50 protein-coding genes and 1 tRNA gene (1 of these 51 cut by a window edge) are annotated in these 57,671 nt (G+C 61.1%); 33 read left to right on the forward strand and 18 right to left on the reverse strand.

Translation table 11 applies throughout. The features are described from left to right. Positions 1-149: the end of a tRNA threonylcarbamoyladenosine dehydratase gene (locus tag ISP18_RS07860; protein WP_380009093.1), read on the forward strand. The gene continues 634 nt to the left of window position 1, outside the view; 149 of the gene's 783 nt are visible here — the last part of the coding sequence; the start codon falls outside the window, past its left edge; it ends in the stop codon at positions 147-149. Between the two features lie 21 nt (positions 150-170). Here ISP18_RS07860 and phbB read toward each other — a convergent pair whose 3' ends face one another. Continuing rightward, positions 171-911 (reverse strand): acetoacetyl-CoA reductase, encoded by a 741-nt coding sequence (gene phbB / locus ISP18_RS07865; protein WP_380009096.1) that lies wholly within the window; start codon positions 909-911, stop codon positions 171-173. 138 nt (positions 912-1,049) lie between these two features. Further along, positions 1,050-1,916, reverse strand: coding sequence for a tRNA glutamyl-Q(34) synthetase GluQRS (gene gluQRS, locus ISP18_RS07870; protein WP_380009099.1), 867 nt, complete (start codon positions 1,914-1,916; stop codon positions 1,050-1,052). A gap of 141 nt (positions 1,917-2,057) precedes the next feature. Between gluQRS and htpX the strand changes: the two genes are divergently transcribed. Next, entirely contained in the window at positions 2,058-2,948 is an 891-nt protein-coding gene (htpX, locus tag ISP18_RS07875; protein ID WP_380009102.1) for a protease HtpX, read from the forward strand. Between the two features lie 188 nt (positions 2,949-3,136). Continuing rightward, a complete protein-coding gene (gene htpG, locus ISP18_RS07880) occupies positions 3,137-5,005 on the forward strand; it encodes a molecular chaperone HtpG (protein WP_380009105.1) in 1,869 nt (622 codons plus the stop codon). 36 nt (positions 5,006-5,041) lie between these two features. On the opposite strand, the gene ISP18_RS07885 is transcribed toward htpG, so the two are convergent. Then, positions 5,042-5,653 (reverse strand): trimeric intracellular cation channel family protein, encoded by a 612-nt coding sequence (locus ISP18_RS07885; RefSeq protein ID WP_380009108.1) that lies wholly within the window; start codon positions 5,651-5,653, stop codon positions 5,042-5,044. 97 nt (positions 5,654-5,750) lie between these two features. Here ISP18_RS07885 and ISP18_RS07890 point away from each other — a divergent pair, with 97 nt between their 5' ends. Further along, the gene (locus tag ISP18_RS07890; protein WP_380009111.1) at positions 5,751-6,155 is read left to right on the forward strand and encodes an RNA-binding S4 domain-containing protein; all 405 of its coding nucleotides are present in this window, start codon (positions 5,751-5,753) and stop codon (positions 6,153-6,155) included. Positions 6,156-6,256: 101 nt separating this feature from the next. Then, positions 6,257-6,805, forward strand: a complete 549-nt coding sequence (locus ISP18_RS07895; RefSeq protein ID WP_380009114.1) for a response regulator — start codon at positions 6,257-6,259, stop codon at positions 6,803-6,805. 92 nt (positions 6,806-6,897) lie between these two features. Here ISP18_RS07895 and katG read toward each other — a convergent pair whose 3' ends face one another. Both katG and ISP18_RS07905 read right to left on the reverse strand, forming a co-directional pair. Beyond that, positions 6,898-9,081, reverse strand: a complete 2,184-nt coding sequence (gene katG, locus ISP18_RS07900; protein ID WP_380009117.1) for a catalase/peroxidase HPI — start codon at positions 9,079-9,081, stop codon at positions 6,898-6,900. Positions 9,082-9,424: 343 nt separating this feature from the next. Continuing rightward, a complete protein-coding gene (locus ISP18_RS07905) occupies positions 9,425-10,012 on the reverse strand; it encodes a TetR/AcrR family transcriptional regulator (RefSeq protein ID WP_380009120.1) in 588 nt (195 codons plus the stop codon). Between the two features lie 118 nt (positions 10,013-10,130). Here ISP18_RS07905 and ISP18_RS07910 point away from each other — a divergent pair, with 118 nt between their 5' ends. After that, positions 10,131-10,760: a glutathione S-transferase family protein gene (locus ISP18_RS07910; protein WP_380009123.1), complete on the forward strand. Its 630-nt coding sequence runs from the start codon at positions 10,131-10,133 to the stop codon at positions 10,758-10,760. An 89-nt stretch (positions 10,761-10,849) separates the two neighbouring features. Here the strand turns inward: ISP18_RS07910 and mutS are convergent, their stop codons facing one another. After that, positions 10,850-13,426: a DNA mismatch repair protein MutS gene (mutS, locus tag ISP18_RS07915; protein ID WP_380009126.1), complete on the reverse strand. Its 2,577-nt coding sequence runs from the start codon at positions 13,424-13,426 to the stop codon at positions 10,850-10,852. Positions 13,427-13,494: 68 nt separating this feature from the next. Between mutS and ISP18_RS07920 the strand changes: the two genes are divergently transcribed. The 7 genes from ISP18_RS07920 (at position 13,495) to ISP18_RS07950 (ending at position 19,700) form a co-directional block, all read left to right on the forward strand. Continuing rightward, positions 13,495-14,004, forward strand: coding sequence for a CinA family protein (locus ISP18_RS07920; RefSeq protein WP_380009129.1), 510 nt, complete (start codon positions 13,495-13,497; stop codon positions 14,002-14,004). A gap of 124 nt (positions 14,005-14,128) precedes the next feature. After that, positions 14,129-15,166, forward strand: a complete 1,038-nt coding sequence (gene recA / locus ISP18_RS07925) for a recombinase RecA (protein ID WP_380010973.1) — start codon at positions 14,129-14,131, stop codon at positions 15,164-15,166. Positions 15,167-15,183: 17 nt separating this feature from the next. Further along, entirely contained in the window at positions 15,184-15,798 is a 615-nt protein-coding gene (locus ISP18_RS07930; RefSeq protein WP_380010976.1) for a short chain dehydrogenase, read from the forward strand. Between the two features lie 42 nt (positions 15,799-15,840). Next, the gene (locus tag ISP18_RS07935; protein WP_380009132.1) at positions 15,841-16,341 is read left to right on the forward strand and encodes a regulatory protein RecX; all 501 of its coding nucleotides are present in this window, start codon (positions 15,841-15,843) and stop codon (positions 16,339-16,341) included. Positions 16,342-16,415: 74 nt separating this feature from the next. Beyond that, positions 16,416-19,052: an alanine--tRNA ligase gene (gene alaS / locus ISP18_RS07940; protein WP_380009135.1), complete on the forward strand. Its 2,637-nt coding sequence runs from the start codon at positions 16,416-16,418 to the stop codon at positions 19,050-19,052. 267 nt (positions 19,053-19,319) lie between these two features. Continuing rightward, positions 19,320-19,523, forward strand: coding sequence for a carbon storage regulator CsrA (csrA, locus tag ISP18_RS07945; protein ID WP_192675612.1), 204 nt, complete (start codon positions 19,320-19,322; stop codon positions 19,521-19,523). Between the two features lie 84 nt (positions 19,524-19,607). After that, positions 19,608-19,700: transfer RNA gene (locus tag ISP18_RS07950), tRNA-Ser, on the forward strand. A gap of 150 nt (positions 19,701-19,850) precedes the next feature. Here ISP18_RS07950 and ISP18_RS07955 read toward each other — a convergent pair. Beyond that, positions 19,851-21,068 carry a citrate synthase family protein gene (locus ISP18_RS07955; protein ID WP_380009139.1) on the reverse strand — a complete coding sequence of 406 codons (1,218 nt, stop codon included), beginning with the start codon at positions 21,066-21,068 and terminating at the stop codon, positions 19,851-19,853. Positions 21,069-21,329: 261 nt separating this feature from the next. Between ISP18_RS07955 and prpB the strand changes: the two genes are divergently transcribed. The 7 genes from prpB (at position 21,330) to ISP18_RS07990 (ending at position 28,137) form a co-directional block, all read left to right on the forward strand. Continuing rightward, positions 21,330-22,217, forward strand: coding sequence for a methylisocitrate lyase (gene prpB / locus ISP18_RS07960; RefSeq protein WP_380009142.1), 888 nt, complete (start codon positions 21,330-21,332; stop codon positions 22,215-22,217). Between the two features lie 65 nt (positions 22,218-22,282). Then, positions 22,283-23,434 carry a bifunctional 2-methylcitrate synthase/citrate synthase gene (gene prpC / locus ISP18_RS07965; protein WP_380009145.1) on the forward strand — a complete coding sequence of 384 codons (1,152 nt, stop codon included), beginning with the start codon at positions 22,283-22,285 and terminating at the stop codon, positions 23,432-23,434. A gap of 415 nt (positions 23,435-23,849) precedes the next feature. After that, on the forward strand, positions 23,850-24,788 hold the full coding sequence (locus ISP18_RS07970) for a hypothetical protein (RefSeq protein ID WP_380009148.1): 939 nt from the start codon (positions 23,850-23,852) through the stop codon (positions 24,786-24,788). A gap of 125 nt (positions 24,789-24,913) precedes the next feature. Continuing rightward, complete coding sequence (locus ISP18_RS07975) at positions 24,914-25,300, forward strand: hypothetical protein (RefSeq protein WP_380009151.1); 387 nt, start codon at positions 24,914-24,916, stop codon at positions 25,298-25,300. Then, positions 25,297-25,989: a C39 family peptidase gene (locus ISP18_RS07980; protein ID WP_380009154.1), complete on the forward strand. Its 693-nt coding sequence runs from the start codon at positions 25,297-25,299 to the stop codon at positions 25,987-25,989. The genes ISP18_RS07975 and ISP18_RS07980 overlap by 4 nt, the downstream gene beginning before the upstream one ends. 8 nt (positions 25,990-25,997) lie before the next feature. Then, the gene (locus ISP18_RS07985) at positions 25,998-26,705 is read left to right on the forward strand and encodes a RodZ family helix-turn-helix domain-containing protein (RefSeq protein WP_404559322.1); all 708 of its coding nucleotides are present in this window, start codon (positions 25,998-26,000) and stop codon (positions 26,703-26,705) included. A gap of 229 nt (positions 26,706-26,934) precedes the next feature. Beyond that, positions 26,935-28,137, forward strand: coding sequence for an acetate kinase (locus tag ISP18_RS07990; RefSeq protein WP_380009160.1), 1,203 nt, complete (start codon positions 26,935-26,937; stop codon positions 28,135-28,137). 60 nt (positions 28,138-28,197) lie between these two features. On the opposite strand, the gene ISP18_RS07995 is transcribed toward ISP18_RS07990, so the two are convergent. Continuing rightward, positions 28,198-28,863 carry a TerC family protein gene (locus ISP18_RS07995; RefSeq protein WP_380010979.1) on the reverse strand — a complete coding sequence of 222 codons (666 nt, stop codon included), beginning with the start codon at positions 28,861-28,863 and terminating at the stop codon, positions 28,198-28,200. 299 nt (positions 28,864-29,162) lie between these two features. Between ISP18_RS07995 and ISP18_RS08000 the strand changes: the two genes are divergently transcribed. From ISP18_RS08000 to ISP18_RS08015, 4 genes are all read left to right on the forward strand, one after another. Next, a complete protein-coding gene (locus ISP18_RS08000; RefSeq protein WP_380009163.1) occupies positions 29,163-30,614 on the forward strand; it encodes a bifunctional 2-methylcitrate dehydratase/aconitate hydratase in 1,452 nt (483 codons plus the stop codon). Positions 30,615-30,886: 272 nt separating this feature from the next. Continuing rightward, on the forward strand, positions 30,887-32,026 hold the full coding sequence (locus ISP18_RS08005; protein ID WP_404559326.1) for an OmpA family protein: 1,140 nt from the start codon (positions 30,887-30,889) through the stop codon (positions 32,024-32,026). 315 nt (positions 32,027-32,341) lie between these two features. Next, entirely contained in the window at positions 32,342-33,481 is a 1,140-nt protein-coding gene (locus tag ISP18_RS08010; RefSeq protein WP_380009170.1) for an OmpA family protein, read from the forward strand. Between the two features lie 133 nt (positions 33,482-33,614). Beyond that, the gene (locus tag ISP18_RS08015) at positions 33,615-34,478 is read left to right on the forward strand and encodes a pseudouridine synthase (RefSeq protein WP_380009173.1); all 864 of its coding nucleotides are present in this window, start codon (positions 33,615-33,617) and stop codon (positions 34,476-34,478) included. Here ISP18_RS08015 and ISP18_RS08020 read toward each other — a convergent pair. After that, positions 34,393-35,271, reverse strand: a complete 879-nt coding sequence (locus ISP18_RS08020; protein ID WP_380009176.1) for a LysR family transcriptional regulator — start codon at positions 35,269-35,271, stop codon at positions 34,393-34,395. The genes ISP18_RS08015 and ISP18_RS08020 overlap by 86 nt on opposite strands. A gap of 121 nt (positions 35,272-35,392) precedes the next feature. On the opposite strand from ISP18_RS08020, the gene ISP18_RS08025 reads away from it, so the two are divergent. Beyond that, a complete protein-coding gene (locus tag ISP18_RS08025) occupies positions 35,393-36,118 on the forward strand; it encodes a hypothetical protein (RefSeq protein ID WP_380009179.1) in 726 nt (241 codons plus the stop codon). A gap of 48 nt (positions 36,119-36,166) precedes the next feature. Here ISP18_RS08025 and kbl read toward each other — a convergent pair whose 3' ends face one another. From kbl to ISP18_RS08060, 7 genes are all read right to left on the reverse strand, one after another. Beyond that, entirely contained in the window at positions 36,167-37,363 is a 1,197-nt protein-coding gene (gene kbl, locus ISP18_RS08030; RefSeq protein WP_380009182.1) for a glycine C-acetyltransferase, read from the reverse strand. A 211-nt stretch (positions 37,364-37,574) separates the two neighbouring features. Then, positions 37,575-39,371, reverse strand: coding sequence for a tetratricopeptide repeat-containing diguanylate cyclase (locus ISP18_RS08035; RefSeq protein ID WP_380009185.1), 1,797 nt, complete (start codon positions 39,369-39,371; stop codon positions 37,575-37,577). A gap of 16 nt (positions 39,372-39,387) precedes the next feature. Then, complete coding sequence (locus ISP18_RS08040) at positions 39,388-39,696, reverse strand: hypothetical protein (RefSeq protein ID WP_380009188.1); 309 nt, start codon at positions 39,694-39,696, stop codon at positions 39,388-39,390. A 53-nt stretch (positions 39,697-39,749) separates the two neighbouring features. Beyond that, positions 39,750-40,577 carry an SAM-dependent methyltransferase gene (locus tag ISP18_RS08045; protein ID WP_380009191.1) on the reverse strand — a complete coding sequence of 276 codons (828 nt, stop codon included), beginning with the start codon at positions 40,575-40,577 and terminating at the stop codon, positions 39,750-39,752. Positions 40,578-40,917: 340 nt separating this feature from the next. Next, positions 40,918-44,574 carry a DUF748 domain-containing protein gene (locus ISP18_RS08050; RefSeq protein WP_380009194.1) on the reverse strand — a complete coding sequence of 1,219 codons (3,657 nt, stop codon included), beginning with the start codon at positions 44,572-44,574 and terminating at the stop codon, positions 40,918-40,920. Between the two features lie 217 nt (positions 44,575-44,791). Continuing rightward, on the reverse strand, positions 44,792-45,826 hold the full coding sequence (tdh, locus tag ISP18_RS08055) for an L-threonine 3-dehydrogenase (RefSeq protein ID WP_380009197.1): 1,035 nt from the start codon (positions 45,824-45,826) through the stop codon (positions 44,792-44,794). 103 nt (positions 45,827-45,929) lie between these two features. Beyond that, the gene (locus ISP18_RS08060; protein ID WP_380009200.1) at positions 45,930-46,673 is read right to left on the reverse strand and encodes a hypothetical protein; all 744 of its coding nucleotides are present in this window, start codon (positions 46,671-46,673) and stop codon (positions 45,930-45,932) included. Positions 46,674-46,788: 115 nt separating this feature from the next. Between ISP18_RS08060 and miaA the strand changes: the two genes are divergently transcribed. From miaA to ISP18_RS08100, 8 genes are all read left to right on the forward strand, one after another. After that, positions 46,789-47,736 (forward strand): tRNA (adenosine(37)-N6)-dimethylallyltransferase MiaA, encoded by a 948-nt coding sequence (gene miaA / locus ISP18_RS08065; RefSeq protein ID WP_380009203.1) that lies wholly within the window; start codon positions 46,789-46,791, stop codon positions 47,734-47,736. Between the two features lie 166 nt (positions 47,737-47,902). Beyond that, entirely contained in the window at positions 47,903-48,193 is a 291-nt protein-coding gene (gene hfq / locus ISP18_RS08070; RefSeq protein WP_380009206.1) for an RNA chaperone Hfq, read from the forward strand. Between the two features lie 6 nt (positions 48,194-48,199). Further along, complete coding sequence (gene hflX / locus ISP18_RS08075; protein ID WP_380010982.1) at positions 48,200-49,510, forward strand: ribosome rescue GTPase HflX; 1,311 nt, start codon at positions 48,200-48,202, stop codon at positions 49,508-49,510. 280 nt (positions 49,511-49,790) lie between these two features. Continuing rightward, on the forward strand, positions 49,791-50,891 hold the full coding sequence (hflK, locus tag ISP18_RS08080) for an FtsH protease activity modulator HflK (RefSeq protein WP_380009209.1): 1,101 nt from the start codon (positions 49,791-49,793) through the stop codon (positions 50,889-50,891). After that, entirely contained in the window at positions 50,888-51,763 is an 876-nt protein-coding gene (gene hflC / locus ISP18_RS08085; protein ID WP_380009212.1) for a protease modulator HflC, read from the forward strand. The genes hflK and hflC overlap by 4 nt, the downstream gene beginning before the upstream one ends. 9 nt (positions 51,764-51,772) lie before the next feature. Then, positions 51,773-51,958 (forward strand): DUF2065 domain-containing protein, encoded by a 186-nt coding sequence (locus ISP18_RS08090; RefSeq protein ID WP_380009215.1) that lies wholly within the window; start codon positions 51,773-51,775, stop codon positions 51,956-51,958. Between the two features lie 92 nt (positions 51,959-52,050). Then, the gene (locus ISP18_RS08095) at positions 52,051-53,343 is read left to right on the forward strand and encodes an adenylosuccinate synthase (RefSeq protein ID WP_380009218.1); all 1,293 of its coding nucleotides are present in this window, start codon (positions 52,051-52,053) and stop codon (positions 53,341-53,343) included. Positions 53,344-54,390: 1,047 nt separating this feature from the next. Continuing rightward, positions 54,391-55,089, forward strand: coding sequence for an SDR family NAD(P)-dependent oxidoreductase (locus ISP18_RS08100; RefSeq protein ID WP_380009221.1), 699 nt, complete (start codon positions 54,391-54,393; stop codon positions 55,087-55,089). 13 nt (positions 55,090-55,102) lie between these two features. Here ISP18_RS08100 and ISP18_RS08105 read toward each other — a convergent pair whose 3' ends face one another. Beyond that, entirely contained in the window at positions 55,103-56,041 is a 939-nt protein-coding gene (locus tag ISP18_RS08105) for a GGDEF domain-containing protein (protein WP_380009224.1), read from the reverse strand. A gap of 22 nt (positions 56,042-56,063) precedes the next feature. Then, complete coding sequence (locus tag ISP18_RS08110) at positions 56,064-57,410, reverse strand: beta/alpha barrel domain-containing protein (RefSeq protein WP_380009227.1); 1,347 nt, start codon at positions 57,408-57,410, stop codon at positions 56,064-56,066. Between the last annotated feature and the right edge of the window lie 261 nt (positions 57,411-57,671).

The following is a 57,671-nucleotide window of genomic DNA, read 5'->3' on the forward strand; positions in this document are numbered from 1 at the left end:
CGGACGGCACCGTGTGCGGCACGCGGCCGCCCGGAGGTGACTCGTTGAATCTTGCCTGCGGTGGCGGCCTAGGGGCCGCCACGCATGTCACCGGTGCGTTTGCTTTCGCAGCGGTTGGCAAGGTGCTGGAAAAGTTGTTGGAACGTTAGCCCCGTTTTATCCGTTCCGGGTCACCAACCCATGTATTGCCCACCATTGATCTTCAGATTCGTGCCGGTGATCCAGCTGGTTTCATCGGTAGTGAGGAACACCACCGCGTGGGCTATTTCTTCCGGTGTGCCGAGGCGACCCACCGGGATCTGCGCGATGATCTTCTCGCGCACTTCCTCTGGCACCGCCATCACCATGTCAGTGGCGACATAGCCCGGCGAAACCGTGTTCACGGTAATGCCGAACCTGGCGTTTTCCTGCGCCAGTGAAATGGTGAAGCCATGCATGCCGGCCTTGGCCGCTGCGTAGTTTGCCTGGCCGTACTGGCCCTTCAAGCCGTTGATGGAGCTGATCTGCACGATGCGGCCCCATTTGCGGGTGCGCATGTCCTCGATCACTGGGCGGGTGACGTTGAAGCAGGCGTTGAGGTTGGTGTTCACCACGTCCATCCACTGCTGGTAGGTCATCTTGTGGAAAGTGGTGTCGCGAGTGATACCGGCATTGTTGACCAGGATCTCCACTGGGCCGAGCTTCTTGTGGATCGCCTGAATCATGTTCTCGCACGAAACCGGTTCGACGACGTCGCCTTGCACCATGGTGATGTCGATACCTTCCTGCGTCATCGCTTTGTGCCAAGCCTGGGCTTTGGCCTCGTCGCGATAGTTGGTGACAACCTTATGTCCCTGTTTGGCCAGGTAGCGCACGATCGCGGTACCGATACCGCCAGTGCCGCCTGTAACGAGTGCCGTACGCTGGGTCATGCCTGTTCTCCTTGTAATGTCTACGTAATGAATCCCCGCGCGAAGTGCGCGAACGGGACGAGGTTATACGCAGACATCATGAAGGCATAGCGGCTTTCGACATCACGGTACGGCTGCGCACCGGTTCGTTATACAAGGTTAAGCGGCACGATGGTCGCTGCATTGCGTCAAATGATGCGGATCGAACTGCATGAGTGCAGCCTCCAGCAGTTCGGACGGATGGACGGCCGTTTCATCTGACGTAATGCCCAAAAATGCGAGTGCACGGTGCAGGCTGGGCATGGGGTCGGATGGATCCACTTCCCGTGCGCGTTCGGACTTCGACAATTTGCGGCCTTGGCTGTCCAGCACCAGCGGCAGATGCAGGTAACGCGGGGTCGGCAAACCCAGGCAGCGTTGCAGCCAGATCTGTCGCGGGGTGGAGTCCAGTAGGTCGCTGCCGCGCACCACCTGGGTGATGCCTTGCCAGGCATCGTCCACCACGCAGGCGAGTTGGTAGGAATAGAAACCTTCGACGCGGCGGATCACGAAATCGCCCACGCATTCCCGCAACGCTTGCTGCTGCGGCCCCTGCAACGCATCGACGAACGTGATGGTTTCGTCCGGCATACGGATGCGCCAGGCCGGCGAGCGCTGGGGATCGGGCGAGGCGACGCAGCGCCCGTCGCGATGGATGCCGCTCGCCGCGGCCAGTTCGCTGCGGCTGCACCAACATGGGAACACCCATCCATCCCGTCGCAGTTGTTCGAAGGCCGCGTCGTAGGCGGCGATGCGGGATGATTGATAAATGACGGGCTCGTCCGCCACCAGCCCGAACGCAGGCAGGGCGGCGAGGATGGCCTCCGCCGAACCCGGTACTTCGCGCGGCGGGTCGATGTCTTCCATCCGCACCAGCCAGCGACCGCCTGCATGGCGCGCACATAGCCAGCTTCCCACGGCGGCGGCCAGGGAGCCGGCATGCAGGAGACCGGTGGGAGAGGGGGCGAAGCGTCCGCGATAGCTCATTGCCTCATTCTACGTAAGCTGACTGGAATGCTGGCGTGGGGCGAGATACGCGCGCTTAACTCTTGAAAAGCGGGCATTTCACCCGAATCTCTGCGGTCGGATTACCATCTTCCCCTTCGGAGCGAACTTTTAAGGACGACTATGCGCCGCATCGCACTTTTTCTTCTAACCAACATCGCCGTCCTGCTGTTGCTGAGCTTCGTTTGCCGCCTGTTCGGCGTCGACCAGTGGGCAGCCATGCACGGTTACGGTGGCATGGGTGGGCTGCTTATCTTTGCCGCGATCTTTGGCATGGGCGGCGCCTTCATCTCGCTGGCCATGTCCAAGTGGATGGCCAAGATGACCACCGGCGCGCGCGTGATCGAGCAGCCGCAAAACGAGGGCGAACGCTGGCTGGTTGACACCGTGCACCGTCACGCACAGAACGCCGGCATCGGCATGCCCGAGGTAGCGGTCTACGACGCGCCAGAAATGAACGCCTTCGCCACCGGCATGAGTAAGAACCACGCGCTGGTGGCGGTGAGCTCGGGTCTGTTGCAGCAGATGGATCGCGAACAGGTCGCCGCCGTGCTCGGTCACGAGATCGGTCACGTTGCCAATGGCGACATGGTCACGCTCACGCTAATCCAGGGCGTGCTCAACACGCTGGTGATCGTGGCCGCGCGCATCGTCGGTCGTCTGGTGGACAGCTGGCTTTCCGGTGGACGTGACAATCGCGGGGGCTCCGGCATCGGTTATTTCGTATCGGTCATGGTGCTGCAGCTGGTGTTCGGCCTGTTCGCCTCGATGATCGTGATGGCGTTCTCGCGCTGGCGTGAATTCCGCGCCGATGCCGCGGGCGCCAAGCTTGCCGGACGCGGTGCGATGATCTCCGCGCTGCAGCGGCTGCAGCTCAACCATGGCGAAAGCACCTTGCCCAAGACAATGGCTGCCTTCGGCATTTCCGGCCCGCTGGCGCAAGGTCTGCAGCGCCTGTTCATGAGTCATCCGCCGCTGGAAGAACGTATCGCTGCGCTGCAAAAGCAGATGTAATGCCGCTGGTTTTCCCCTCTCCCTTTTTGGGGAGAGGGTGGGGTGGGGCCAACCTCGCGAAAGGGTGAGGTTTGGAGCGTGGCCTTGTTGAAGTCTGGGGCAAGCCTTGTCCTCACCCTCGTCCCTTCCTCTTAAGCGGAGGGGTTTAAGAATCCTTTTCTTGTTGCCTGCAAACCTTTGACGACACCATGACTATTACAGCCGAAACCCGCAAATTCGAAGCCGAAGTCGCCCAGGTCTTGCACCTGGTCACGCACTCGCTGTACTCGCACAAGGAAATTTTCCTGCGCGAGCTGATTTCCAACGCCTCGGACGCCTGCGACAAGCTGCGGTTCGAGTCCATCGCCAAGCCCGAGCTGCTCACGGGCGATGCCGAGCTGCATATCGACGTGAGCTGGGATCCCGACCAGCGCACTATCACCGTACGCGACAACGGTGTGGGCATGAGCCGCGACGAGATCGTCGCCAACATCGGCACCATCGCCAGCTCCGGCACGCGCCGCTTCCTGGAAGCGATGAGCACCGAACAGAAGAGCGATGCGCGCCTGATCGGGCAGTTCGGCGTCGGGTTCTACTCGGCCTTCGTGGTGGCGGACAAGGTCACCGTGCTCAGCCGCCGCGCCGGCCTGCCGGCCAGCGAAGGTGTGAAGTGGGAAAGCGACGGTAAGGGCGAATACTTGCTGGAACAGGTCGAACTGCCCGAGCGCGGCACTGCGATCGTGTTGCACCTGAAGGCCGACGAGGATGAGTTCCTCAAGCGTTGGGAATTGCGCTCGCTGATCACGCGCTACTCCGACCATGTGGCGTTCCCGATCCGCATGCCGCAGGAGAAGGACGGCAAACCCAGCGACGAATGGGAAACCGTCAACGCCGCTTCCGCGCTGTGGACCAAGCCCAAGAACGAGATCAGCGACGAGGAATATCAAAGCTTCTACAAGTCGCTGGGGCATGATTTCAACGACGCGATGACGTGGACGCACAACCGCGTCGAGGGCAACCAGAGCTACATCACGCTGCTTTATCTTCCCTCGCAACCGCCGTTCGAGCTGATGATGGGCGGGCGCGATGAGCGCAAGGGACTGAAGCTCTACATCAAGCGTGTCTTCATCATGGACGCGGCCGAAGAACTGCTGCCGAACTACCTGCGCTTTGTGCGCGGCGTGGTCGATGCGGACGATCTGCCGCTCAATGTGAGCCGCGAGATCCTGCAGCAGAATCGGCAGCTCGAGCGCATCAAGTCCGCCTGCGTGAAACGCGTGCTGGATCTGATCGAAAAACTCGCCAAGGATGAGCCGGAGAAGTTCCAGACCTTCTACAAGGCCTTCGGCAATACGCTCAAGGAAGGCATCGTGGAAGATCATGCCAACCGCGAGCGCATCGCCAAGCTGCTGCGCTTTGCTTCCACCAAGGGTGAGGGCAGCGCGCAGAGCGTGTCGCTGGACGATTACATCGCGCGCATGCCGGTCGGCCAGGACACCATCTGGTACATCACCGCCGACAGCCACGCCGCTGCCGCGGGCAGTCCGCAACTGGAAGCGTTCAAGGCTAAGGACATCGAGGTGTTGCTGATGTCCGACCGCATCGACGAATGGATGCTGGGCAGCTTGAACGAATACAGCGACAAGAAACTGCGCAACGTCGCCAAGGGCGAATTCCCGCTGGACGAAGAGGCGAAGAAGCAGCAGGAAGAGGCAAGCAAGGCTGCCGAGCCGTTGCTGAAGAAGCTCAAGGATCTGCTGGGCGATCGCGTTTCCGAAGTGAAGGTGTCCGCGCGCCTCACCGATTCGCCCTCATGCCTGGCGCTGTCCGACTACGAAATGGCGCCGCATCTGGCGCGTCTGATGCGCGATGCAGGCCACGACATGCCCGCCAGCAAGCCCACGCTGGAGATCAATCCGCAGCATGCGCTGCTCAAGCGTGTGGAAACGGAGAGTGACGAAGGCAAGGCAAAAGATCTTGCCAATCTGCTACTCGAGCAGGCGGAGATTGCAGCTGGTGCGCAGTTGCCGGACCCAGCAGCGTTCGTGCAGCGCTTGAATCGCGTGCTGCTTGGTTGATGCCGTCGGATGCCCCTCTTCCAAAAGGGAGAGGGGCTATCCAGGCAGCAAATGCAATCGAGGTAAATGCATGCCGCCCACCACAGCCAGCAAGCGCATAAGAAGAATCACCACCACGCCCGCGATCACGGCCACGCTGCGCGGCGCACCCGCCTTTTGCAAAATCAGATACACCACGATCCCCGCGATCGCCGCGGTGGCATAAAGGTCCTGCCGAAGAATCAACGGCACGCGCGCAGCCATCACGTCGCGCAGCACGCCTCCGGCCGTGCCGGTCATGGTGCCCATCAGCACTACGATCAACGGGGATAATCCAGCCACCTCGGCGACCTGCGCACCGCTGATCGCGAACAGCGCCAGGCCTAGGGCGTCGGCGATCAGCAAGCCATTCCCGGGTGGCGGAAAGAACGTGATGTAGAGCATGGTCAATGCGGCGGCGAGCAGGATCACCAGCAAGTAGCGAGCATCGCGTACCCAGAAGATGGGATGCCGGTTGAGCAGCACATCGCGCAAGGTGCCGCCGCCGATAGCGGTCAGCGCCGCCAAGGCCACGCCACCGAGCAAATCCATGCCGGAAGCCGCCGCGACCAGCACGCCGCTGACAGCAAAGACGGCCACCCCGATCAGATCCAGCAGATAAAGCAGCATGCGGACTCCTCCACGCACAGCATTCGTCGGCTTGCATCAGCGTGGCGGCGTTCCCACTTAGCCTGCATTCGCTTGGCCACACGCCGATAATGCCACGATGAAACATGCAACCCACGAACCCCTCACCGAAGTACGCGCCGATGTCTGGCTATGGGCCGCCCGCATGTACAAGACACGCAGCCTGGCCAAGCAGGCGATCGATGGCGGCAAGGTCACGGTGAACGGCGCCGGCTGCAAGCCTTCCAAGGTGCTGCATGTGGGCGATAGCGTGCGATTGACCCGCGGCGAGGAGCGCCTGGAGCTGGAAATCCTGGCGCTTTCGGAGCAACGCGGTCCTGCCAATGTGGCGCAAGCGCTCTATAGCGAAACCGAGGCCAGCCGCCTGGCGCGCGAGCAGGCGCGAGAGCAGCGTCGCTTGAGCGGAGCAGGCCTCAACCACCCTCCGACACGCCCAAACAAGCAGCAACGTCGAGAATTGCGACGGCTTAAGGATTTTCCCTGAGCAGCACATCTCAGAAATCCATCTGGAACTGCGTGAATATCATCCCAAAAGCAGGTAACCCAGGAGAGGTTGCCGCGAACCTGGGATTTAAGGGGGAACAGATGAGCGGGATCGATTTCTTCAAGCGGCTGTTGGGTGGCCACGCGTCGGAGGCCATGCAACCGACCAAGTTGCTGCAGGCGGCATCAGGCATGCGTACATTGGTGGTCGACGATTCGCCGACCATTCGCGCAGTGCTCGGCAAGATGCTCGGCTTGGAAGGTTATGCGGTGCAGAAGGCGGTCGATGGCGAAAGCGCGATCGAACTGGCCAAGACCGAACAGCCGGAACTGATTTTTCTAGACATCGTACTGCCGGGCATCAACGGGTTCGCAGTATTGCGCGCGCTGCGCCACGATCCGCTTACCCAGCACATTCCGATCGTGATGATCAGTGGTAACCAGCAGGCTACCGAGCAGTTCTACGTGCAGCGCTTCGGTGCCGACGATTTCATCAAGAAGCCTTTTGGCCAGCGCGACGTACAGCGCGCCATCGATCAACTGGTTCGGGCGGAGCGCATTCCTGCACGCGTACCGGTGCCGGTGGTTGCCACTGAGGCAGCTATCTCTTACGAGGAAATTCGCAGCACGCTCTCCGGCATGGCTGCATAAATCCACCCATACCCACCGCGAGCCGCCTGACTTCAGACGGAAGCGCCGCAGCAGAGGATGCTGCGGCGCTTTTTTTACTTCCGTTTTTTGGTTTACGCGAGCTCGAAGCGATCGAGGTTCATCACCTTGTTCCAGGCCGCCACGAAGTCACGGACGAACTTTTCCTGCGCGTCCGAACTTCCATAGACTTCCGCCAAAGCACGAAGCTGCGAGTTCGAACCGAAGACGAGGTCGGCACGCGTGCCAGTCCACTTCAATTCGCCCGTTTTGCTGTCGTGCCCTTCGAACACATCCTGTGCGTCGGAGACTGCTTTCCACGTCGTGCCCATATCGAGCAGGTTGAGGAAGAAGTCGTTGGTCAATGCACCCGGCCGCTGGGTGAAAACGCCGTGCTTGGTGTGTCCGACGTTGGTATCCAGGACGCGCATGCCGCCTATCAGTACCGTCATTTCCGGCGCGGTCAGCGTGAGCAATTGTGCCTTGTCGATCAGCAGTACCTCTGCCGGTACGGTGTACTTGCCTTTGAGGTAATTGCGGAAGCCGTCGGCGATCGGTTCGAGCACGGCGAAGGATTCCACGTCGGTTTGTTCGTGCGAGGCATCCATCCGTCCCGGGGTGAAGGGCACCGTTACCGATATGCCGGCATTTTTCGCGGCCTGTTCGACACCTGCGCAACCGGCCAGAACGATCAGGTCGGCGAGCGAGACTTTCTTACCACCAGACTGAGCGCTGTTGAACGCATGCTGGATGCCTTCGAGCGTCTTCAGCACATTGGCCAGTTGCTCTGGCTGGTTCACCTCCCAATCCTTCTGCGGGGCGAGGCGAATACGCGCGCCGTTTGCACCGCCACGCTTGTCTGAGCCGCGGAACGTGGACGCCGACGCCCAGGCGGTGGACACCAATTGCGAAACCGAAAGGCCCGAAGCCAGGATCTTGCCTTTGAGGGCTGCAACATCCTGTTCGCCGATCAGGGTGTGGTCGACTGCGGGAATGGGGTCTTGCCAGATCAGCTCTTCGGCCGGCACTTCCGCACCGAGATAGCGTGCGCGCGGTCCCATGTCGCGGTGCGTGAGCTTGAACCACGCACGTGCGAACGCGTCGGCGAACTCATCCGGATTTTCCATGAAGCGCCTGGAAATTTTTTCGTACGCCGGATCGACACGCAGCGCGAGGTCAGTGGTCAGCATGGAGGGCGCATGGCGCTTCGAGCGATCGTGTGCATCCGGCACCGTGCTAACGCCGGCGCCGCCCTTCGGCGTCCATTGATGCGCGCCCGCCGGGCTCTTCGTCAGCTCCCACTCATAGCCGAAGAGATTCCAAAAGAAGTTGTTGCTCCACTTCGTCGGCGTGCTGGTCCAGGTGACTTCCAAACCGCTGCCGATGGCGTCGTCACCTTTGCCGGTGCCAAAGCTGCTCTTCCATCCCAGCCCCTGATTCTCGATACCGGCTGCTTCCGGTTCGGGGCCTACATGCGTTGCGGGGCCGGCGCCATGGGTTTTGCCGAAGGTGTGACCGCCCGCGATCAAGGCGACGGTTTCCTCGTCATTCATGGCCATGCGACCGAAGGTCTCGCGAATGTCCTTGGCGGCCGCGAGCGGATCAGGATTGCCTTCCGGACCTTCGGGATTTACGTAGATCAGGCCCATTTGCACGGCACCAAGCGGATTTTCGAGATCCCGCTCACCGGTGTAGCGCTTATCGCCGCCGAGCCAGGTGGTTTCGGAGCCCCAGTAGACATCTTCTTCAGGCTCCCAGACATCCTCACGGCCGCCGCCGAAACCGAAAGTCTTGAACCCCATCGATTCCAGCGCGACGTTGCCGGTAAGAATCATGAGGTCGGCCCAGGAAATGTTCCGGCCATACTTCTGTTTGATCGGCCAGAGCAGTCGACGTGCCTTGTCCAGGTTGACGTTGTCGGGCCAACTGTTGAGGGGGGCGAAGCGCTGCTGGCCGGCGCCGGCGCCTCCGCGACCGTCACCGGTGCGATACGTGCCTGCACTATGCCAGGCCATGCGAATGAACAACGGGCCGTAGTGACCGAAGTCCGCCGGCCACCAGTCCTGCGAGTCGGTCATCAACGCGTGGAGATCCTTCTTCAGGGCATCCAGGTCGAGGCTCTTGAACGCTTCGGCGTAGTTGAAGCCGCTGTCCATGGGATCGGACAGGGAGGAATGCTGGTGCAAGATCTTCAGATTCAGCTGGTTGGGCCACCAGTCCCGGTTGGTCGGGCCGCCGCTTGCGGCGTGATTGAAGGGGCACTTCGATTCGGTTGACATGTATGCACTTCCTTTGGTCGTTTGCGCCCAGCTATCTCGGCCCAGTGCTGCATCAGAGTGCCGACAAATGAAGGGTTTCAGTTAATGATGTTCAACGATGCGTCAACACCGGGTCATGTAGGACTGTCGTCAGGCTGTCCAGCTTGTGTGCAATGAGGTGCCAGAAGACACGGAGAACGTCGGGCAGATTTGCTCTCATCTCGTGTTCCTTAGTCGGCGCAAACATTGGCTGGCGTTGGCTGGCTCGGTTCCGACTTTACGCAGGCGAGATGACTGATAGAAGTCGATTGTTTTGATGTTGGCGATAGCTGCAGGCTATGAGTGCCGAGTCCACCGCATGCGCTCAACCGACCAATTCCAGCGCAATGGCGCGCGCGGCATCCCGGATCTCGTTGCGGAAATCGTCATTGTCGATCGTGCGCGAGAGGACCATGGCGCCCACGCAAAGCGCAGCGACGGCGACGCCGCGTTGCCGCCTGTCGGTGTCGTCCGGCATTGCGATGCCTTCCCCGAGCATGCCGATCATGTGTTCCAGCAGGGCGCAATAAGCCTGCTTTACCCGTGGGCTGGCGCGCGCGGCATCGGAGGGCAGGGCGATCATCGGGCATTGGCCTTCGATGTCTTTCAGATGCGCATCCGAAAGGTAGGCGTTCACCATGTTGCGGGCCTGGGCACCTTGGCAGTCCACGCCATCGAACGCCATGCCTTCCCAGCGTTGCGCCGGGTTGAAGTGCTGATAGGCCATGATCGCTTCGGCAAATAGTTCTTCCTTGGTCTGGAAGTGGTTGTAAAAGCCGCCACGGGTAAGCCCCGCGTGTTGCATGATTTCGTCGATCGATACCTCGCTAAAACCGCGGCGGTTGAACAGTTCGCGCGCGCACTCGACGATGCGCGCTCGCGTTTTCTGCTTGTGCTCGGTGGTGTAGGGCATGGCCGTGACGGGTGCGTGGATGATGACGCAGTAAGCCTACTCCCGGCCCTGAATATGTTCTTGAACATATGTTGTTTCTTGCCACACTCCCGGCACCCCCTTGGCAAGGAGATCGACAATGAAGCTGTACTACGCAGAGACGATGAATCCGCGCAAAGCCTGCGCCCTAGCGAAGTATCTGGGTTCGCCGGTGGAATACATCCGGGTCGACCTGGGCAAGGGTGAACAGTCCAAGCCAGACTTTCTTGCCCTGAATCCCAATGGCAAGGTGCCGTTGCTAGTGGACGGCGACCTGCGCTTGTGGGAAAGCACGGCGATCATGGCGCATCTAGCGGTAAAGGCCGGCTCGGACCTGTGGCCGCGCGAACCGGCCCAACAAGTGGAAGTGTTGCGCTGGCTGTCTTGGGATATCGCTCATTTCTCCCGACATGGCGGCACTTTGTACTTCGAGAACCGTATTAAGCCGTTCCTGGGCCTGGGCGAACCGAATCCGGCTGCGGTGGAAGAGGCCAGCAAGTTCTACACGCGTTTTGCCGCTGTGCTCAATGCGCATCTGGCCGACCGCAGCTATCTCGTCGGCGACAGCCTGAGCATTGCGGATTTCGGCGTCGGCGTCTTGCTGCCATGGGCGAAGGAATCGCATTTACCGTTGGAAGGATTCGCCCATATCGCGCGCTGGCACGAGCGCATGATGGACATTCCGGCGTGGCGCGATCCATTCCCAGCGCCAGTATCAAAAGCAGCTTGAGCGTTCACTCGTCTTCATAGCGAGACAGCGGCGTAGGTTGGGGTGAGGCGTAACCAAACCCCAACCTGCTGCCCATTGGCAAGGTCGCCTTAAAGCAACGCCTTTAAGCGATACAGCACTTCCAGCGCCTCGCGTGGCGTCAAGGCATCGGGGTCAACTGCCTCCAGCGCGCGTTCCGCCTCCGAGGGCGCCGGTGGGGCGAACAAGCCCAGCTGCGGCGAATGATCTGCCTTGGGCACAGCTGTCGAGGCTTGCAGGTGCATCCCACGCTCCAACTCGGCCAGCGTCCTGCGCGCGTCGGCGATCACCGATTTCGGCAAGCCGGCCAATGCGGCGACTTGCAAGCCGAAGCTGCGGTTGGCCGGGCCTTCTTTCACCGCATGCATGAACACCAGTTGCTCGCCGTATTCGACCGCATCCAGATGTACGTTGGCGATGGATGGATACTCGGCGGCAAGTTCCGTCAGTTCGAAGTAATGCGTAGCGAACAGCGTGTAAGCCTTGCTGGCGGCGGCCAAATGCACCGCCGCTGCGCGGGCGAGCGCCAGGCCATCGTAGGTACTGGTGCCGCGTCCGACTTCGTCCATCAGCACCAGGCTTTGCGGCGTGGCGTTGTGCAGGATGTTGGCCGTTTCGCTCATTTCCACCATGAAGGTGGATTGGCCGCGCGAAAGATCATCGCCTGCGCCGATGCGCGTGAAGATGCGGTCGATGGGGCCGATCATCGCGCGTGACGCAGGCACGTAACTGCCGATGTGCGCGAGCAACACGATCAACGCGTTTTGCCGCATATAGGTGGATTTACCACCCATGTTCGGGCCGGTGATCACCAGCATGCGGCGATTGTCGTCCAGCACCAGATCGTTCGGTTCGAACGGCTCGTCGCGTACTTTTTCAACGACGGGATGACGGCCGCGCTCGATCAGGATGCTGGGCTCATCGCTGAGTTCCGGTGCATTCCAGTCCAGCGCTTCGGCGCGTTCGGCCAGCGTGCACAGCACATCGAGCGCCGCCATGGCGGATGCAGCTTGCTTGAGCGGCTCCAATTGCTCGATCAGCGTATCCAGTAGCGCTTCGTACAAGGCGCGTTCGCGCATCAGCGAGCGTTCCTTGGCGGAAAGCACCTTGTCCTCGAAGGTTTTCAGTTCTTCGGTGATGTAGCGCTCGGCGTTCTTGGTAGTTTGCCGGCGGGTGTAGTGCGTGGGCGCCTTCTCCGATTGCGCCTTGCTGATTTCGATGTAGTAGCCATGTACGCGGTTGTAGCCCACCTTGAGCGTGGGAATGCCGCTGGCGGCTTTCTCGCGTTCTTCCAGTTCCACCAGGTATTGATCGGCGTGCGTGGCGAGACGGCGCAGTTCATCCAACTCCGCGTCATAACCATCGCCGATGATGCCGCCGTCGCGCAGCAATACAGGTGGCTGTTCCACGACGGCGCGCTTCAAGAGTTCGGCGGTGGGGGCGTGATCGCCGATGTCGCCGACCAGCGCGTGCAGGAGCGGGCTATCGAGCGCCGCGATGGATTCGCGCAAGACTGGCGCGGCAGCCAGGCCGTCGCGCAGCGTGGAGAGATCACGTGGACGAGCGGAGCGAAGCGCCACGCGCGCAAGAATGCGTTCCAGATCGCCGATACCATGCAACTGTTCGCGCAACGCCTCGTAGCGACGCGTTTCGATCAATGCGCCAATAGCCTGGTGCCGGCGCCTCAGCACGTCGCGCGAGCGCAACGGACGATTGAGCCAGCGGCGCATCAGGCGTGCGCCCATCGGCGTTACCGTTTCGTCCAGCACGCCGAGCAAGGTGTGTTCGACGCGTCCGCTCGGATGCGTATCCAGTTCCAGATTGCGGCGCGTGGCGGCATCCAATGCAATCGTCTCGCTGGCGCTTTCCACTGCCATGCCAGAAAGATGCGGCAACGCGCTCTTCTGCGTTTCTTCCACGTAACCGAGCAGGCAGCCGGCGGCAGCGATGGCCAGCGGCAAGTTGTCGATGCCGAAACCGGAAAGATCGCGCGTGCCGAAGAAGCGATTGAGTTCGCGCCGCGCGGCATCGCTGTCGAAATGCCACGGCGGCCGTTTGCGCAAGCCGGGCAGGGCGCTGACCAATTTCGGCCACGCCACGTCTTCGCCAACCAGCGTTTCCGCTGGCTGCAGGCGCGCCAGTTCCGCGGCGAGCGCTTCGGCATTCGGCACTTCGCTCAGCAGAAAACGTCCGCTGGAAAGATCCACCCACGCCAGGCCGTAGCTGCCGTGCGCGCCTGCGGCAATCGCCAGCAGAAGATTGTCGCGACGCTCTTCCAGCAGCGCGGCATCTGTCACCGTGCCCGGCGTGACGATGCGCACGACCTTGCGTTCCACCGGTCCTTTCGCCAGCGCTGGATCGCCGATCTGCTCGCAAATCGCTACCGATTCGCCCAGCCGCACCAACTTGGCCAGGTAGTTTTCCACCGCGTGATACGGCACACCTGCCATCGGAATCGGCTGTCCTGCCGACTGTCCACGTTGCGTGAGCGTGATGTCCATTAGGCGAGCCGCCTTGCGTGCATCGTCGTAGAACAGCTCGTAGAAATCGCCCATACGGAAGAACAACAGCACATCCGGATGCGCGGCCTTGGCAGCGAGGTATTGGCGCATCAAAGGGGTGTGCAGCGAAAGTTCGTCCTGATTCATGCGGTCGAGTCTTGGCGTCTTGAGATGAGTCGAGTACAACGAAGAATTTGCAAGACGCGGAGTTTCGCATGGAGTCATCGTCCGTTCCTACTGATGCCGAACTGGCAGTACTGGCCGCACGCGTTGCCACCGCGATGCAGCAGCACAAGCTAATGCTATCCGCCGCCGAATCCTGCACCGGCGGCTGGATCGCCAAGACGCTGACGGATCTGTCGGGCAGCTCCGCCTGGTTCGAAGCGGGCGTAGTGAGCTACAGCAATGAAGCGAAGATGTCATTGCTGGGCGTACGCAGGGAGACGCTCGAACGCACCGGCGCGGTGAGCGAGGAAACGGCATTGGAAATGGCGTCCGGCGCGCTGATCCGCTTGAACGCCGGCGTTGCAGTGGCAGTTACCGGCATCGCCGGACCCACTGGTGGTACGCCGGAGAAGCCAGTTGGCACGGTGTGGATTGGCTGGCAGCGGCGCGGCGGCGCAGCATGTGCCCAACTGTTCCACTTCACGGGCGACCGTGAAGCGGTGCGGCGGCAGACGGTGGCGGCGGCGCTCGAAGGCGTGCTCAAGACACTGACGGATTGAGCAGAAATTGACCAGTTTTCCGTCTTGACCATTGTGGGATACTCAAGAGCCTGCATCCCAGCCCGTGAGACCAAGACCGGGCATCATGACCGCCATGACTACGAACACGACCGGAACCAAGACGATGGATGACAACAAGCGCAAAGCGCTCGCATCGGCCCTCGGCCAGATCGAGAAGCAATTCGGCAAGGGCGCGGTGATGCGCCTGGGCGACCGTACCGACGACAACATCGAAACCGTTTCCACCGGTTCGCTGGGTCTGGACATCGCACTGGGCGTCGGCGGCCTGCCGCGCGGTCGCGTGGTCGAGATCTACGGCCCGGAATCCTCCGGTAAAACTACGCTCACCCTGCAGGTGATCGCCAACTGCCAGAAGAATGGCGGCACCGCGGCCTTCGTCGACGCCGAGCACGCGCTCGATCCCAGCTACGCGCAAAAGCTGGGCGTGAACGTGGATGACCTGCTCGTCTCCCAGCCGGACACCGGCGAACAGGCGCTGGAAATTGCCGACATGCTGGTGCGCTCCGGCGCGGTGGACATCGTGGTGGTGGACTCCGTGGCCGCGCTTACGCCCAAGGCCGAAATCGAAGGCGAAATGGGTGATTCCCACGTGGGCCTGCATGCCCGCCTGATGAGCCAGGCACTGCGCAAGCTCACCGCCAACATCAAGAAGTCCAACTGCCTGGTGATCTTCATCAACCAGATTCGCATGAAGATTGGCGTGATGTTCGGCAGCCCCGAAACTACCACCGGCGGCAATGCGCTGAAGTTCTATGCCTCCGTGCGCCTGGACATCCGCCGCATCGGCGCGGTGAAGAAGGGCGAGGAAGTGATCGGCTCGGAAACGCGCGTGAAGGTGGTGAAGAACAAGGTGGCGCCACCGTTCCGCCAGGCCGAGTTCGAGATTCTCTATGGCGAGGGCACCTCGCGCGAAGGCGAGATCATCGAACTGGGTGTCGCGCAGAACCTGATCGATAAATCCGGCGCCTGGTACAGCTACAAGGGCGATCGCATCGGCCAGGGCAAGGAGAACGTGCGCCAGTTCCTGCGCGACAATCCGAAGATCGCCGATGAGATCGATCGTGAACTGCGTGCGCGCCTGCTGGTAGGTGGCAGTGGTAGCGCGCCGGCTGCTTCCGAAGAGGCCATGGAAGAAGCCTGAGCATGAGCGAACGACGTTTGCGGATTCTTCTCGTTGGCGCCTCGGGCACGCTGGGGCGTGCGGTGGGAACAGAGCTCAGCCAGCGCCATGAAGTGATCGCTGCCGGACGTAACTCCGGCAGCATTCGCATCGATCTGACCGATGTCGCAAGCATTCAAAGCGCTCTGAAACAGGCGGGCGAGTTGGATGCCGTGATCAGCGCCGCCGGCAAGGTCACGTTCGCGCCGTTGGCGGAATTCAAGCCCGCGTCCTACGGTGAATCGCTGCATACGCTTGGGATTTCCGACAAGTTGCTGGGGCAGGTGAATCTTGCCCTGGCCGCGCGCGATTACTTGCGCGACGGCGGTTCGATTACGCTCACCACCGGCATTCTTTCCGAGCAGCCGATCGTGGCGGGCAGTTCCGCCAGCCTGGTCAACGGTGCGGTGGAAGCCTTCGTGCGCGCCGCAGCCATCGAACTGCCACGCGGCCTGCGCATCAACGTGGTTAGCCCCAACGTGTTGACCGAAGCGATGCCGTCGTATGCGCCGTTCTTTCGTGGCTTCGAACCGGTCAGCGCGGCACGTGCGGCACTGGCGTTCAGCCGCAGCGTGGAAGGGGCGCAGACGGGGCAGGTCTACAAGGTGTTTTGATCTATCTGCGCCGGAATGACGGCTTAGGTAGTCTTGCGCATCATGAAACGCAAACCCGGCGACAAAACCACGGAAAGGCCCAAGCCCAGCGCCTACAATAAAGCCCTGGGCTTGCTCGCGCGTCGTGAACATTCTCGCCGTGAACTCCGTCAAAAATTGGATCGCAGCGGTTACGCCCGCGACGAAGCCGGCGAAGCACTCGACCGTCTCGGCGAACAGCACTATCAGGACGACGACCGCTTCGCCGAAGCCCTCATCCGCAACCGCGCGGGGCAGGGTTATGGCCCCATGCGCCTGCGCGCGGAGCTGAAAAGCCATGGCTTGTCCGATGCACGTATCCGCAGCCTGCTCGATGCCGCCGACATCGATTGGGTCGAATCCGCCGCCGCGCAGCTACGCCGCCGTTATGGCGCGGCGGGTACGACGGACTCCGCCGAACGCGCACGTCGGGCGCAATTCCTCTTGCGTCGTGGCTTTCCCGCCGCCACAGTACGGAATGTTGCTCACGCCGATGTGGACGATGCTGCCGACGAAACCCCTTGAGGCCCTTGGGCTGGCAGAGGGACGGTAGTGTCTGTCGCCGCTTGACGTCCTTTCCGTCTTGACTTTCGACCCTCATGAAAACCGCTGACATCCGCTCCGCTTTTCTCGATTACTTCCGTACCAAGGATCACACCATCGTGCCGTCCAGCTCGCTGGTGCCGGCCAACGACCCGACCTTGCTGTTCACCAACTCGGGCATGGTGCAATTCAAGAACGTGTTTCTCGGCAGCGAGAAGCTGCCCTACGCGCGCGTGGCCGACGTGCAGCGTTGCCTGCGTGCTGGCGGCAAGCACAACGACCTGGATTCGGTGGGCTACACCGCGCGCCATCACACCTTCTTCGAGATGCTGGGCAACTGGTCATTTGGCGATTACTTCAAGCGTGATGCCATCCGTTATGCATGGGAATTGCTGACTGGCGTCTTGAAATTGTCGGCGGACAAGTTGTGGGTCACCGTCTATCACACCGACGACGAGGCCTACGACATCTGGCACAAGGAAATCGGTGTGCCAGCCGAACGCATCGTACGCATCGGCGACAACAAGGGCGCGCCGTTCGCCTCCGACAATTTCTGGCAGATGGCCGACACCGGCCCCTGCGGCCCGTGCTCTGAAATTTTCTACGACCATGGTCCGGACGTCGCCGGCGGTCCTCCGGGTTCGCCCGATGAAGACGGCGATCGCTACATCGAAATCTGGAACTTGGTGTTCATGCAGTTCGACCGCGCGCCGGATGGCACGCTGTCGCCGCTGCCGGCGCCGTGCGTAGATACTGGCATGGGCCTGGAGCGCCTCGCCGCCGTGTTGCAGCACGTGCATTCCAATTACGAGATCGATCTGTTCGAACACCTGATCAAGGTGGCCGCGCAACTCACCAAAACGCAGGACCTCGGCAACAAGTCCCTGCGCGTGATCGCCGATCACATCCGCGCCTGTTCTTTCCTGATCGTAGACGGTGTGCTTCCCTCCAACGAAGGCCGCGGCTATGTGCTGCGCCGGATCATCCGCCGCGCGCTACGCCATGGCTGGATGCTCGGCGTGCGCGGCGATTTCTTCTGGAAGATGGTGCAGCCGCTGGTCGAGGAGATGGGCGCGGCCTATCCGGAACTCGCCGCCAAGCAATCCTTTGTGGAAGACGCGCTGCGCATCGAGGAGCAACGCTTTGGCGAAACGCTGGAGCACGGCATGCGCCTGTTCGACGAGATCGCCGCTAAATCTGGCAAGACGATCCCCGGCGAGGACGCCTTCCGCCTGTACGACACCTACGGCTTCCCCGTCGACCTCACCGCCGACATCGCCCGCGAGCGCGGCCTGAGCGTGGACATGGCCGGCTTCGAGCAGTCGATGGAACAGCAGCGCGAACGCGCGCGCGCCGCCAGCCGTTTCGAAGCCAAGGGCCTGATGCCGGCGGAGCTGGCCAGCCAGCTCGCGCCCACCGCCTTCCTGGGTTACGAAACCCTCGCCAGCCACGCCAGCAAAGTGGTCGGCATCGTGCAGGGCGGCAAGCAGGTCGGGCAACTGACGGAAGGCGAGGAGGGCTTGGTGATCCTCGACCAGACCCCGTTCTATGCCGAGTCCGGCGGCCAGGTAGGCGACACCGGCACGCTCACGAACGGCGTGGGCCGTTTCGAGGTGAGCGACACCATCAAGATGGGCGGCGTGTTCTTCGGGCATGCAGGCCGCTGGCATGGCGCACAACCGCTGCGCACGGGCGACGTGGTGGATGTCATGGTCGACGCCTCGCGCCGTCAGGCCACCGTGCTCAATCACTCCGCCACGCATCTGTTGCACGCGGCGCTGCGCAAGGTGCTGGGTACGCACGTCACGCAGAAGGGCTCGCTGGTGGCGCCCGATCGCCTGCGTTTCGACTTCTCCCACTTCAAGCCGGTAACGCGCGAGGAACTGGACCGTGTCGAGGCGTTGGTGAACGCCGAAGTGCGTCGCAACGTGGAAGCTGAAGTGCGCCACATGGCTTACGACGATGCGATCGCGTATGGCGCCATGGCGCTGTTCGGCGAGAAATACGGCGACGAAGTGCGCGTGCTGAAGATGGGCGAGTTCTCCACCGAGCTGTGCGGCGGCACGCACGTGGGCCGCACCGGTGATATCGGGCTGTTCAAGATCGTCGGCGAATCCGGCGTGGCGTCCGGCGTGCGCCGCATCGAGGCGGTGACGGGAACCGGCGCACTGGCCTACGTCGCCGAGGAAGAGCGTCGTCTGGGCGAGCTGTCGCAATTGCTTTCCACCAGTGGTAATGACGTCACCGAAAAGCTGCGGCAACTGCTCGACCGTCAGAAAAAGCTCGAACGCGAACTGGAATCACTTCGTGCTAAGGCCGCTGGCTCGATGACGGGTGATCTTGCCCAATCGGCGCAGGACATCGCTGGCATCAAGGTGGTGGCGGCGCGCCTGGAAGGGTTGGACGCGAAGGCGCTGCGCGATGGCGTCGATCAGCTCAAGCAACAACTTAACGATTGCGTGGTGCTGCTGGCCGGCGCCGTGGATGGACGCGTTTCACTGGTGGCCGGTGTGAACGGTAAGGCAAACGGTCGCATCAAGGCCGGCGAAGTAGTCGCGCACGTGGCGGGTCAGATCGATGGAAAAGGCGGCGGCCGGCCTGACATGGCGCAAGGCGGCGGCGTAGATAAACCACAATTGCCTGACATTTTGACCGGTACAGTGACATGGATCGGTAAACAGCTGACAGGTTGATGCGCCGCGTATGGACCTCGTGTCAAGAATCTGTGTAGATTGCACCCAGCGCCAGGGCTCGGCTAGTATCGATCAGATACTGGTGTCGCTGGTTGCGGTGGCGCTGTAAGTGGCGAGATGCTCTCAAGGCATCTTGGTTTTTGGAGCCGGGGAAGGCGGTAGGCCTTTGACGGACGCTAACGTCAGAACTGTATGTGATTGTGCTCAGGGGTGAGGCAACAACATGCAGATGGCCTGTGACCACAAGCACTAAATGGAGTAACAGCTATGTTGATTCTGACCCGCAGGGTCGGTGAAACCCTGATGATCGGCGACGAGGTGACCGTTACCGTTCTCGGCGTAAAAGGCAACCAGGTTCGCATTGGCATCAATGCGCCCAAGAACGTGGCCGTTCATCGCGAAGAAATCTACCAGCGCATCAAAGGCGAAAGCGAAAACGGCGGCGCCACAGGCGAGTCGGGCGGACATTGATTCCCCCTTTACCTTACGGGCATCGGCCGGTATCCTTTCCGGCTCCCGTGGACTTCCTGTGATGTCGCGCGGGGAACAAAATATGGAGAGATGCCCGAGAGGCCGAAGGGGCTCCCCTGCTAAGGGAGTATAGGGTCAAAAGCCTTATCGAGGGTTCGAATCCCTCTCTCTCCGCCAGTTCGCAAAAAGCCCTGATTCTTTCAGGGCTTTTTTGTTGCCTGAGAAAGCGCGCGTCTGGGTTAGATGCATTGGTTAAATTCAATGCGGCAGACGCATCGTAGGCTGTGCGTTTTCGGTAGAGGACTTTGCCAACTGCAAGCAACGCACTCAGCCATCGCGCTGAGGCATGCGGCCGACGTAACTGGCGCGTGGCCTGATCAAACTTCCGCTTTCCTGTTGTTCCAATGCATGCGCCAGCCAGCCGGCCATGCGCCCGGCGGCGAATATCGCCAAGGCGATGTCGGCGCTCAATTCGTAACCCGATGCAATGGCCGCGAGAGCCAAGTCGAGATTGGGGCGGCGACCGCATTGCGTCTGCACGGTTTCGATCAGTCGTTCGATGGCAGACAACTTGGCAGGACGCGGGCGCGTGGCGCGCATTGCGTCCAGCAAGACCATCGCGCGCGGATCGCCTTCGGGATAGAGCGGATGCCCGAAGCCGGGCAATGCTTCGCCGCGACGGAGGCGCTCACGCACGCGGTCGATCGGTTTGCGTTCGCGCAACATGTCCTGGATGAATGCGTGAGCGCGCGCGGCGGCACCGCCGTGATGCGGGCCGGACAGCGTCGCCAGTCCTGCGCACACGGTGGCATGCAGGCTGGCTCCGGTCGATGCGGCGACGCGTGTGGCGAACGAGGATGCGTTGAGTTCGTGATCCGCGCACAGCACCAGCGCGCAGCGCACCAGCTCGGACAGGCCGAGTTCGCCCGTGCGCCAGCTCGTCACCATCACACGGTGAATCGGTTGTGTGCTCGGCGGTGCGGCGCAGAGCAAAGCAGCCGTTTCGCGCAACAGCAGGGCCGCGTCGTGACGGCGATGAAGCGGATCGGTGCTGTGCGCGTGCGTTGCATCGAGCGCAAGCAGCGGCAACGCGGCGGTGGTTCTTTCCAATGGCGGTACGTTGGATTGTTGCAAAAGCAGCGCGACCGCTTTCGGCCAATGATCCGGCAGCCCGGCAACGAACGGATCGTGTTCGCCGCAATCCCACAGCAGCCGCGCCGTTTCTTCCAGCGTGGCGCCACCCTTCGCCAGCGCGATGGCGGATTCGCCGCGGTAGTAATGGCCGTGCGAGCGAATCAGCGAGATGCGCGTTTCCATCACCGGCAGACCCCAGGCTAGGCTGTGCGCGGCACCTTGCGCAGCGCCACGTCCAGCCTGCCTGCGTTCAATCAATTGCTCGATGTCGCTGGCGCTGTATTCCCGCGTCCGGCCGTCCGGACCGGGACGGGAATCGACGCGGCCACGGCTGACGTATGCGTAGAGCGTGGCGAGGCTTACGCCGAGCCTGTTGGCAGCATCCTGGGCGGCGAGGTAGTCGGTGCGCATAGGAGATATATTGATCCTTTCAATCAAGATTGATCAATATATTTGGTCGTGACAGAGTGGCGCCCGTCGCATTCGTCGGCGCGTTCTCATGACTCCATTCGAATCGATAGGCCATGCGCTCGTGGCATCTTCAGTCGGTGTGCATACGCTGCTGAGTCGCGTGATCGCGGAATTTTTAACGCATCGCGTGCATGCGCTTACTGCGCCGCGACATGGCCGTGCTGACACATCGCTTACAATTTTCCGTTTCGGAGAACCGCAATGACCCAGCTCGATTCCGCCGGCAGCCGTTTCCGCGCTGCGCTTGCCGCCGAAAAGCCCCTGCAGGTGATCGGTGCCATCAATGCGAACCATGCCTTGCTCGCCAAGCGCGCCGGCTATCGTGCCATCTATCTTTCCGGTGGCGGCGTGGCGGCGGGTTCGCTGGGAATGCCGGATCTGGGCATCAATACGCTCGATGACGTGCTCACCGACGTGCGCCGCATCACCGACGTGTGCGATCTACCGCTGATGGTGGATATAGACACCGGCTTCGGTCCCAGCGCGTTCAATATTGCGCGCACGGTGAAAAGCCTGATCAAGTTCGGCGCGGCGGCATGTCATATCGAAGATCAGGTCGGCGCGAAGCGTTGCGGCCATCGTCCCGGCAAGGAAATCGTGTCGGCCGGCGAAATGGCCGATCGCGTGAAAGCGGCTGCGGATGCCAAGACCGATGCCAACTTTTTCCTGATCGCGCGCACCGATGCCATTGCGGTGGAGGGCGTAGATGCCGCCATCGAGCGCGCGCTGGCGTGTGTGGAGGCGGGCGCCGACGGCATCTTTGCCGAAGCTGCCTACGATCTTCCTACCTATCGTCGCTTCGTCGATGCGGTGAAGGTGCCGGTGCTTGCCAATATCACCGAGTTCGGCCAGACACCGCTGCTCAGCGTCGATGAGCTGAGCACCGCGGGCGTGGGCATTGTGCTGTATCCGCTTTCAGCGTTCCGCGCCATGAACAAGGCTGCCGAAACGGTCTACCAGGCTATTCGCCGCGACGGCCACCAGCGCAATGTGGTCGACATGATGCAGACGCGCGAGGAACTCTACGACCGCATCGGCTACCACGATTTCGAGAAGAAGCTCGACGAATTGTTTGCAGGCAAGAAGTAATCAACGTTTCCGTGGCCGCTTCCCCAGCGGTCACACTCGATGTATCGCACCCTGGAGCACTACCAATGAGCGAGCAATCCGCAACCGCCCCCAAGCCGAAGAAATCTGTTGCCCTTTCGGGCGTGGCGGCGGGCAATACCGCGCTGTGCACGGTCGGCCGCAGCGGCAACGACTTGCATTATCGCGGTTACGACATCCACGACTTGGCCGCCAAGGGCTGCTTCGAAGAAGTGGCGTACCTCTTGGTGCACGGCGTGCTGCCGAACTGGGCCGAATTGAATGCGTACAGGGCCAAGCTCAAGCGCTTGCGGGGCCTGCCGGCGCCGGTAAAGAGCGCGCTGGAACTGCTGCCGGCCGCCACGCACCCCATGGACGTCATGCGCACCGGTTGCTCGATGCTGGGCACGGTGCTGCCAGAGAAAGAAGATCACAACGTCACCGGCGCGCGCGACATAGCCGATCGCCTGATGGCCAGCTTCGGCTCCATGTTGCTGTACTGGTACCACTTCAGCCACAACGGCAAGCGCATCGAAACGGAAACCGAGGACGAAACGATCGCCGCGCATTTCCTGCACCTGCTGCACGGCAAGAAGCCGAGCGAGCTGCATGCGCAGTCGCTGGACCGTTCGCTGGTGCTGTATGCCGAGCACGAGTTCAACGCGTCCACATTCACCGCGCGTGTAATCGCTGGTACGGGTTCGGACATGTATTCCGCCATCACCGGCGCGATCGGCGCGTTGCGTGGTCCCAAGCACGGTGGCGCCAATGAAGTGGCCATGGACATCATTGCCAGGTATCGCAATGCGGCTGATGCCGAGGCAGACATCCGCGCGCGAGTGGAGCGCAAGGAAATCATCATCGGCTTCGGGCATCCGGTGTACACCGTGTCCGATCCGCGCAACGAGATCATCAAGGAAATCTCGCGCAAGCTTTGCTCGGAAGGTGGTAATCCCATCTTGTTCGAAGTGTCCGAGCGCATCGAGAAGGTGATGTGGGAACTGAAAAAAATGTTCCCCAACCTCGACTGGTACTCGGCCAGCGCCTACCACATGATGGGTGTGCCCACGGCGATGTTCACGCCACTGTTCGTGATTTCACGCACGTCCGGCTGGAGCGCACACGTGATCGAGCAGCGTGAAGACGGCAAGATCATCCGCCCCAGCGCCAACTACATTGGCCCTGAAGACCGCAGCTATACGCCGATCGAGAAGCGCTGATTCGTATGTTTGTTCCCTCTCCTTCAGGAGAGGGAACGTTTGTTGTACCTATTCTTCACGCGGTCTGCACCGAGCTCGTGCAGAAAAGCGCTCAGCCAGCGTTGAAATGTTGCACCGACGATACACTCGCAGTGCAGCGCGGTGGCGCGCAGTAACACACTGTTTCCGCAGCGCATATCCAAGCGCGCTGTGCTAATGCGCTGGATCAAGGCGCCGGAACTGTTGCGCGTATGTAGCAGTCGCCGATGAAAGAGCGTTCGCGCAGCCGCGACGCCTCCTGCGCAATGTGTTGATTCTTATGAATACAGAGGAGGTCGTGCAGGTTATTCCTGCATGGCATGCGGTTTGCCATACACAAGAGCTGCCAGCAGCAAAAAAGCAGGGGATCACCGCATCCGTTCCGGGAGGAATATTTATGCGCAAGACTCTTCTTTTCACGGCATTGACGCTTGGCTTGGGACTTGCTCTCCCGGCCATGGCTCAACACAACTCGCACTCCTATAACAACAACTCCAATCAGGACAACAACTACAGCACACACAGCAAGAACGTCACCACCAGCGGCAACGATCGCAATAACAGTGGTGATGTGTATAGCGATGGCTTGGGTACCGCTGCAGCCAATAACGGCGGCACGGCGTATTCATCGGTCAACGACGCCTTCAATACCAGCACGGCAGTGGCCAACACCACATTGAATGGCGCAGTCTCCGACGTTTCGGTATCGGGTGTAGGCAACAGTGCTACCGATAACGGCAACGCCAACGGTGGACGGGGTGGAAAAGGCGGCGGCGGCTGGGGTGGCGCCAGTGCCGGCGGCAGCGGCGGCAACGGTGGTGCAGGTGGGAATTCCTACGCGCACAGCGGCCACGCCGGCGGATCCGGCTCCAGCAGTGGTGACGCGCTGGGCGTTAGCGCTGGAGTGGGTGGTGCTGCCGATAGCAGTGGCAGTGATGTAGATGCCAACGGCAAACACAGAAGCGGAAACGCTTCGGCAGGCTATACCGCTTCGATGGGTGGCGCGGGCTCGGCCGGTGCAGCGACCGGCACCAGCGGCAGCAGCAGTTCGACCGGCGGTACCAGCGGCATGGTGGCAAGCGCGGGTGGCAACGGTGCGGCAGGCGGTGACGGCGGTGCCAGCGCAGGCGGCGCAGGCAGCGGTGCGTCGGGTGGTAGTGGCGGCAATGGCGGAAGCACTTCTGCGGATGCTGGCTCCTTCGACATGGCCAACAGCATGACCAGCACGGCAGCAGCCGCAGCGGGTATCACGACCATTGCGCAGAACAGCGGCGCAGCGGCACTGATCCAGCAGGGCGTGACTGTGCAGGCCAATCTGGCGGTGGGCGGCCATTGATGTACGGCTGATCGACATGGCGGAGCACGCATCGCTCCGCCATGTTGTTTGAGCTAACCGGTGAAGCGGGGCACCGGCTGGTGCGGGGCCGTATGCGATGCGCCAAACACCATCGGAGTAGTGCCATGGCTCGTTCAAGACCCGTAATAACAGGGCTGGCGCTGTTGTGCATCACAGGGGGAGCGCTGGCGGCAAATCCGCCGGGAAAGGTCGGTGATGCGTCGCGTGTCAGCGTCCAGCCGGCCACACGACCCGTCATGCTGGTTGGTTTCGGTGAGGCGGTGAGCACCGGTACGTTGGAACGCTACAGCGGTGGCAGCCTGGTGCAGAACAACCAGACGATCACCGGCACCGTCACCGGCGACACGGCTTCCAATCTCAGCACCGGCAGCAATTCGGTGAGCGGCAATTCGCTCTCCGGTGCAACGGGTTTGCCGTCGATCGTGCAGAACACCGGCAACAACGTGCTGATCCAGACCGGTGTGATCGTCAATGTGCAACTGAAACCATGAAGCAGGCACTGCCAGCGCTGGTCGTACTTCTGCTCGCGCTCGTTCCGGCGGCCTCGCTGCGCGCCGGCAACATGGCGCTCAACGACAACGCGGGGCAGACGTACAGGCTGCACATCACCACGATGAAAGAGGTGAAGTATCGCAACACCATTCATCAGCGATACGACTTCAGTTGCGGTTCGGCCGCAGTGGCGACGCTGTTGACCTACCAGTACGACTATCCGGTCAACGAACAGATCGTGTTCGAACAGATGTACACACATGGCGACCGCAAGAAGATCAACAAGGAAGGATTCTCGCTGTTGGATATCAAGCTTTATCTCGAGAGCATCGGCTTCGATGCCGATGGTTTTCACGCCAATCTCCAGCAGTTGCAACAGGCGAACCTGCCGGCGATCGTGCTGATCGAGGATCGCGGCTACCACCATTTTGTGGTGGTGAAGGGCGTGCGCTACGGGCGCGTGCTACTGGGCGATCCCGCGCGTGGCACGCGGGCGATTCCAGAAGATCGCTTTGATCAATTGTGGAAGAACGGACTGGTGTTCGTGATCCACAACCGACGCGACTTGGCACATTTCAACACCGACAGCGACTGGCGCAACGCGCCAATCGCACCACTGGGCGTGGGCATCGACCGGCGCGGGCTGGACACGATCACCATGCACAAATATGGACCTGGCGATATATGAGGTGACCTATGAACAGTTCCGGTCTCTCGTTGCGCGTAATGGGATGTCTTGGTTTGCTGAGCTGTGCCGCGATGGTGCATGCGCAAGATCGCCCGGCAGCGCCACATTCCGTCGAGGGGTTTGGCATGCCGATCTCTGCGGATCGGCTCGCTGCGGTACGCGGCGGCTTCGATCTGGGTAACGGGCTGCAAGTATCGTTCGGTATCCAGCGTGCGGTGTACGTCGACGGAAACTTGGTGACCTACATCAATGTGTCGATTCCGGACATCGCGCATATCACCACGCAGCAGGCGTTGTCGCTGGCCACGGCGCTCAGCACTGTGAATGTGCAGATCGGCTCTGGCAATACGTTCGATCCTTCCTCCACCACGACACAGGCGAGTGCGACAAAAGTGACACCGGCATCGACACAGACGCCGAGCGTGCAAACCGGCGCGGTCAGTCAGGTTGCTTCCGCGGCCTCTCAACCGGCGCAGAGCAGTGCCGCGACCGTTGTCCAGAACGCACTGAACAACCCGGTCGTCACCAGCACCATCATTCCATCGTCCGCGACGCAGGCGAGCGCGGCGACGGTGATCCAGAACACGGTGAACAACCAGGTCATTCGCAGTATCACCACACTGAATGTTGCGATTAACGCGCTCAATGCCATGCGCAACCAAGGACTGCAGCAAAGCCTGCAGGCCGCGCAGCAACTGCAGGCGCTGTCGCATTGACGCCACGCGGCAGTAGTGCTTCGCCGGGGGAAACAATATGAACGAGATGGACCGGAGTACGAAACGCGTATCCAAAGCCAAACCATGGCTTTGCGCGACCAGTTGCGCCAGTCTCATGGCGTTTTGCGGTGTCGTTTTCGCACAGGATGCGACACCATCGAGCGGCGACGATTCATCGTCGCCAGCGATCCGGCAGCGCTTGGCAGAGCAGGGCGCGCGGATCGATGTCATGCGTGGGCAGATCGAAGCCCTGCAGCGCCAGCTTGCGCAACAGGAAGCCGATTACCGGGCATTGCGCCATGCGGTAGGCATGGATGTGCTGGCAGGACAGCGTGGCGGCAATATCGCTGCTGGTGGCGGGGGCGCCACGGCATTGCCGATGCCGTCGTCGGACGCCTCCATCGATATGCAAGCGGCGCAGCAAGGAACTGCAACGCCCGCTACGCCCGTTGGGCAGGCGCCAGTCGAGAACTCGCGTCCACCCGAAGTGGCGCCGATCTTCCAACAACCCGGCGTGCTGACGCCCAAGGGAAAGATTGTCGTGGAGCCGACGTACCAGTTCGGTTACTCCACGGCCGATCGTGTCGCGCTGGTGGGCTACACCATCATTCCTGCAATCTTGATCGGATTGATCGACGTGCGCCAAGTGCGCAGCACCACGGAGACGGCGATTCTCACCGGGCGCTATGGCATCACCAATCGCATGGAACTGGAGGTGCGCATTCCCTACGTCGACACGCACACCGATACCGTGAGCCGCGAAGTGCTTACCGGCTCGGCCGAAGACAACGTGTTCGGCTCTAGTGGTAAGGGTCTGGGCGACATCGAGGCGACGTTGCGCTACCAGATCAACAACGGTGGCGCGGATAAGGCCTATTACATCGGCTGGCTGCGCTTCAAATCGCGCACCGGCAAGGACCCGTTCGAAGTGGTGACCGATTGCGTAACGCGCTGCGTGCAGAATCTCACCGGCACCGGCTTGCCCGTCCAGCAACCTACCGGCACCGGCTTCTACACCATACAGCCGGGCTTGACCTGGTTGTTCCCGTCGGACCCCGTCGTGTTCTTCGGCAACTTCAGTTACCTCTATAACGTTGAACGGCACAATGTTTACGAAAATATCCTGCTCGGCGGCAGGCAGTTTCTCGGCAACGTGAAAATGGGCAATGAGGCGGATGTCAGCATCGGCATGGGCATGGCGCTGAACGACAAGGCCTCCCTCAGCATTGGCTATGACCAGACCTTCGTCGGCAGCACCTACGAATCCGGACGCAAGGTGCCTGGCTCGACCAAGGTATGGCTAGGCTCGTTGCTCATCGGCGGCTCGTATCGCTTCAGCGACAAGCGTACCTTGAACATCACGCTGGGCGTTGGCGTAACGCGCGATACACCGGATGCGACGGTGATCGTTCGCGTGCCGATGATGTTCTGATCATCACGATGGTGCTGAATGCGATTCGCGCACGCGGTGTCGCGCGCGGTGCACGTGGCCTCAAGCGGTTCGGCGGCGATTGAGCAGATAGCTGCCGCCGCACACGATCAACACCAGGCCGATTTCCAGCACGTGCTTCATCCAGCCATGCGCGTCGAACCACGCGCGCCACAGTGTTTCGTGACTGATCATGCGGCCCGCCGTCCACGCGATCGCGCCGGCACCGACGTAGATGATGATAGGGAAACGCTGGATCAGCTTGAGGATCAGCGTGGATCCCCACACCACCAACGGAATGCTGATCAAAAGGCCGATCACCACCAGGCCCATGTGTCCCTTGGCGGCACCGGCAATCGCCAGCACGTTGTCCAGCCCCATCAGTACGTCGGCGACGACGATGGTGCGTAGCGCCGCCCAGAAGCCAGCCGCGGGGGCAAGGTTGTCGCGGTCATCTCGCCCAGGCTTGAGCAGCTTCCAGGCGATCGGCAGCAACAGCAGGCCCCCCGCCAGCATCAGCCCCGGCAGTTCCAGCAGATACACCACCACCACGGTCATGGCGATGCGCACGATGATGGCGCCGAGCGTGCCCCAGATCACCGCGCGTTTTTGCAATGGCGGAGCGAGGTTGCGCGCGGCGAGAGCAATCACGATCGCGTTGTCGCCTGCCAGCACCAGGTCTAGCAGGACGATGGTGAGCAGATCCGAAAGCAGGTGAGTGGAGAGCATCATGCAGTTCCTTGGCGCGCCGGACTCAAGCGATGACAACGGGACGCGCGCAAGGCCCCACTGTCACCGCAAAAGTCTCGTTCTCAGCCTGGCTGCCACGGCGCCCGGAGCGATGTGTCGCTCGTGATGACGATCGCCGCGCGGATGCGGAAAAGCCCGCGTCCGGAACTACTCCCCTTTGGGTGGTGCGGGGATTGTGGGTGGGCAGGTGGGGCCGGTCAAGCGTGGCGCGCGTGCAGCATGTCCTGCTGCAGGTTCCCCGCTACAATTTCCGTTTTCCCTTACCGCGAGACTCCCCCATGAGCGCGCACGACATCCGTTCCGCCAAGCGCCCCGATCCCGATCAGCCGATGGTCGACATCGCCAACTACGTCGCCGATTACCGGATCGATTCGACGGAGGCGTACGACACCGCGCGCTACATGCTGCTCGACTCGCTGGCCACCGCGATGATGGCCATGAAGTTTCCCGAATGCGTCAAGCACCTGGGACCAATGGTGCCGGGCGCCACATTGCCGGGTGGTGCGCGTGTGCCAGGCACCAGCCACGAGCTGGATCCGGTGCAGGCCGCGTTCGCGATCGGCACGCAGATCCGCTGGCTGGATTTCAACGACACCTGGCTGGCGGCCGAGTGGGGTCATCCGTCCGACAACCTGGGGGCGATTCTGGCCGTGGCCGATTATTTGAGCCGCAAGGCCGAGCGCGAAGGTGGCCAGGCGCTGAGTGTGCGCGATGTACTCGCCTACGCGATCAAGGCGCATGAAATCCAGGGCTGCTACGCGCTGCTCAATAGCTACAACCGCGTCGGCCAGGATCACGTGATCCTGGTGCGCTTGGCGTCCACCGCGGTCGCTACGGCCATGCTGGGCGGCAGCAAGGAGCAAATCACCACCGCCGTGTCGCACAGTTGGATCGACAACGGCGCGCTGCGCACCTATCGCCATGCGCCGAACACCGGGCCGCGTAAGAGTTGGGCCGCCGGCGACGCTTGCCGGCGCGCGGTCACGCATGCCATCAATGCGGTGTATCGCGGTGTGGTGGGCTACCCCTCCGCGCTCAGCGCCAAGACCTGGGGCTACTACGACGTCGCGTTCAAAGGCAAGCCGTTCGAGTTCGAGCGTCCGTTCGGCAGCTACGTGATGGAGAACGTGCTGTTCAAGATCAGCTTCCCCGCCGAGTTCCACGCACAAACCGCGGTGGAGTGCGCCATGAAGCTGCATGCGCAGATTGGCGGCAAGCTGGACCAGATCGAGAAGGTGGTGATCGAAACCCAAGAAGCCGGCTGCCGCATCATCGACAAGACCGGCCCGCTGGCCAATTACGCCGACCGCGACCACTGCATCCAATACATGGTTGCGGTACCGCTGATCTTTGGCCGCCTCACTGCCGAGGATTACAACGATGACGTTGCCGCCGATCCGCGCATCGACGCGCTGCGCGAGAAGATGGTGGTGACCGAGAACCCGCAGTTCACCAAGGACTACTTCGACCCCGAGAAGCGCTACATCGGCAACGCCGTGCAAGTGTTCTTTAAGGATGGCTCCAGCACCGAGAAGGTCTCCATCGACTACCCGATCGGCCACCGCAAGCGCCGCGCCGAGGGCATCCCGGTGCTGCTGAAGAAGTTCGAGGCGGCCATGCGCGGCCATTTGCCGTCGCACAGAGTCAAGGCCATCCTGGAGGCCACGGCCGATCCGGCCAAGCTGGATGCCATGCCGATCCAGGCTTTCCTGGGTCTCTTCACGCTGTGACGACATCGTAAGCAGAGAATCTTAAGACAGTGGGGCAGAGCCTCGGTTTGGCGTGGGCCAAACCGAGGAGCTGGTGTAGGGGTAGGAAGTGGCCGTCTCCGGGCAGGCAAGCCTTCAGCGGTCATTTTGCAAGTCGTTTAGAATTTGTTAAACTCGCTCGCGCCGGGTATTGGTCATCGCAGGAATTTCGTTTGCCGCACAGCGTGGCGTGACGAAGCGATTTTTGTCTTGGCGGGATGACTGCCCTACTTATTAAGAAGAGGAGACACCTGATGAAACGTAAGGGCCTGTATTTTCTGATCGCTCTTGCCCTGGGCGGCGTAGGTGCCGTTCACGCGCAAGACAACACGGCTGCCAGCAGCAGCACGAGCAGCAGCACTGCGCCGGCATGGCCGAATGGTTTCGACGACCGCTGGTACGTTGCCCCGACGGTGGGCGGCTACTACAACGACACCGATCGCAACACGCGCAGCCGCCAGATTTATTACGGTCTGTCGGTGGGTAAGTTCGTCAGCTCGAACGTGTCAGTGGAACTGTTCGTTGATCGCACCAAGCGTCGCGCAGATACTCGCGTGTTTGGTCAAGGCAACACGTGGTCGAGCAACAACTACGGTGTGTCGGCGCGCTACTTCTTCGGTGATGTGAATTCGTGGCGCCCGTACCTGTTGGGCGGCGTTATGGGCAGCTACCACCACAACCCGCTGAGCCGTGACTGGGCACCGGCGGCCGAAGGTGGCGTTGGTGTGTCGAAGTCGATCACCGACAGTGCAGACTTCCGCGTGGAAGCTGGCTACCGCTACGACTGGGACGACAAGACCCAGCCGGCGAAGAATGGTTACGGCGATTGGTTCCTGGGCTTCAGCATCGTGGCGAAGATTGGTGCGGTGCCGGCTCCGGCCGCTCCGGCCACGCCGCCCCCGCCGCCGCAGCCGGATTGCTCCAAGCAGTTCCGCAACGGTGTGAACCTGTGCGACAACAAGTGCCCGGATCTGCCGGAAGGCACGATCGTGGGTCCGGATGGTTGCCCGCAGAAGGTGGTGATCGATCTGAAGGGCGTGAACTTCAAGTTCGACCGTCCGAAGAAGGGCGAGACCAACATCGAGCCGGCCCTGGCCGTGCCGAGCAGCGACTCGCTGGCGATCCTGGACCAGGCGGTGGATACGCTCAAGCGCTACCCGCAGGTGAAGGTGGTGGTGGCCGGTTACACGGACAGCGTGGGCAAGGCCGAGTACAACCAGGGCCTGTCGGAGCGTCGCGCGAAGATCGTGTACGACTACCTGACCGCGCACGGCGTCGATCCGAGCCGTTTGGAAGGTCCGATCGGTCATGGTATGGAAAGCCCGATCGACACCAACAAGACCGCCGAAGGTCGCGCTCGCAACCGTCGTACGGAACTGCAGGTTCAGCAGTAATCGAACGACAAAAGCTGCACGAAAAAAGCCCGGCGTTATGCCGGGCTTTTTTCTTACGGATGCGAAAAGTAAAGAACAGTATCCGTACGGTAACTAACGTGCGCTATTAGCTGAACAAAGCTTCACCGGTACCGGATACGTCGTGAAAGACTGGCGTGCGAATCCCTTAACGGTTTTGCTACACTCTGCCGCGCTTGCTGTTAGGGACACCAAGCAGGGTAGCGAATTGAGTCCCCCGCATACCTAAAAGTTCTGCCGCGCGATTTCCGTCTGGGGTGGAATGGACGCGAACACCAATAATCGAGGAGACACCTGATGAAACGTAAGGGCCTGTATTTTTTGATCGCTCTTGCCCTGGGCGGCGTAGGTGCCGTTCACGCGCAGGACAACACGGCTGCCAGCAGCAGCACGAGCAGCAGCACTGCGCCGGCATGGCCGAATGGTTTCGACGACCGCTGGTACGTTGCGCCGACGGTGGGCGGTTTCTACAACGACACCGATCGCAACACACGCAGCCGCCAGATTTACTACGGACTGTCGGTAGGTAAGTTCATCAGCCCGAACGTTTCGGTGGAGCTTTTCGTCGACCGCACCAAGCGTCGTGCGGACACGGCGGTGTTCGGTCAGGGCAACACCTGGTCGAGCAACAACTACGGTCTGTCGGCCCGTTATTTCTTCGGTGATGCGAACGCTTGGCGTCCGTACCTGCTGGGCGGCGTGATGGGCAGCTACCACCACAACCCGCTGAGCCGCGATTGGGCGCCGGCAGCCGAAGCTGGCGTGGGCGTGTCCAAGTCGATCACCGACAGCGCAGACTTCCGCGTGGAAGCCGGCTACCGCTACGACTGGGATGACAAGACCCAGCCGGCGAAGAATGGTTACGGCGACTGGTTCCTGGGCTTCAGCATCGTGGCGAAGATTGGTGCGGTGCCGGCTCCGGCCGCTCCGGCCACGCCGCCCCCGCCGCCGCAGCCGGACTGCTCCAAGCAGTTCCGCAATGGCGTGAACCTGTGCGACAACAAGTGCCCGGATCTGCCGGAAGGCACGATCGTGGGTCCGGATGGTTGCCCGCAGAAGGTGGTGATCGATCTGAAGGGCGTGAACTTCAAGTTCGACCGTCCGAAGAAGGGCGAGACCAACATCGAGCCGGCCCTGGCCGTGCCGAGCAGCGACTCGCTGGCGATCCTGGACCAGGCGGTGGATACGCTCAAGCGCTACCCGCAGGTGAAGGTGGTGGTGGCCGGTTACACGGACAGCGTGGGCAAGGCCGAGTACAACCAGGGCCTGTCGGAGCGTCGCGCGAAGATCGTGTACGACTACCTGACCGCGCACGGCGTCGATCCGAGCCGTTTGGAAGGTCCGATCGGTCATGGTATGGAAAGCCCGATCGACACCAACAAGACCGCCGAAGGTCGCGCTCGCAACCGTCGTACGGAACTGCAGGTTCAGCAGTAATCGAACCGCTGCAAGTTGCAATGGAAAAGCCCGGCAAACGCCGGGCTTTTCTTTTATCGTTTGGCGCCATATTCCCGTTTGCGCCAATACCGCTCCCGCCATCGTTTGCAGGCCACGAAGAATCGCCTGACACATGACTACCTCCCGCACACGCCTCTCCACTTCGAAATCCGCAGCTCCGCGCTACGGTCTCGCGCGCGTGCTCAGCAAGCTGGGCCTGTGTTCGCGCAGCCAAGCGGAAAAAGCAGTACGCGAGGGCAGGGTGAGCGTAGGCGATCGCATCGTGCGCGATCCGGAGCGCGCGACCGATCCCGAACGCGAGCGCATCTGCCTCGATGGTGAAGCGGTTGCTGCCGCCGAGCGCGTCTACATCGTGCTCAACAAACCACGCGGCATCGTGGTAAGCGCCGCCGATGAGCGTGGCCGCGATACCGTCTACGAATTGTTGGGAAGTTCAACCCTGCCGTGGCTCGGGCCAGTCGGCCGGCTCGACAAGGCGAGCGAAGGCCTGCTGTTGCTCACCAACGACAGCGTGTGGGCAGCTCGACTCACCGATCCGAGCCATCACGTGGACAAGACCTATCACGTGCAGATCGACACCATTCCCGACCAGGCTGTGCTCGATCGCATGATCCACGGCATCACGGACAAGGGCGAGCAACTCGCCGCCAAACGCGTGTCGCTGCTGCGCACAGGCGAAAAGCATGCGTGGTTGGAAATCGTGCTCGACGAAGGGCGCAACCGGCATATCCGCCGCTTGCTGGCGGCACAGAACATCGGTGTTTTGCGGTTAATCCGCGTCGCCATCGGCAACCTCGCGCTCGGCGATCTTGCCAAAAGCTGTTGGCGTCATCTCACTACGGAAGAGGTCACGCGGCTTGCGGGCATGGCAACCGACGCGTCCAAGCTTGCTAAAGCTGCGCGTGCTCCCGCACCACCTGCAGCGTCCGCTCGATCGCGGCGTGATGGCGCGCCGGGTCCAGCACGGCGTAGATAGTGTTGTGACACGCGGCGCCCGGTTTGCGCAGCGCCATCACATCGCCCTGTGCTTCGTGATCGACCATGCAAGAGGCCGGCACGATGGATACGCCGCGACCTGCAGCGACCCAGTCCAGCACTTCTTCCAGTTCCTCGAAATGGGCGACCGCGTTGAGGCGAGTCATGTTCGTGCCGACGATCTGCATGAACCACGTGGCGAACACGTAGTCGCTTTCGTCGTACGTCACGTACTCCTCGTGGCGCAGCGACTCGATGTCCAGGAAAGGCGCTGGCTGCGAACGTGCCGAAGTGATCAGCACGATTTCTTCCTTACCGACCGGCGTATGGCTGAGCCGCTCGTGCGTGTCCATGCGATGCACGAAGCCGATATCGGCAGCGCCCGATTCCACGTGGCGAACCACGTCCTCTGCAGTGGGATAGCGCATGCGGATCGGAATATCGGCCAGTGGTCCATCGCGAAACAGCGGTAACAACTGGTAGCGCCCGAATCCACTGACGGACGAAATGCGCAACGGCGGTTCGGAAGCGGCCGTATCGCGAATTTCTTCGTGCAACTTCTCCCAATCACGTCCCATGTCGCGACAGAAAGCCAGCAGACGCTCGCCTGCCGCATTGGGCGTCAACCGGCCGTTGCCGCGCTGAAACACCGGCATACCCAGCGCTTCCTCCAGCTTCCGCAACTGATAGCTCACTGCCTGCTCGGTGCGATGCAGGACGCTAGATGCCGCACGCAGGCTGCCCGCTTCGCAGACCACACGGAAGGTATGGAGGTAACGCATTTCCACGTTCATGGCTGCGCTCGTGCGGGCTCCAAAAAAATTTACGGATCCAGCCAAAAAGATTCGCATGGTTCTGCGAGCAGGGGCAAGCCTAGTATGGCGCGGCTTCGATAATCCACCTACGAGGATGTCCATGACGTACCGTTCACTTGCCGCTGCATTGGTGTTGCTGCTCGTCTTGCCGGTAAAGGCGCAGCAAGGTCCGGCCGCACATTTCTTTGTTTACCAGGTGAATCCCGGCGCGCAAGCCAAGTTCGAAGACGGCTATCGTCGGCATCTTGGCTGGCATCGCGGCCATCACGATCCGTTGGTCTGGTACGGCTGGACGGTGGCGGACGGCAAGCGCGACGGCTACTTCATCGATGCCAGCGTGGGCGAACCGTTTGCGGCTTTCGACCACCGCGTGGACGTCGAACAGGACGGCGCGGATTTCCAAGTCAACGTCATCCCCTACGTCACGCCGCAGGCGCAGCTCACCTATCAGTTGCTCCCCGAACTCAGTTTCGGTACGCCGCTGGAGAATCGCAAGCCGAGCGACACCGTGCAGGTTACCTATTTCGATCTGCGCCCAGGCACGGAAGCGCGTTTCGAGCGTGCCTTGCAGGCGGCGCACCGCGTACTCGCCTTAACGCCCAGCGCCCCGCCGCACACTTGGTATCGCCTGGTAACGGGTGGTGACAAGCCGCAGTACATGCTGATGGTGGCGCGTGCGAACTGGGCCAGTTACGACGGCTTTCGCAAGGACCTAGCTGATTTGCTGACAAATGATCAGAGTGCCTTGCACGATTTCACCGACGCAGTGCGTACAAGCAGCACCGAAACTTGGACATATCACGCGGATCTGAGCAGCTTGCCGTAGTCATGTAGATTGGGGTTCGCATGCGCTCACCCCAACCCAAGTGTGAATTCAGCCAATCACACCCAGCGAACGCGCTACTTTGGTAAACGCCGCAATCGCGCGATCCAAATGTTCCCGCGTATGCGCCGCGCTCATCTGCGTGCGGATGCGCGCTTGGCCTTGCGGCACGACCGGATAGAAGAAGCCGGTGACGTAGATGCCTTCGTCGAGCAGTGCAGTCGCCATCGCCTGCGCTTTCTTGGCGTCGTACACCATTACGGGCACGATCGGATGTACGCCGGGCTTGATGTCGAAGCCTGCCTTGGTCATTTGCTCGCGGAAGTAACGCGTGTTCTCTTGTACGCGCTCACGCAGATCGCCAGCCGAGCCCAGCATGTCGAACACCTTGATCGCGGCGGCAACCACGTGCGGCGGTAGCGAGTTGGAGAACAGGTAAGGGCGCGAACGCTGACGCAGCATCTCGATGACTTCACGGTGGCCGGTGGTGAAGCCGCCCAGCGCGCCGCCGAGCGCCTTGCCGAGGGTACCGGTGAAGATGTCGATCTTGTCCATCACGCCGTGCACTTCCGCCGAGCCGCGGCCGTGAGGACCGAGGAAGCCGGTGCAGTGGCATTCGTCGATGTGTACCAGCGCGTTGTACTTCGCTGCCAGTGCGGTGATCTTGTCCAGCGGTGCGATGAAGCCGTCCATGGAGAACGCGCCGTCGCTGGTGATCAGCTTGGTACGTGCGCCGGCCGCATCGGCAGCTTGCAACTGCTTTTCCAGATCGGCCATGTCGGAGTTGGCGTAGCGAAAGCGCTTGGCCTTACACAGGCGGATGCCGTCGATGATGGAAGCGTGATTGAGCGCATCGGAAATGACAGCGTCTTCTTCACCGAGCAGCGGCTCATACAGGCCGCCGTTCGCATCGAAGCAGGCGGCATACAGAATCGTGTCCTCGGTACCGAAAAAGTCGGCAATCTTCTTTTCCAACTGCTTGTGCAGATCCTGCGTACCGCAGATGAAGCGCACCGAGGCCATGCCGAAGCCGTGCGTGTCCAGCGCCTCCTTGGCGGCCTGGATCACGTCAGGGTGATCGGCCAGCCCCAGGTAGTTGTTGGCGCAGAAGTTCAGCACTTTGCGGCCGCCTTCCAACTCGATCTCGGCGGACTGGGGCGAGGTGATCACGCGCTCGGCCTTGAACAGACCTTGGTCGCGGATGGATTGCAGTTCCTGGGCGTAGTGTGTCTGGCCGGGGTAGCTCATGGTCGGGGAATTGGGTGGTGGGAAAGCGCTATTGTGATCCGAGCAAGGTGTTTGAGGAAACTGGGGCTCCATGACCCGCCGCTTGCTCAGGGGCATTCCAGTGGATAAGCGAACGGCAGCTTCAATGTGAGTAGGTCAGGGTGTGAACCCCGCGTCGCCATATACAGCGCAATGATGTTGGGTTTTGCACTCAACCTACGCAGTTAGGTTATTAACCCGCATTTCCGGCATTGAAGGCATTGGACAAATCGCCGTGTTCGGCATAGGCGATGACACGATTGCGCCCGATGTGCTTGGCTCTGTACAGCGCTGCATCGGCGTCACGGCACAGCCGTTTCAACTCGTAGCCGGACGTCAAGGTGGAAGCCAGACCAATGCTGGCGGAGAACGTCACGACATGTCCGTCTATATCGACCGGCGTCGCTTCAATCGTCGTACGAATGCGATCGGCGATTACTGCGCCCTGTCCTGGTGGGCAATCCAGCAACAGGATGCCGAATTCCTCGCCGCCAAGACGGCCGAACAAGTCCGTGGCGCGCAATGGCTGTTTGCAGATGGAAACCGTGTGTTTCAACACGGCATCGCCGATGGCGTGACCGTGGGTATCGTTGATCTGCTTGAAGTAGTCAAGGTCGATGAATACCAGGCAGGCATCGCCCTGTCTTCGTGCCAACAGATTCGTGGCGCGCTGCGCTTCGCTAATGAAGTGCTGGTGGTTGAAGATACCGGTAAGCCCATCGAGACGGGCCTGTCGTTGGAAGTGAAGCTGTGAGCGTTTAGTGCGAAGCAGCCAGAAGATGACGGATGCCAGCAGCACCAGCAGCAGCACGATGTAGAGCCGGCCGGTTTCGATCGTCTTGGCAGCTAGCGTTTGCTGCAATCGAAGGATGTTGTTCTGCTTGCTTAGTTTTTCCGTCTCTAGCTTTTCAGCAAGCATGTGCTGCTGAGCTACGTCATAGGCCAGCGTCCTGGCACTGACATCGTTGAGATAACCGGCGTTCTGTTCGGCATATTGTTGATAGTAGTTTAGCGCTGCGGTCGCACGACCGTGTTTCTTCTCGATGAGATAAAGCACCTGGTAGGCATTACGCAATGACTCGTTCACGTCATCTGGTTCACTGATGGCCAAAACGGCGAGGGCGGCTTTGCGAGCGTTGTCGTCGTCGCCGAGTTTCCAGTAAGCGCGGGCAAGTTGTTCCCGGGCGTGCAGCATGGCCAAATGAAACCCGCTTGCACGAATGCTTGGCGCTATCGCGCTCAGCAAGGCGACGGTCTTGGCCGGCTGATTCTCATCCAGGTAAAGATCGCCTTTCACCAGTTCGATGATCTCTGTGAATAATGACAGCTTGGCAGCTTGGCAGGCCTCAAGCCCGCGCTGAATGTCTGCGCTGGACGATGTCAGCTTGTGGCTGGCTTGAAGCGCGGCGAGCAGTTGAGCCCACGGCTGGCATGGGGTCTCTCCCGGCGGAAGTGCCTGCGCCATGTCCCGCGCGTACGTGGCAGCTAGGTCGTATTGTCCCGCTGACCTCAGCAATTGTGAGGCATAGGACAGCACCATATACCGCGCCAGTTTGTCCCGGGTTTTCGGGAGATTGGCCACTAGTTGATTGGCCAACTCGAAGGCTGGTTCGTAGCGTCTACTGTTACGCATATCGTCCATGAGGACGGCGGACGCCTTGGTCACCAGAACTGGATCGGCGGAATGCTTGATGACATCCTGAAGCGCAGGGTCTGCATTGCCATAGTCACCCTGGAACGAGTCCTGCCACGCATCGAGATAACGCAATTGCCAGCGTTCATGAGCAGACATGCTGGACGTTTGTTGGTTGAGCATTCCTAGCAGGCGTAGAAATTGCGCGTGATCGGAGGTGCGTAAGTTTTCAGTCTGCTCAAGCGACACCGCCACGTTGGGCGTTAATGTGATGGCATGGGCGGACAGAAAAAAAGCGCAGCCGACCATGATCGCAAGAACGGACCATGGCCGGTTTTGGTTTTGCCACCGCGTCATATCGGCGGCACCTATGTCAGGGTGACTTTGATTCGCCCTGACCGGGTTCATCCTCGTGATGATCTGGCTCTTTTTCTCTCTCGGGCTCATCCGGACGAAACGGATGATGGGGAGGACGCGGGTGCGTGTGCGAATCGTTCTCGCCGTGCATGTCTTTGTGACCGAGCTCGGCAGACAATAGTGCGCCGTCTCTGTGTATGACTGCAGCTTTCAAAGCGTCTGAAGCGTCAGCTTGTTCCAGGGTATGTGCAAGCTCCTCAGCCATTGCATGACGCAGCTTGGCGTTCTTGCCGATGATTTCCAGCCATTCAATCGTGTCTGCCATGTGTTTCCCCTTTTTCCTGTGATGTGAGTGTTGCCTTGAAGCGTTTGTTTACCTCATGCGAAGCCAGTCACTTTGTCCAGCTCCGCCAATCGTTCGCGCATGGTGATGTCCAGCTTCAGTACGGTCGCAGGCGGCAGGACCAACGTTTCTTGTGAGGTGAATGTGACATCGGGCAAATCGCGCAGCGCCATGCGTCTGATGCGTGGCTTCTCGATCGGCAGCGTTGCTCCGTGATAAAGAATCACTTCATGATCGAGTGGATAATCCTTGCTCAGCTTCTCCACCAGCACTTGCCGATAGGCCGGCCCAGTGTGGAAACGTGTCAGCGACCAATCGCCAACCAGGGCAACCTGCCATAGCACCAGATAGCCAGCAGGGTTGATGCGGTGCTCGTAGAACAACAGCTGGCTTGCTTCGAAATGCTGACAGCCGAAACGGCCGGGATCGATGGCTAAGTCGGCATAAAGGCAATCCTCGGCAGAAATACCCGGCTCCATATATGCCTCAAAGCCTTCTGCACGGGCGACTTCGATGGCTTTGTGCGGCGACCAGGCGAAGATACCGGGATGGCCATAGAACACAGCACAAACACGCTTGCCGGCGCGCACCTCGGCCATCATTAGGTCTACCCATTCCTGATACGTTTTTGACCGTGGTTTGCCCTCTGCGTAGTAAGGCTGCAGGCTGCGCACATCCGGATTCATGCGTTGCAACCACATCTCAACGATGTGGTCGGAAAGCGCCGCGAAGACCACGTCTGCCTGCTCGATATGGTCGCGTGCCAATGGTGTGAGGTGGGAGCCCAGGGTCATGCCCATACCGACGCATGCGAGGCTGCCGCGGGTGGTGTCGTTCGATGACGCTGGAGGAGCTGCACTCATTGCGGAACCTTCCTTAGTGATGGAACGGCCGGGCCTGAGGTGCGCCCGGAAACGGGTCAACAGCTCTACCAATGCAAGGGGCGTGCCTTTTCTTGCGGCAAACGTTTACGAAGGCTGATGCTGCAAATCCGTGGCAACGATGGATGCTTGCCTAGGTTTGCGGCGTGCTACGGGTGTGACGAGCAAGGTCCACTTCTGACCCTATGACAAGGCTTGCAGCATTAGGGGGTGTGAAAAAATCCTATGGCCGTCATGCCCGCTTTCGCGGTAACGACGGCCTTCACGCTGGGAGTTTCCATTCTGGCGGATGTCGTGCAAGAGCGTGATGGTTGGCATACAACTACATATGCAATCCAAAATCATCGCGAGTCGTCTTGCCCTTGTCGTCGATCCCCTTCGCATCGAGCTTCGGCGCGAGCACGAACACGCGCTTGTCATCGATCTTGCCGCCCAGGTACTGGCGCACTGCATCGGCGCGGCGTTCGGCCAGGTGGCGCAGGGCGTCCTGGTCGACGGTGACGTTGGCTTCCATCAGTTTGATCATATCTTCCGGTGGCTGCGATTTGGCCAAGCCAATGACGTCACGCGGTTTCTTGATCTTGTCGTGCTTGTACGCCTTGGCGAGGTATTTGTTGTAGTCGTCGGTGCCGGGCTTCACCGGCGCGGCCTTGGCGGCGGCAGTGCCGATGTCGTCGGCTTCTTCCTTTTGCACCATGTCGTCCACCGTGACCTTGCGTAGACCTTGCTCGTCGACGGAAGGATCGATACGGCCGGTGATGTCGAGCTTCAGGTCCGTCTTCTTGTTGAGCACGTCCACCACGTGTGCGAGCTTGTCCTGGGCTTGTGCATCGAGCACGGCCGAACCCGGCACGAATTCCACATAGCCCAGGTCCTCCGTGCCACCGCCGCCGCCGATCGAGCCGAGCAGCCGGAACGGTGAGGTCACCGCACGCTTGAGCAGGTTCACGAACGCCTGCCAGATCACACCGCCCAAGCTGAATTGTGGGTCGTTCAACGAACCGGAGACCGGCACGTGAATATCGATATTGCCGTTGGAATCCCTCAGCAGCGCCACGGCGAGTTTCACCGGCAAATGGCTGATACCCGGGCCTTCCATGCGATCGCCGAAGGTGAGTTGGTTGAGCACGATATGGTTGTCGGCGTTCAACTTGCCTTGGTCGAGCTGGTAATGCACGTCCATCGTCAGCCGGCCCTTGGTGATGGGGTACCCCGCGTATTTGCCGGAATAGGGCGTCAAATGCGTGAGCTCCACGTCATTGGCCCCAGCCTTGATGTCCAGAAACGCCACTGGCGTAAGCGGGTTGATGGTGCCTTCGATGTTCACGGGCGAGTTGTTGTCCAGCTGGCCCTGTAGCGTGACGTCCGCGGGCTTGTCGCTGGTGTCGGTGCCGAACGCGCCGATCTTGCCGGCGAGATCCGTGATGTTGGCGGTGTAATTCGGCTTGATGAAATTGTCGGTGTAGTTGAGGTTGCCGTGGGCCAGCGTGATCTGGCCGATGTGAATCTCGGCGGGTGGCGCGGCGGTGGTGGCTGCCGTGGCGAGCGTTGCGCTGGTGGTGGCGCCGCTCGGCGCACTCGCAGGTTCCTTCACGGGAGGCGGCGGCGCGCTCGCGGCGGGAGCAGGGCCGTTCTGTGCGCGCGTGACGGAAACCGGCGCTTGGGCCGGATTGGAAACCACGTCCTGCAGATTGATGCGGCCGTTGGCGTTGATGATCACGCGCGCGTAAAAGTCGTCGAGCGCCAGTCCACCGATATCGACCTTCGGCGCACCCGCACCCATTTGCACCTTCATGCCACTAGCGTCGAGCGAATTCCAGCGCAGGAAGTCGTCATTCGATACTTTGTCCAGCACGTGCACGCGCGCCAGCACCATACGGCCCTGATAGCTCATCAGCGGTGCCGGTTTGCGGTCGTGATAGCGGATGCGTCCGTTCGCGCTGAGCCGAGCGCTGTCGATGTTGACGTTCAGTGGCACTTGCACCAGCGACGCGAACGGCGCGACATCCAGTTTCGTCGCATTTACACGTAGATCCGCATCCATCGGTTCCGGCTTCACGTTGCCGTCCACTTTGAACTTTCCATGGCCGATGCCGCCGCTCAGATCCAGCTTGATCGGCTTGTGCATGTCGTCGGAAAGATTGTCGAAGCCGAACTTGTCGGCGTCGACTTCAATGTGGCCGTTTTTGCTCGGCAGGCTCGGATCGGTCAGCGCAAAGCTGCTGCCGTCGATGCCCAGGTGCGCGATGCTCCAATGCCATGAGGGCGACGCGGCCTGCTTGCCCTTTGTGGGCGCAGAGGGCTTGGTCAAGCTCGTGAGATCGATCGTGCCGTTCTTGAGCCGTTGCGCGTCGATCTTCAAGCCATGCAATGTGACATCGCCAAGCTGCGCCGTGCTGCTGCCGAGATCGAGATGGTTGATGCCGACGCTCAGCGTCTGCCACGCCACCGGCTTGTGGTCGTGCTGTGCCAGCGCAAAATCGTTGATAGCGAACTTGCTGCTATCCATGGTCAAAGCAAGCGTCTTGCTCCAATCCACTTTCTGATGCGTGTCGCCATCCAAGGTACCACTGGCGATCTGCGCGTTGAGCGCAGGCCCGAACGCCACCAGCGGCTGCAAGCCGACGTGATTCGCGCTGATCTGGCCATTGAAGCGGCTGTCCTTCATGAACAGATTGCCGGCAACGTGCAGACTGCCGCCGGCGAGGCTGGCGGTTACGTCGACCGCGCCCGGTTGCGTCGAAAGGGTGGACAGGCGGTGAATCGCGCCCTGCATATTCTCCAACTGCAGATGCGCCGGTGCGGGGCCGCTGAGATCGCCATAGTCGAGCGTACTGTTTTGCAGGGCGAGCGTGCCAATCTGTGCGTCGGTTGGCGGCGTGCCGGGTTTCGGTGGCGGCGCATTCTTGCCGAGCAGCGCGTCGAAGTTCGTGTGGTCGCCGGGCTGCTTGGTATAGTGCAGGTTCGCGTGATCGAGCTGCAGCGTGCTGAAGTGATAGCGCGATAGCAGTGGCTGTACATCTTCCAATGCGGCGGCGCCATGTCCCAACTCCAGCATCGGAGCATGGTCGTTGGTGGTCATGGCGAAGTTGTCCAGCTGCAGCGCGCCTTTCAGCAGCAACTGCGGTGTCGGCTGCGCCTGCACGAAGTGCACGTCCAGCGTGCCCGACAGCAAGCCGCTGGGAATCGCGGCGGGCAGCGGCTCGGGGGCATAAGCCAGATATTTCGCCAGGTCGAGGTGATCCATGTTGAAGCTGATCACCGATTCGCGGCTGCTGGCGAAGGGCTTGGTCTGGCCCTGGATGCGCAGCGGGCTGCCATCTACGCGCATGGCCAGCAGCGGTTGTACAAAGATGTCTACATCGTGCGGCAGGTTCGCGATGAACGGAATGCCAATTTCCAGCTGATCCATACAATGCGTGGCGTTCTGCACCTTGTCGTTGAACGTGATGTCGCCGTTGTGCACGCTGATGTTGGAAACGGCGAATCGTGTGGGCGATGCATTCGGATCGGCAGGTTTGGCTGCGAAGCGTTGCAGGATGTCGCTGAAATTGAACGTCTGCGGCCCGGTGCGCGTGATGTGGATCTGCGGATGCTGCAGCGCCAGTTCGTCCAGCACCGGAGCCAGGTGGAACACGGAACTCCACGAACCGCTGACCACCAACTGGTCGAGATCGACGAAGGGCGTAGCGCCGTCGTGTTCGCCGATGTGCAGATTGTCCACCGTCACCCGCAATGTGTACGGGTTCACGTGGATAGCGCCGATTGTGACCGGCCGGTCGAGTTGCGTGGCGAGTTGTTTTTCGAGCTGGCTCTTGATCAGCCCGGGCGCGATGAAAAAGCCGAACAGGCCGAACAGCGCCAGGATGATGGCGATCACCAGTGCGGTGATACGCAGGCGGCGGGAGCGATACAGGCCGACGGCGCGTTCGCGGCCGGCCTCCATCAGGGCGTTGGGTGACAGGTTCCGCTTTGTCATGCCGTCGATGCTCCTTACGTGACATCGCGGACCGACCGTGCCGGCACCAGCTAGCCGTGCACTTTCCCCAACTTAGAAGTTCATGTCGGCACGCTCCTGGCGGAGTGTAGCGTGCGGTGTAGGAATTGCGTAGGAGCTTTGTCAGGCTTTTCCTGTTGATTCAGCGACGTAGGCTGGGATTGGCATTCCAGCCTACGTCGCACCTCATTCCTGAGGCTCAATGCCAGGAACAAACCACCTTGCCACACGTGCCCGCATCCATCAGGTCGAAGCCCTTCTGGAAATCGTCGATGTGAATCTGATGGGTGAGCACTTTCTGCAGCGGAAAGCCGGTGAGCACCATCTGGGTCATTTTGTACCAGGTCTCGTACATGCGGCGGCCGTAGATGCCCTGCAGGGTGAGGCCCTTGAAGATCACTCTGTCCCAATCGATGCCCGCGCCCTTGGGCAGAATGCCGAGCAGGGCGACCTTGCCGCCGTGGTACATGCAGTCGAGCATGTCGTTGAAGGCGCGCTGGTTGCCGCTCATTTCCAGGCCCACGTCGAAGCCTTCCATGTGCAGGTCTTTCATTACGTCCTTCAGTGACTGGTTTGCCACGTTCACTACGCGCGTCGCGCCCATGTCGGCGGCGAGCTTCAGGCGATAGTCGTTGACGTCAGTCACCACCACATTGCGCGCGCCTATGTGCTTGGCGATGCCTGCGGCGATGATGCCGATCGGGCCGGCGCCGGTGATCAGCACGTCTTCGCCCACCATGTCGAATTCCAGCGCGCAATGCGCGGCGTTGCCATAGGGGTCGAAGAAGGCGGCCAACTCGGAGGGAATCTGGTCTGGAATCGGCCACAGGTTGGAGGCCGGCATGGTCATGTATTCGGCGAAGGCGCCGTTGCGGTTCACGCCGATGCCGACGGTGTTGGGACACAGATGTTGGCGGCCGGCGCGGCAGTTGCGGCAATGGCCGCACACGATGTGACCTTCGGCGGAAACGCGGTCGCCGATCTTGTAGCCGGTAACACCCGGGCCGATATCCACGACGCGGCCGACGAATTCATGACCAATGGTAAGGCCGGGCTTGATGGTGCGTTGGGACCATTCGTCCCACTTGTAGATATGCAGGTCGGTGCCGCAGATCGCGGTTTTTTCCAGCTTGATCAGTACCTCGTTCGGGCCAACTTCCGGCACCGGTACTTCTTCCATCCAGATACCTTTTTCGGGCAGGCGCTTGACCAGGGCTTTCATCGTTTGCGGCATGGGGGACATCCACAGCAGGCGGGGGAAGGCAAGCGGCAATTATATCGGCAGGTGCAGGGGCTGCCTTACTGCGCTGCGGCATGCACGCCGCTTGCCGTTCGCCTCAAAGATCCAGTCGGTCGTAGTTGCGCGTGAAGACGATCGGCGTTTTCAACGCATTCGTGGTCCAGGTTTCGGTGACGGTCAGATGATGACCGTCCGGCGAACGCACCCATGCCTCGTCCAGCCGCGTGCCGTCATCAAACGTCATGGAGATCTGCGCGTTGTTTGGTGTGAGCTGGCTCTGCACGCGCGCAGTGCTGTTGAGCGACTGGCGCGTGACGCCATCGAAGCGTGTGTCGAGCCGATCGGTATTGTTGAAATCCACCCGCAGCCCTGAGCCGGTCTGCTGCACGTTCAAGAATGCATCGTCGGCGAGCAGGGGAGGTACGGGATCTTTTGGTGGTGCGTCGGCGTGGCTGCCGGATGAATCCTGTGAATTCTGGTTGCCGTGCCGGCCTCCGCCCATGCCGTGCCCGCCGCCCATACCGCCCATGCCACCGCCACCCATACCGCCACCTCCCATGCCACGGCCGCCGCCGCGTCCGCCGAAACCGCTGTTCGATGATGACGCCGGCGCGCCGCTCGAACTGGCGGAAGCCGGATGCAAGGAGGGCGCCTGCTCACGGTTTTTCTCGGCGTGCAGGCGCTGAGTGATCACGACGGTGCTATCGCTCGCCTTGTCATTGAGTTGCCAGAGGCCACTGAAGTCCGGCCCTGCAGCCGTGGTTTGCGCCGACACATCGGCGGCGAACAGCAAGCTTGCGGCGAACAACAGACACGATGAGCGGGAAAACGGAAGCGGCATGATGGAGTCCTGGCGGTGGAGGCTTCTGGTTTCAACGCGTTGGCAGCGATCGAGTGCACACACTCGAACCCATCCATCGTGCCGGAACATGAACCCGAACCGCTAAAATGCCGCGATGCCTGTCGATCGCCGCCCGCTCGCCATATTCCTGATGGGCCCGACCGCGTCGGGCAAGACCGCGCTGGCCTGCACCTTGAGCGAGCGTTTTCCGCTTAGCCTGATCAGCGTGGATTCGGCGCTCGTCTACCGCGGCCTCGACATCGGCGCCGCCAAACCGGATGCCACCACGCTGGCGCGCTATCCGCATGCGCTGATCGACATCCGCGATCCGGCCGAACCGTATTCGGCCGCCGACTTCAGCGCGGATGCTCAGGCGGCCATGCAGCGCATCGGCGAAGCCGGTCGCATTCCTTTATTGGTCGGCGGCACCGGGTTGTACTTCCGTGCCTTACAACGTGGCTTGTCCAGCCTGCCGGAAGCGGACGCCGGCGTGCGCGCGCAATTGGCGGAACAGGCGGCGGCCATCGGCTGGGAAGGTATGCATGGCCGGCTTGCCGAACTCGATCCGCAAGCCGCCACGCGCATCAAGCCCGGCGACGCGCAACGCATCCAGCGTGCCCTTGAAGTGATCACCCTCACCGGCCAGCCGCTTAGCGCTCAGCAACAAGGCGGCCGCGGGCAGCCGTTCCCCTGGCGCGTACTGAAACTGGCTCTGGTGCCGGAGGATCGTGCGCCCTTGCATGCACGGATCGCCAAGCGCTTCGACGACATGCTGCGTCACGGCCTGCTCGACGAAGTACGCGCGCTACGCCATCGTGGAGATCTCATGCCCGATCTGCCGGCCGTGCGCGCCGTGGGCTACCGTCAGGCCTGGGAACACCTGGATGGCTGCTACGACGCCGTTGAGCTGCACGACCGGGGCATTTTTGCTACCCGCCAACTCGCCAAGCGGCAGATCACTTGGCTGCGTAGCGAACTCGACGCGCGCATACTTGACCCGGAACGGGGTGATTTGTTGGAGCGGGCGGCCGATGCCGTAAGCTTGTTCCTGGAAGCAAAGTGACTACTAGTCGTAAAGAAGATGACGTCATTTCGTTATGTCTTTGTCATTACTTACAAAACTCTTTCATCCGCGATTTAAAAGCGGTTAACATTCAGGGACTCGGGTCGGGGCGCCGTTTGGCGTCGCTTTTTTTCCGATCCATCCGTGGATGAGGGGGAGAACAAAAATGTCAAAAGGGCAATCCTTGCAAGATCCATTTCTGAACGCACTGCGCCGTGAGCGCGTACCGGTCGCCATCTATCTGGTCAATGGCATTAAGCTCCAGGGCACGATCGAATCCTTCGATCAGTTCGTGGTGCTCTTGCGTAATCAGGTCAGCCAGATGGTTTACAAACATGCCATCTCCACCGTGGTGCCAAGCCGCAATGTGCGTGTGGGCAACGGCCACGAAGGTCACGAAGGCCACGAAAACCACGAAAACCACCTCGAGCACGCGTCGGTCGAAAGCGAAGGTTGATTCACTCTGTTCGATAGACAAAAGAAAGGCGAACGGGCTGTGTTGGTCCTCCCGCACTCGCGGGGGGAAGACGACACAGCCGAGCGTGCGGAGGAGTTCGTTGAACTGGTGAAGTCTGCCGGCGCCGAGGTGCTGGCAAGCATTCCTGCGCGCGTGGAAACTCCCAACCCCCGCTACTACATCGGCACCGGTAAGGCCGATGAAGTCGGCGAAGCGGTGCGCGCACTGGAAGCGGACGTGGTGCTGGTCGACCACCTGCTTTCGCCGGTGCAAGAGCGCAATCTGGAAAAGCTGCTCAACGTGCGTGTGGTCGATCGCGCCGGCCTCATTCTGGATATCTTCGCCCAGCGCGCCCGTTCCCACGAAGGCAAGCTGGAAGTGGAGCTGGCGCAGTTGAAACACCTGGCCACGCGCCTGGTGCGAGGCTGGACCCACCTTGAGCGCCAGCGCGGCGGTGCCATCGGTCTGCGCGGCCCCGGCGAAACCCAGTTGGAAACCGACCGCCGCTTGCTCGGCGAGCGCGTCAAGATGCTCACCAAACGCCTGGAAAAGGTGCAGACCCAGCGCACTCAGCAGCGCCGCGCGCGCCTGCGCAACACGGTGCCGCGCGTAGCTTTGGTGGGCTACACCAATGCCGGTAAATCCACGCTGTTCAATGTGCTCACGCAAGGTGAGGTCTACGCGGCTGATCAATTATTCGCCACGCTCGACCCCACCGTGCGCAAGCTGGACGACCTGAGCTGCGGCCCTGCCGTGCTGGCCGATACGGTGGGTTTCATCCGCGAGCTGCCGCACGACCTGGTCGCCGCTTTCCGTGGCACCCTGGCCGAAGCGCGCGACGCGGATCTCCTACTGCATGTCAGTGACGCCGCCGACGAGGAGCGCGAACGCCTGCATCAGGTCGTGGACCAGGTGCTGGAAGAAATCGGCGCCGGCGATGTGCCGCAACTGCACGTGATGAACAAGATTGATCTCACCGACGGCGCGCCGCGTATCGTACGCAATGCGGGAGGCGTGCCGCAGCAGGTGTGGCTATCGGCTGCTAACGGCGAAGGTCTTGATCTGCTGCGTCAGGCTCTCGGCGAATGCCTGGGTGGCGAGCGCGTGCAGTCCGAATTGCGCTTGCCGCTTTCGGCAGGTCGCCTGCATGCCCGATTGCGCGCAGCCGGCGCGATTGCGGACGAGGCCGTGGATGAAGATGGCTGGCGCCTGCGCATTGATGCACCACGCAGTGTGCTGGCGCCGCTCACGGGCGGGCAGGGCACGGATGTGGAGCTTTTGCGGGGATTGCTTGGCAATCCCGATGTAGCGGTTTGAGCGACGAATCTTTGCTCCCTCTCCCCTCCAGGAAAGCGCTGGGGTAAGGGGGCAATCTTGCGGTGAACTTCACCACCAACCCGCGCTTCGAACCTCACACCCAAACCTTCTCCCGGAGTGGAGAGGGCTTTAATCTGACTGTCTCTGCTAGAATGCGACTGTTTGTGCATCACCTCGACCGAGTGGTTGCACGTCCACTATTCGTCACCATGTCCCATCCCGACCCCAGCGTTTTCCGGCCGTTGTTGCCGGCCTCCCAGCGGCCTCAAGGAGACTGACCATGGCCTGGAACGAACCCGGTAACGGGCAGCGCGATCCATGGAACAAGAACAAGCGTAGTTCCGGCGGCAAGCCTGGCGTGGAGACAGCGCTCAAGGAGCTGTTCCGGCGCATCGGCAAGCTGGGCGGCCCAGGTGGCATCCTCACCATCGTTGTAGCCATTCTGCTGGCCTGGCTGCTGCTTACCAGCTATGCCGTGATCGGCACGGGGCAGGTGGGCGTCGTGCAGCGCTTTGGTGCCTACGCACGTACCGTCGGCCCAGGCTTCCATCTGAAGCTTCCGGCACCGATCGAAACCGTGCAGCCGGTGGCGACCACGCGCGTGCGCGCTATGTCCGACCAAATCCGCATGCTCACGCGCGACCAGGACATTGTCTCGGTCGATTTCAACGTGCAGTACCAGGTGACCGATCCACAGAAGTACCTGTTCAGCACGCGCGATCCGGACGGCACCCTCAATGAAGCCGCGCAGGCCGCCGTGCGTGCGGTGGTCGGCGCGCAGGCGATGGACGACGTCCTTACCGGCCAGGGCGACAGTAACGCGCCTTCACCGCATCTGGGCGCCCTGCAGCAGCAGGTGCGCGATCAGTTGCAGCACACGCTGGATGCTTACGACTGTGGCCTGCAAGTGACCGAGGTGAGCATTCAGGCCGTTACACCGCCGCAGGAAGTAAAAGACGCCTTCGACGACGTGATCGCCTCGCGCCAAGATCGCCAGGGCCTGATCGACCAGGCGAAAGCTACGACCAGCCAGGACATCCCGAACGCCAAGAGCGATGCCAAGCGCATTACTTCCGGCGCGGATGCCTACAAGGCCGAACGCATCGCGCGCGCGCAGGGTGATGCCGAGCGCTTCAACCTCATTCTCAAGGAATACCGCACCGCGCCGGACGTCACCCGCCGCCGGCTGTGGCTGGAAACCATGGAAGACATCCTGCACGCCAGCAACAAGGTCATCGACGGCTCCGACGGCCGCAGTGTGATCAACATCGGCGGCGATCGTTCGGAAATGCCACCGGCTGCCAACCTGCCGGGCGTGGGTGCCGTGGCACAGCCAGGCAATGCCTACGGTGAGGACGCGGACAAGGGGAAGCAGCCATGAAGACTACCGCTGCGATCATCATCATTCTGGCCATCCTGCTTGGTTTCAACAGCTTGTATACGGTAGGCGAGGGCCAGCACGTGCTGGTGCTGCAGTTCGGCAAGATCCTGCGTGCCGACCGCGAGCCCGGTCTGCACGCCAAGGTGCCGCTGCTACAGCAGGTGCTAACGCTGGATGAGCGCGTGCTTTCGTTCGACGGTGCGCCACAGCGCTATGCCACCTCGGACCGGCAGAGCATCAACGTCAATTACTACGTGAAGTGGCGCATTGCCGACGCCGCCAATTATTACCGCGCCACCGGCGGCGATGAGTTGCAGGCCGGTCAGCGCCTCAGCCCTATCGTCAGCAATGCGTTGCGTGACGTGGTGAGCGTGCACACGCTGGAACAGCTGATCGCCAGCGGGCAGGGCGACATCGCCGCGAGCGCATTGCAGCAGGCCAACGCCGAGACGCAGAAAACGCTGGGCGTGTCGATGGTGGATGTGCGCATCACCGGCATCGAGTTCCCGGACGACATCAAGGCCGCCGTCTACAAGCGCATGCAGACCGAGCGTCAGCAGCAAGCCGCCGCCATCCGCGCGGACGGCAGGCAGGAAGCCGAAGCGATCAAGGCCGATGCTCAGGCCCAGGCGCAAGTGATCCGCGCTACGGGCGAAAGCGAAGCGGACAAGGTGAAAGGCGAGGGCGACGCGCAGGCCGCGCAGATCTACGCACAAGCGTATGCGCAGGATCCGGATTTCTTCGCCTTCTACCGTAGTCTGCAGGCGTACAAGAAATCTTTCGGCGACGGCAGGGGCACCATTATTCTCAAGCCGGATTCCGAATTCCTGCGCTATTTCGGCAACCCGGCTGCCGCGCCGGCCAGGCGCTGAGAACACGCCATGCCACGCGAATTCTATGCTGCGCTATGCCTGGTGCTGGTGATTGAAGGACTGGTGCTGTTCGCCGCGCCGAATGGCTGGCAGTCGGTGATGCGCGAGGCGGCGAAAATGGAACCGCGCACCTTGCGCGTATTCGGCGCCATTGCCATCGGCGTCGGCCTGATCACGTTGCGGCTGGTGCATTGAAGCAGATTCACCACGCGGTCATCGTCGCGAGTTAAGTTTTTCAAGTTTTCCCGTTCCGCCGATCGGAACGTCCTTTTAGAGCGAGACATATCATGGGCAAGTCAGTCGTAATTCTTGGCGCACAGTGGGGCGACGAAGGCAAAGGCAAGATCGTCGACCTGTTGACCGAGCGCGTCGGCGCGGTGGCGCGTTTCCAGGGCGGTCACAACGCCGGCCATACCCTGGTCATCAAGGGCAAGAAAACCGTGCTGCACCTGATTCCCTCCGGCATCCTGCGCGACGACGCGCTGTGCCTGATCGGCAACGGCGTGGTGCTCTCGCCCGCCGCCCTCAAGCAGGAAATCGAAGAACTGGAAGCGCAGGGCGTGAGCGTGCGTCCGCGCCTGAAGATCAGCCCGGCCACGCCGTTGATCATGCCGTACCACATCGCCGTCGATAAGGCGCGCGAAGTGGCTGCCGGCGGCAAAGCCATCGGCACCACCGGCCGCGGTATTGGCCCTGCGTATGAGGACAAGGTCGCCCGTCGCAGCGTGCGCGTGGCCGACCTGATGTACCCGCATGAGCTGCCTGCGCTCATCCAGTGTGCGGTCGACTACCACAACTTCATCCTCACGCAGTGGTTGAAGGCTGAGCCGGTCGATTACCAAAAGGTGCTGGACGATGCGATCGCCTATGGCGAGTTCATCCGCCCGATGGTCGACGACGTCGCCACCATCCTGCACGACGTGCGCAAGGAAGGCGGCAACATTCTGTATGAAGGCGCGCAAGGCGCACTGCTCGACATCGACCACGGCACCTACCCATACGTCACCAGCAGCAACACCACCGTGGGCGGTGCACTGGCCGGCACAGGTGTGGGCGCGGGCGACATCGACTACGTGCTCGGCATCTGCAAGGCCTACGCCACGCGCGTCGGCGGCGGTCCGTTCCCCACCGAGCTGCACGATGAGATGGGCGAACGCCTGCGCAAAGTCGGCAACGAATTCGGCGCCAGCACCGGCCGCCCGCGCCGCTGTGGCTGGATCGACCTCGTCGCCCTGAAGCGTGCCGTGCAGATCAACGGCATCAACGGCCTGGCCATTACCAAGCTCGACGTACTCGACGGCCTGGATACCATCAAGGTTTGCATCGCCTACGAATACCGCGGCAAGCGCCGCGAACTCGCCCCGCTCGACGCCGACGGCTGGGCCGAATGCAAACCCGTCTACCTGGAATTCCCCGGCTGGAGCGAATCCACCGCCGGCATCCGCGACTGGAACAAGCTGCCGCCTGCTGCACGTGCTTACTTGCGCGCGGTAGAAGAGCTCTCCGGCTGCCGCCTGGCGATCGTGGCGACCGGTGCGGATCGTGATGACACGATTGTGCTGGATGATCCGTTTGCTTGATCGGTGGCGTTATCGTTAGCAAGAAGGGCCTACGAGGCCCTTCTTTGTTTTCAGTGGCTTTATGCTCATAAAGATGGAGCGGCATGCTCCTGAATTGTTGGGGCGCTTTCAGCACGATGTAGCGCTTGCGCTCTGACCGGGTGAAGCTCGGCTATTGCGTGCAATTGTTCACGGGCCGATAAAAGATCTGTCACGCCAATTATGCTGAATTGGCATCGCATTGATCTTGCCTCTCTTCGACAGACATCCGATCAAGCGATTCAAAATGTCGATGCTTTGGCACGAACGCGTGCATCGCGATTCCGCACATCAATGGCTGAGGGAGTTTGTTTCTGCTTCGGCCTCATGCAAGCGAAAGCAATCGCGAACATCCGCATCACCGGTTCGACGGGCGATTATTTGGTCCGCCGGGTTCGCGATGCCCGAAGTGGATCCTAAGGCTCCTCCCCACGTTATGCCTCGTCCTTCGAAACCCCCAGGAACCGGCTGTGCCGTTGCGTCGTAACCCGCATCCGGAGTATGGGCGAGTGCTAGCCGGAGAGTAGAGCCATTCATCAGCCAGGCAGTTACCCCGAAACTGTCTGCGCCAGCCAGTCCAGAATACGCACGGTCTGGTAATCGTGCGAGTGCAAAACAACCGTTGGGCACTTCCTTATATCTGGTCGGGTAGTACGCCTTGTCCAATCGATCGATATCTTCACGGTGTAGTGGATTGGCTAGAAGTACGATGTTTCCACGTACCACTACATTCCTGTTGTCACCAAACATACACGAGCCCTTGCAGATAAGGACCTCATACACGCCCGCTACTTGAACTGCAGGGGATTCAGTCGCGTAGACACACGGAAACGTCATTCCAATGAAATACAAGATGGCTGCAAGTAAAAAGTTTCGAAGAGTAGTGGGAAACATTGAGTTGCCAATCATATGTTTTGTTTCTCGGAATTTCGTAGCGATTTCACAAAATCAAGAAATGCGCGAATCTTCGCTTTCGACCACACCAAATACGTATCTTTTTATCATTCTCCATTGATGAGGTGATTCGCAATGGCATCGAAAACACGTACGGCACTGATCGTAGGCGCTTCACGCGGACTGGGCCTGGCGTTGGCGCGGGAGTATCTGGCGCGCGGCTGGCATGTCATCGCCACCGTGCGCAGTGACAAGCGTACCGATCTTCACGATGTACAAACGGGCGCTCGCGACCGTCTGGACATCGTGCACGTCGACATCAACGAGCCGGAACAGATCAATGCGTTGCATGCGGGGCTGCGCAAACGGCCGCTGGACCTGCTGTTCGTCAACGCTGGCATCGCATCTGATGCCGAGACGCCGATCGGCCAGATCAGCGCGGAGGCGTTTGCGGAGGTGATGATCAACAACGCCTTGAGCCCGCTGCGCTTCATCGAGATCTTCCATGAACTGGTGCGCAGCGACGGCACCATCGTGGCGATGTCATCGGGCCTGGGCAGTGTCGCCAACAATACGGAGGGCGGCTGGGAGAGTTACCGTGCCAGCAAGGCAGCGCTCAATACCTTGTTGCGCAGTTACGCGGCGCGTCAGGTCGACGATACGCGCACCTATCTGCTGATGGATCCCGGCTGGGTACGTACGGACATGGGCGGCCCGCAGGCGACGCTTGGTGTGGAAGAGAGCGTTCCGCGCGTAGTGGATGTGGTGGAGGCGCAAGCCGGCAAGGGCGGTTTGCGCTTCCTCAATTACCAGGGGCGGACAGTGGCGTGGTGAACCGTGCCGCCGGTCACTCGCTCACGATCGTATTCCGCCCACGCTGCTTAGCTTCATACAAGCGCCCATCCGTCAGCTTGATGAACGCGTGGGCTTCATCGCTGCATTCGGGAATGATGGTGCCAAGGCCAATACTGGCGGTGACGTGTTTGCTGATGCCGGAGCCTTCGTGCGGGATATGCTCGCTGGCGATCAGGTCACGGCAGCGGGAAGCGATCTTGTAGGCCTCGCTTTCGTTGGTATCGGGCAGTACCACTACGAACTCCTCACCGCCGAAACGGGCGACGAAATCGCGCGGGCGTTCGCCGGCCAGGGTGATCAGCCGAGCAATGCGTTTCAGACATTGATCGCCATCCAGATGGCCGTAGCGATCGTTGTACTGCTTGAAGAAGTCGATATCCAGCATCAGCAGCGATAGCGGCTGTTTGTTGCGACAGGCACTGGTCCACTCGCTTTCCATTACCGCGTCGAAGCGACGGCGATTGGCGACGCCGGTCAGGCCGTCCTTGAACGACAGTTCTTCCAGCTCGCGGCGTAGTGCGGCGAGTTGCTCTTCGGTGCGTTTGCGTTCGCTGATGTCGAACATGAAGCCGACCAGTGAATCGACCGAGCCATCGTCGCGGCGTACTACGTGCACGACGTCGCGAATCCATACGAAGTCGCCGTTCTTCTTCAACGCGCGGTAGTCGGCTTCGTGGTCCACGCCGGCCTTGGATTGCGCCAGGCAGAAATTCACCGCCCAGTCGCGATCCTCCGCATGAATGCGGTCGGCCCAATCCTGCGCGGAGATCCAGCTATCGGGTGCCCAGCCCAACAGATCTTCGATCTGCGGACCGATATAGGCGAACTGCATCGTGTCCCAGTCGATCTTCCAGGGAATGGCCCGCGTCGATTCCAGCAGCGTCTTGTAAGTGGTGGCGTCGAGTTCTAACTTGTTTTCGATCATGTTCATTACATGTTCCATGCTGGGTCGATCAAGAGAGGGTAGATACGTGATCCGCTGAGGACGAAGGCGGACCCGGTTGCTCGAGATTCGACTTGGCGCGTTCGTAGAGCTGCAGTAACTGCGGCGGCTTGTCGTAATCGATACGCTCGCCCGCGCGCAGGTCGCGGCGCATCAGGCGGATCATTTGTCGCATGGGCTTCTCCGGAAAATCATCGACAGATCGCCCGGTGATTTCCGATAGACGATGGGCGATCACCGGCCAGTCGCTGATAACAGCGCAGACGCGATAGCCGTAGCGTCCGCCAAGCATTTCCGGCGCCAGATCCATGAAGCGGTGCGTGGTCTGGCGGAAAGCGGTGAACGTGAGGCGATAGGCGTTGTGTCCCAGGATGGGCAGATCGTCCGGCACCGCACCCTTTTCATCCAGTTCCTGCAGATGCGTCGCCAGCGGCAGCAAGTTTTCCATGTCGAAAGATTCGACGTGCGGATTGCCCAGGCGCGCCAGGTTGGCGAGCAGTTCGCCGATCGACGCATGGCCGATGATCGCAGCGCGCTTGGGCAACCCACCCCAGATGCCGTCCGCGCCGTTGAGCAATGCTTCCATGACCGAAGCATTTTCGAAACCCGCGCCGCCATGGATGTGCACCAGAATCTTGAATGGCGGCGGCAAGAAGTTGCGGATTACCTTCACATAGGCGCCCACTTGAAAGGGCAGGAAGGTGCCGCGATCGTCTTCGATGGTGACGCCTGCGATGGGTTGCTCCGCCAGCAGCGCCAGCGCTTGGCAGGTTTCTTCCAGATTACTCGCGAAAGCGTCGCAGCCGTCGACAATGTTGATGAAGATGCGCGGCGCGCCACCATGGTCGCCGCGAATGTTTTCCTGCAGCCAGCGGATACTGGCGGGCAAGCTGCGGCAAAGCGTTTCGAAGTCGTACACGCCGTACTTGGCCATGCCGTCCTTGCTCAGATAAATCTCGTGCACGGTGTTGGGCACGCCGTAGTTTTTCAGCTTGCCCTGCGATGGACTGGGCGTGAAAACACCATCCTTCTCGATGCCGAGCGCGGTAAACGCAAAGCATCCGGTCATGTCGATATCGTGCGCATGGAGGTGCCGCATGAAGTCGTCGTCGACTTCCAGCTCGTCCGGCATGTCGTAATCGAGCGTGCCGAGCGAAATATGCTTGAAACCGAATGCGCGCAGCTTCGGCAGAATGCTCAGTTTGTCCGCGAGCGTTTGTCCGACGTTGGAGCCGACCGGGTTTTCGCGTAGTGACAGATCGATCAGGTAGGGCTCGATGCCCCGCAGCTTGTCCAGCTTTGCGTCCGCCTCCGCCAGGATGGCGCGAGCGTTTTCCAGTGCTTGCATCGATGACATGAATCCCCCCGATTCCCTTGGTTATGTCTGATGGTCAAAGCGGCATGCGATAAAAGGCCAAGCCCGGGCGATATCCCTTTGTGGACTTAACCGATCGCCAAATCCTTACGTATGCAACTGTCATGCCCGCCGATAGCGAGGGCTTTGGGACACCTGCAAGCTGGTGGATGGGGCGCGCGGCCTGTAACTTGCTTAGTTGATTGATAGCGCATGTTGACGCTATGGCAGGAGAGGGGATCGGGCTTGAACGCGGTCACACAT

The organism is Dyella humi (assembly GCF_044904605.1).
GTDB classification, from domain to species: Bacteria; Pseudomonadota; Gammaproteobacteria; order Xanthomonadales; family Rhodanobacteraceae; genus Dyella_B; species Dyella_B humi.

What these genes read in the sequence shown, in the direction of transcription:
- gluQRS (WP_380009099.1), bottom strand. Translation starts at nt 1,916, where the DNA reads ATGAGCTATCGCGGACGCTTCGCCCCCTCTCCCACCGGTCTCCTGCAT.
- csrA (WP_192675612.1), top strand. Translation starts at nt 19,320, where the DNA reads ATGTTGATTCTGACCCGCAGGGTCGGTGAAACCCTGATGATCGGCGAC.
- ISP18_RS07910 (WP_380009123.1), top strand. Translation starts at nt 10,131, where the DNA reads ATGAAGCTGTACTACGCAGAGACGATGAATCCGCGCAAAGCCTGCGCC.
- ISP18_RS07905 (WP_380009120.1), bottom strand. Translation starts at nt 10,012, where the DNA reads ATGCCCTACACCACCGAGCACAAGCAGAAAACGCGAGCGCGCATCGTC.
- ISP18_RS08060 (WP_380009200.1), bottom strand. Translation starts at nt 46,673, where the DNA reads ATGCCGCTTCCGTTTTCCCGCTCATCGTGTCTGTTGTTCGCCGCAAGC.
- prpB (WP_380009142.1), top strand. Translation starts at nt 21,330, where the DNA reads ATGACCCAGCTCGATTCCGCCGGCAGCCGTTTCCGCGCTGCGCTTGCC.
- ISP18_RS07920 (WP_380009129.1), top strand. Translation starts at nt 13,495, where the DNA reads ATGGAGTCATCGTCCGTTCCTACTGATGCCGAACTGGCAGTACTGGCC.
- ISP18_RS07935 (WP_380009132.1), top strand. Translation starts at nt 15,841, where the DNA reads ATGAAACGCAAACCCGGCGACAAAACCACGGAAAGGCCCAAGCCCAGC.
- ISP18_RS07885 (WP_380009108.1), bottom strand. Translation starts at nt 5,653, where the DNA reads ATGCTGCTTTATCTGCTGGATCTGATCGGGGTGGCCGTCTTTGCTGTC.
- ISP18_RS07955 (WP_380009139.1), bottom strand. Translation starts at nt 21,068, where the DNA reads ATGCGCACCGACTACCTCGCCGCCCAGGATGCTGCCAACAGGCTCGGC.
- ISP18_RS08015 (WP_380009173.1), top strand. Translation starts at nt 33,615, where the DNA reads ATGACTACCTCCCGCACACGCCTCTCCACTTCGAAATCCGCAGCTCCG.
- phbB (WP_380009096.1), bottom strand. Translation starts at nt 911, where the DNA reads ATGACCCAGCGTACGGCACTCGTTACAGGCGGCACTGGCGGTATCGGT.
- ISP18_RS08110 (WP_380009227.1), bottom strand. Translation starts at nt 57,410, where the DNA reads ATGTCATCGATGCAAGCACTGGAAAACGCTCGCGCCATCCTGGCGGAG.
- ISP18_RS08020 (WP_380009176.1), bottom strand. Translation starts at nt 35,271, where the DNA reads ATGAACGTGGAAATGCGTTACCTCCATACCTTCCGTGTGGTCTGCGAA.
- katG (WP_380009117.1), bottom strand. Translation starts at nt 9,081, where the DNA reads ATGTCAACCGAATCGAAGTGCCCCTTCAATCACGCCGCAAGCGGCGGC.
- hflK (WP_380009209.1), top strand. Translation starts at nt 49,791, where the DNA reads ATGGCCTGGAACGAACCCGGTAACGGGCAGCGCGATCCATGGAACAAG.
- kbl (WP_380009182.1), bottom strand. Translation starts at nt 37,363, where the DNA reads ATGAGCTACCCCGGCCAGACACACTACGCCCAGGAACTGCAATCCATC.
- ISP18_RS07995 (WP_380010979.1), bottom strand. Translation starts at nt 28,863, where the DNA reads ATGCTCTCCACTCACCTGCTTTCGGATCTGCTCACCATCGTCCTGCTA.
- recA (WP_380010973.1), top strand. Translation starts at nt 14,129, where the DNA reads ATGGATGACAACAAGCGCAAAGCGCTCGCATCGGCCCTCGGCCAGATC.
- ISP18_RS07895 (WP_380009114.1), top strand. Translation starts at nt 6,257, where the DNA reads ATGAGCGGGATCGATTTCTTCAAGCGGCTGTTGGGTGGCCACGCGTCG.
- ISP18_RS08025 (WP_380009179.1), top strand. Translation starts at nt 35,393, where the DNA reads ATGACGTACCGTTCACTTGCCGCTGCATTGGTGTTGCTGCTCGTCTTG.
- htpG (WP_380009105.1), top strand. Translation starts at nt 3,137, where the DNA reads ATGACTATTACAGCCGAAACCCGCAAATTCGAAGCCGAAGTCGCCCAG.
- ISP18_RS07980 (WP_380009154.1), top strand. Translation starts at nt 25,297, where the DNA reads ATGAAGCAGGCACTGCCAGCGCTGGTCGTACTTCTGCTCGCGCTCGTT.
- hflC (WP_380009212.1), top strand. Translation starts at nt 50,888, where the DNA reads ATGAAGACTACCGCTGCGATCATCATCATTCTGGCCATCCTGCTTGGT.
- prpC (WP_380009145.1), top strand. Translation starts at nt 22,283, where the DNA reads ATGAGCGAGCAATCCGCAACCGCCCCCAAGCCGAAGAAATCTGTTGCC.
- ISP18_RS08105 (WP_380009224.1), bottom strand. Translation starts at nt 56,041, where the DNA reads ATGAACATGATCGAAAACAAGTTAGAACTCGACGCCACCACTTACAAG.
- ISP18_RS07970 (WP_380009148.1), top strand. Translation starts at nt 23,850, where the DNA reads ATGCGCAAGACTCTTCTTTTCACGGCATTGACGCTTGGCTTGGGACTT.
- miaA (WP_380009203.1), top strand. Translation starts at nt 46,789, where the DNA reads ATGCCTGTCGATCGCCGCCCGCTCGCCATATTCCTGATGGGCCCGACC.
- tdh (WP_380009197.1), bottom strand. Translation starts at nt 45,826, where the DNA reads ATGCCGCAAACGATGAAAGCCCTGGTCAAGCGCCTGCCCGAAAAAGGT.
- hfq (WP_380009206.1), top strand. Translation starts at nt 47,903, where the DNA reads ATGTCAAAAGGGCAATCCTTGCAAGATCCATTTCTGAACGCACTGCGC.
- ISP18_RS08040 (WP_380009188.1), bottom strand. Translation starts at nt 39,696, where the DNA reads ATGGCAGACACGATTGAATGGCTGGAAATCATCGGCAAGAACGCCAAG.
- ISP18_RS08050 (WP_380009194.1), bottom strand. Translation starts at nt 44,574, where the DNA reads ATGACAAAGCGGAACCTGTCACCCAACGCCCTGATGGAGGCCGGCCGC.
- ISP18_RS08090 (WP_380009215.1), top strand. Translation starts at nt 51,773, where the DNA reads ATGCCACGCGAATTCTATGCTGCGCTATGCCTGGTGCTGGTGATTGAA.
- ISP18_RS07975 (WP_380009151.1), top strand. Translation starts at nt 24,914, where the DNA reads ATGGCTCGTTCAAGACCCGTAATAACAGGGCTGGCGCTGTTGTGCATC.
- ISP18_RS07985 (WP_404559322.1), top strand. Translation starts at nt 25,998, where the DNA reads ATGAACAGTTCCGGTCTCTCGTTGCGCGTAATGGGATGTCTTGGTTTG.
- alaS (WP_380009135.1), top strand. Translation starts at nt 16,416, where the DNA reads ATGAAAACCGCTGACATCCGCTCCGCTTTTCTCGATTACTTCCGTACC.
- ISP18_RS08005 (WP_404559326.1), top strand. Translation starts at nt 30,887, where the DNA reads ATGAAACGTAAGGGCCTGTATTTTCTGATCGCTCTTGCCCTGGGCGGC.
- ISP18_RS08100 (WP_380009221.1), top strand. Translation starts at nt 54,391, where the DNA reads ATGGCATCGAAAACACGTACGGCACTGATCGTAGGCGCTTCACGCGGA.
- mutS (WP_380009126.1), bottom strand. Translation starts at nt 13,426, where the DNA reads ATGAATCAGGACGAACTTTCGCTGCACACCCCTTTGATGCGCCAATAC.
- ISP18_RS08000 (WP_380009163.1), top strand. Translation starts at nt 29,163, where the DNA reads ATGAGCGCGCACGACATCCGTTCCGCCAAGCGCCCCGATCCCGATCAG.
- ISP18_RS07890 (WP_380009111.1), top strand. Translation starts at nt 5,751, where the DNA reads ATGAAACATGCAACCCACGAACCCCTCACCGAAGTACGCGCCGATGTC.
- ISP18_RS08045 (WP_380009191.1), bottom strand. Translation starts at nt 40,577, where the DNA reads ATGAGTGCAGCTCCTCCAGCGTCATCGAACGACACCACCCGCGGCAGC.
- ISP18_RS08035 (WP_380009185.1), bottom strand. Translation starts at nt 39,371, where the DNA reads ATGACGCGGTGGCAAAACCAAAACCGGCCATGGTCCGTTCTTGCGATC.
- ISP18_RS08095 (WP_380009218.1), top strand. Translation starts at nt 52,051, where the DNA reads ATGGGCAAGTCAGTCGTAATTCTTGGCGCACAGTGGGGCGACGAAGGC.
- htpX (WP_380009102.1), top strand. Translation starts at nt 2,058, where the DNA reads ATGCGCCGCATCGCACTTTTTCTTCTAACCAACATCGCCGTCCTGCTG.
- ISP18_RS07990 (WP_380009160.1), top strand. Translation starts at nt 26,935, where the DNA reads ATGCGTGGGCAGATCGAAGCCCTGCAGCGCCAGCTTGCGCAACAGGAA.
- ISP18_RS08010 (WP_380009170.1), top strand. Translation starts at nt 32,342, where the DNA reads ATGAAACGTAAGGGCCTGTATTTTTTGATCGCTCTTGCCCTGGGCGGC.